This is a genomic window from Pseudomonas sp. SDO5271_S396 (assembly GCF_054071795.1).
This window is the reverse complement of sequence record NZ_JBSVWB010000046.1, coordinates 1-52,394: the sequence shown is the minus strand read 5'-3', so window position 1 is coordinate 52,394 and position 52,394 is coordinate 1. Positions and strand designations below refer to the sequence as shown.

Here is a 52,394-nt window from a genome sequence, read left to right as displayed (position 1 = left end):
TGTCCACCGAGCGCTGCATGCACACCGGCACGATGGATTCGCGGCCAATACCGGCAGCGCGCAGGGCGCGGGCCAGGGTTTGCGCGCGGTGGTCGAGTTCGGCGTAGCTCAAGCGCTGGTCTTCGAACACCAGTGCCGGCGCGTTCGGAGTCAAGGCTGCTTGCTGGGCCAGGGCCGTGTGCAAGTCGGTCGGCCCGCTGTAGTCGCGGGCGGTACGGTTCCATTCGAGCTGCTGTTGACGTTCGGCAGCGCTCAGCGGCGACCACTCGCCCAGGCGCAACTGGGGTGTCTCCAGCATGTTTTCCAGCAGGGCTTGCCATTGGCTCAGCCAGCGCTGCACGGTGGTCTGGTTGAACAGCGCGCTGCGGTATTCGAGCAGGACCGACAGCACTTCGCCGTCGTGCACTTCCCAGTTGAGGTCGAACTTGGTGGCATGGGCCGTGACCGCACGTTCCTGCGCCTGCAATGCCTGCCAGGGGCTGGCATCGGCGCTGGCGTTCTGCATCACGAACAGCACCTGGAACAGTGGCGTCTGGCCGAGGCTGCGTTCCGGCGCGAGGTGTTCGACCACTTGATCGAACGGCACGTCCTGATGCTGCTGGGCATCCAGCACGGTGTTGCGTACCTGCGCCAGCAGACCGTTGAAGTCCAACTGCGGGTCGAGGTCGGCGCGCATCACCAGGGTGTTGACGAAACACCCGATCAGCGGCTGCAACTCGGCCAGTGGCCGTTGCGCCACCGGACTGCCGATACGTACATCACGCTGGTTGGCGTAGCGCCCCAGCAGCAGTTGCGCGGCACTGAGCAACAGCATGTACAGGGTCGCGCCGCGCTGATGGGCGAACTCGCGCAAACGCCCGGCCAGTTCGGCAGGCAATTGCAGCTGCACCGCGCCGGCCAGCGGATCGAGGGTGTGCGGACGTGGTTGGTCGGTGGGCAGTTCCAGTTGATAGCCGCTGTCTTCCAACTGGTTGCGCCAGTAGGCCAACTGGCCGTCGAACAGCGCCTGTTGCGCCGGTTCGCGCTGCCACAGCGCGTAGTCCGGGTATTGCAAGGCCAGCGCCGGTACTTGGGCCGTATAGCCTTGACGTTGGGCGCTGTAGAAACGCGCCAGTTCGTCCAGCAGGTTCTGGCTGGAGGCGTCGTCGGTGGCGCAGTGGTGCAGGGTCAGCAGCAACAGGGCCTGGGCGTGTCCGCTGCGCTGGAGCAGCGCGGCGCGTATCGGCACTTCATTGGCCAGGTCGAAGCGTTGTGCGGTGGCGGCGTGGATCGCGCGGTCGGTCTGGCGACGCCAGTCTTCATCGGTGATCGCATCCAGCGTCGACGGGTCGAGATTCAACTGCACGTGCGCTTCGATCACCACGGCCAGCTCGCCATCGGCTTCGCGCACGATACGGCTGCGCAGGCTTTCGTGGCGCTGCACCACGCTGTTGAGCGCCGCTTGCAGCGCTTGTGGGTCGAGTTCGCCGGTCAGTTCCACGGCGCTGACCACGTTGTATTCACTGGCGCCGCTCAGTTGCTCGAGGAACCACAGGCGTTGCTGTTCGAACGACAACGGCAGGCGCGCCGGACGTGGTGCGGCGGCGAATGCGGCGGCGGGCGTGTGCAACGGCTCGGCCAACAGCGCGGCGAGGCCTTGCAGGGTCGGGTGTTCGAACACCGCGCGCAGCGGCGGCACCGTCGCGAATTGTTGGCGCAGACGGGCAAACAGCACCGCCGCGAGCAACGAATGACCGCCCAGGTAGAAGAAATGGCTGTCGCGACCAATGCCACTCAGCGGCACATTGAACAGTTCGGCCCACAGCGCGGCCAGCTGGCGTTCGGCGGCGGTACGCGGTGGGTCCTCGGCATCCGGTTCGGCGTGGCTGTCCGGGGCCGGCAAGGCCTTGCGGTTGAGCTTGCCGTTGTCGGTCAGCGGCAGTTCGTCGAGTACCACAAAGGCCGATGGCACCATGTAGTCGGGCAGGGCGGCGCCGAGGGCTTGGCGCCAGGCATTCACCTCGGCGTGCCGGTCGCTGGTGACGTAGGCCACCAGGCGTTTGTCGCCGGGCACGTCTTCACGGGCCAGCACCACGGCCTGGCGTACTCCAGGCTGGGCGCCGAGCAGGGTTTCGATCTCGCCCAGTTCCACACGGAAACCGCGAATTTTCACCTGATGGTCCATCCGGCCGAGGTATTCCAGCTGGCCGTCGGGCAGCCAGCGCACCAGATCGCCGGATTTGTACATCCGCGCGCCGGCCACCGCAGAGAACGGATCGTCGATAAAGACCTTGGCGGTCTGTTCGGCACGGTTGAGGTAACCCAGGGTCACTCCGGCGCCGCCGATATGCAGTTCGCCCGGCACACCCACCGGCAGCGGGTTGAGGAAGGCATCCAGCACGTAGGTGCGCACGTTGGCGATGGGGCGGCCGATGATCGGCCGTTGCGGGTAGTCGTCCACCGCGCAGCCGGTGGCATCCACCGTGCATTCGGTGGGGCCGTAGGTGTTGAAGAAGCGGCTGCCGGCAATCGATGGCAGGCGTTGCCAGAGTTGCGCGTCCACCGCATCGCCGCCGAACAACACGAAGCGCGGCAGGTAGGTGTCGCCCCGGCGTACGCCGTCGCTTTCCAGCAGGCTCTTGAGTTGCGCCGGGGTGCATTCGAAAGCGTCCAGGCGGGTGTCGTGGAAAAACCGCGCCAGCGCCTCGGGGTCGTAACGTACCTCTTCGGGGGTGAGGTACAGGCTGTGGCCATCGAGCAGCAGGATCAGCTCGGCCACCGAACTGTCGAAGGCGAACGAATAGTTGAAGCTGGTGCGCATCGGCTGGTCGCTATAGCGGCGGTACAGACCGTGGATGCGTGCCCAGGCCAGGTTGACCACCGAACCCTGGGTGACGAGGGTGCCCTTGGGCTTACCGGTCGAACCCGAGGTGTACATGATGTAGGCCAGGTCGTCGGGGCCGGACAGGGGCGCAGGGTTGTCCTGGGGTTGGTCGGCGAACAGCGCCGCGTCGGTATCCAGGCGCAGGCGCGGCAGGTCGTTGCCCAGTTGTTCCAGCAGGCCCTGTTGGCCGATGAACAGCGCCGGTCGCGCATCTTCCAGCATGTAGGCCAGGCGCTCCACCGGGTAGGTCGGGTCCAGCGGCACATAAGCGCCGCCGGACTTGAGAATGCCCAGCAGACCGACCAGCAGGTCCAGTGAGCGCTCGACGCACAGCGCCACCGGGCGATTGGCAACCACCCCCTGCGCGCGCAGGTAATGGGCGAGCTGGTTGGCGCGACGGTTCAGCTCGGCATAGCTCAGGCTTTGGCCTTCAAAACACAGCGCATCGCGCTGTGGCGTGCGTGCGGCCTGCTGTTCGAACAACTGGGCGAAGGTCAGGTGGCGCGGCACGTCCATCTCGGTGCGGTTCCACTCGACCACGGTGCGTTGCCATTCCTCGGGCATCAGCAACGGCAGGGCCGCGACCGCGCGCTGTGGCTCGGCGAGCATCTGCGTCAGCAGGTGTTCCAGGCGCGCCAGGGTCTGGCGTGCACTGTCGGCAGTGAACAGGTCGAGGGCGAACATCAATTCCAGCTGGATCGGCGCGCCTGCCGGGCACAGCACGTGCAGGTCCAGGTCGCATTCGGAATGCTTGAGCGGCGTGTCGAGGGCGTCGAACGTCAGGCCCGGGAACTGCAAACGCGACTCCATGGCCAGCTGCTGGGCGACCATCACCTGATACAGCGGCGCGTGGCTGAGGCTGCGCGGCAGTTGCAGGCTGTCCACCAGTTGCTCGAATGGCAGGTCCTGATGTTGCAAGCCTTCACGCAGGCGGGTGGCGACCTGGGTGACCAGCGCAGTGAAGTCCGCCTGCGCGCTGAAGTCGGCGCGGATCGCCAGGTTGTTCAGCAAAATCCCCAGCAAACCTTCGGTGCCCGGTTGTTCACGATGGGTGACCGGGGTGCCGATCAGCACGGTGGCATCGCCGCTCAAACGGTGCATCAGCACGGCAAAACCGGCGAACAGCACGCTGAACGGGGTGGTGCCCAGGCGGCTGGCCAGGGCTTGTACCTGGCTGCTCAGCGCGGTGCTCAGCTCACGCTGGACCAGGCCTGCGCGGTAGCTTTGCACCGAAGGCCGTGGATGATCGGTGGGCAGGGCGAGCAACGGGCTGCCATCGCTGTCGCCCCGGGCCAGGGTGCGGGTCCAGTAGTCGAGTTGGCGTTGCAGTTCGGCGCCTTGCAGGTGGTCGCGCTGCCACAGGGCGAAGTCGGCATATTGCAGCGGCAACGCCGGCAATTGCGCGGCGTTGCCATTGCAGCGGGCCTCGTAACCCAGGGCCAGTTCGCGCAGGGCGATGGTGGCCGACCAGGCATCCGAGACCAGGTGGTGCAGGGCAATGCCGAGGACGTGTTCGCCCGGCGCGACCTTCAGCAGCCGTGCACGCAGCAGCGGCGGCTCCGTCAGGTCGAAGGGGGCTTCGAAGGTATCTTGCAGGGCATTGAACTGCGCGCCTTCACGGGCGGTGGCGGTCAGCTCGGACAAGTCCTCGAACGGCAGGGCGATGCTCAGGGCCGGGCTGATGTGCTGGTTCGGCACGCCGTCGACACTGCGGATGCCGGTGCGCAGGATTTCGTGGCGCGCCAGCAGGTCGTCGAGGCTGGCCTGCAACGCGGCGACGTTCAGTTCACCCTTGAGGTGCAGGGCGAACGGGATGTTGAACAGCGTGGTGCCGGGTGTCAGTTGTTCGATGAACCACAGCCGTTGTTGTGAGAACGACAACGGCAGCAGGGCCGGACGCGGCTGGGCTCTGGGCGTGCTGATGGCCGTGGTTTGCGGCGCGGCGGCCTGGGCCTCGCGAGCGGCAATGGCCATGGCCATGGCCAGCAGGGCCACGGTGGGCTGTTCGAACAGCACCCGCAGCGGCAGGTCGAGTTTGAAGTGGCTGCGCAGGCGCGCGACGATCTGGGTTGCCAGCAGCGAGTGGCCGCCCAGGGTAAAGAAGTTGTCTTCCACGCCCACATGGTCACGGCCCAGTACTTCGGCCCAGACCTTGGCCACGGCGGCTTCGTGTGCGTTGCGGGGCGCGATGCTTTCGCGGGTGTCGGCGGCCCAGTCCAGTTGCCGGGCTGCCAGGGTCTTGCGGTCGACTTTGCCGTTGTTGTTCAGCGGCAAGCGCTCCAGGCAGACGAACGCGGCGGGCACCATGTACGGCGGCAATTGCGTGCGCAGGTGTTCGGTGAGGCCGTCGTTGCCCAGGCTGTCGTCATGGGCCGACCAGTACGCCACCAGCCAGGCTTCGCCCGCGCTGTTTTCCCGCAACAGTACGGCGGCTTCGCGCACGTTCGGGTGCTGGGCCAGGCGGTGTTCGATTTCGGTCAGTTCGATGCGATGCCCGCGCAGCTTCACTTGCTGGTCACGGCGCCCGAGGTATTCGATCACCCCGTCGGCCCGCCAGCGGCCAAGGTCGCCGGTACGGTACAGACGTCCGTCGAGCTGCGGGTGGTCGATAAAGGCTTCGGCGGTGCGCTGCGGGTCGTGCAGGTAGCCACGGCCCACACCGACGCCACCGACGCAGATTTCGCCGGGTACCCCTATCGGTACGGGGCGCAGCGCCTCGTCCAGCACGTACAAACGGTTGTTTGCGGTGGGCTGGCCGATGGGCATGTGGCTGATATGGGCGGCGGGCGCCTCGACAATCGGCTGGAACGCCACGTCGTCGGCGCATTCCGCCGGGCCGTAGGCATTCATCAGCGCGATGTCGGGGAACCGCGCGAACCAGTCGCGGGCCACGGTCGGCGGCAGGGCCTCACCGGTGGGCAGCACCCAGCGCAGGTCGGGCAGTTGCAGGTCGCATGGGCACACGGCAAGCAGGGTGCGCATCAGGCTCGGCACGATTTCCAGTACGCCCAGGCGTTCCTGGGCGAGCACCTGCAACAGGCGTTGCGGGTCGTGGGCCACTTCATCCGGCAGGATGTGCACGGTCGCACCGAGTACCGGCGCGGCGAGGAACTGCCACACGGAAATGTCGAAGGCCACCGAGGCGGTCTGCGGGATGCGGTCGGTGGCGCTCAGGCCCAGGGACGGGACCTTGCCGAAGATGTTATTGAGCATGCCGCGTTGTTCGATCATCACGCCTTTGGGCGTGCCGGTGGACCCGGAAGTGAACAGCACGTAGGCCAGGCTGTGGGGCGTGCCGGCCAGCGGCAGCGGTGCGTCGTTCGGCGTATTCCAGCAGGCTTCGGCGAACAGCGCCGTGGGTGCCTGATCGAGGCCGCTGAGCAGTGGGTCGAGCAGGCCGCTGCACGCCTCGCTCGCCACCAGCAGCGGGGCACGGGACAGCGTGAGGATTTCGCGCAGGCGCTCCGGCGGGTGGTTGACCTCCAGCGGCAGCATCGCCGCGCCGGCCTTGAACACCGCGATCATGGCAGTGAGCAGGGTCAGCCCGCGGGGCGCTACCAGCGCCACCAGTTGGTCTTCGCCAGCCCCGGCTTCGCGCAGGGCGTGGGCCAGGCGGGTGGCGCGCTGGTCCAGCTCGGCGTAGGTCAAGGATTGGCCGTCACACACCGCCGCCACCTGGTCAGGGCGTTGCGCGACCTGGGCGGCGAACAGTTCGGCGTAACTGGTATCCAGAGGGAAATCGTGGGGGTTGAGCGCCCAGTCGCGGAGCAACTGCTGACGCTCGTCGGCCGCCAGCAGTTCGAAACTGCCCAATGGCGCTTGCGGCGCGGCGAGCATGCCGTGTACCAGGCTGACCAAATGGCCAAGCAGGCGCGCCACGGTGGCGGCGTCGAAACGTTCGCGGTCGTAGGACACGCGGATGCCCAGCTCTTCGCCGGGCAGAATCACCACGGTCAGCCCGTAGTGGGTGTGCACGCTGTGGTCCATGCCGTCGAGGCTGAACTGGAAACCGCCGTCGAGGATCTGCTCGTCGATGGGGGCGTTTTCGAACACCAGGATGCTGTCGAACAGGGTTTCGCCACGGGGGAAGTCGCTCCAGCCCTGAATATCGGTCAGCGGCGTGTGTTCGAAGTCGCGCATGGCGACGTTCAGGCCCTGCAAGTCGCTGAGCCAGTCACCCAGCGGCGCCTGTGGGTCGACGCTGACGCGCAGGGGCAGGGTGTTGATGAACAGGCCGATCATTTCGGCCACGCCGGCAAGTTCCGCCGGACGCCCGGCCACGGTGACGCCGAACACCACATCGCGCTGGCCGCTGTAGCGCGAGAGCAACAACGACCAGGCGCCCTGGAAGAAGGTGTTCGGGGTGATCCGTCGGCTGCGGCAGAACGCTGCCAGTGCCTGGGTTTGCGTCGTGCTGAGGTGCACCAGTTGATCGTCGACCAACACCGCATCGGTGTAGCGGTCACGGTTGGTGCCGTTGTCCACGGTCAGTGGCGTCGGCGCGTTCAGGCCCTGCAACTGGCCGCGCCAGAATTGTTCGGCCTTGGCCGCGTCCTGGCGTTGCAGCCAGTGGATATAGTCGCGGAACGGGCGTGGGCTCTTGAGTTGTGGCGTGCGCTGGTTGCACAGCGCTTCGTAGACCTTGAGAAAGTCCACGGTCACCAGGGAAATGCACCACGCGTCCATCAGGATGTGGTGGAAGCTGCGGATGAACTCGTAGGACTCGTCACCCAGGCGCACCAGGCGGAAGCGGATCAGTGGCGGCTTCGACAGGTTGAAGCCGATTTTCTGTTCGTCTTCGAGCAACGCGCGAATCCGCGCTTCTTGCTCATGGGGCGCCAATGCACGCAGGTCGAGGGTGTCCAGCGGCACCTTGACCTCGCGGTGAATCACCTGCACCGGTTGCTTCTGGGTTTTCCACTGGAAACTGGCGCGCAGCGAAGGGTGCAACGCCACCACCTGACGCCACGACTCCAGGAACGCCCCTTCGTCGATGGCCCCGCCGATGCGGTAGCGGTCCTGCATCAGGTACACACCGGAGTCTTCATGCAGCAGGGAGTGGAACAGCATCCCCTGTTGCAGCGGTGACAGCGGGTAGATGTCTTCAATCGGGTTGCGGGCGGTGTTTTCGGTGGTCATGCAAAGCGTCCTGCAGAAAAAGGGCAACGGCGATAGCGCAGTGAGGCGGCGCGGCGGTTACAGGTCGGCGTCGTTGAGTTCGGCCATCAGCGCCTGCAGTTCGTCATCCGACAGGCCGGAGGCACTGAATTCGGCGCTCGCGACCTGGGGCTCGACGTGGCTGGCATCCAGGGGCTGGGCGACTTCGGCCATCGCGGCGAGGGTCTGGTGCTCAAAGACCTGCTTGGCCGACAGCGCGATGCCTTGTTCGCGGGCCTGGGCCACCACTTGCAGGCTGAGGATCGAGTCGCCGCCAATGGCGAAGAAGTTGTCGGTGACGCTGACGCTGGACAGCTTCAGCACGCCGGCGACGATGCCGTGCAGGGTGGTTTCCATGGCCGTGCGCGGCGCCACATGGGTGCTTTGGTCGAACTGATCCGGGTCGGGCAACTGGCGGCTGTCGAGTTTGCCGTTGGGCGTGCGCGGGAACGCCGGCAAGGTCAGCACCCGCGCCGGCACCATATAGGACGGCAGGCGTTCGCCAAGGTAGCGCTTGAGCGCTTCGGAATCCGGTGCGTAGCCATGGACGGCCAGCACGTAGGCCAGCAGACGCTTGCCGGCGGGCTGTTCCTGCACGATCACCGCCGCTTCGCGCACGTCGCTGTGGCTGCACAGCTGGCGTTCGATTTCGCCGAGTTCGATGCGATAGCCGCGCACTTTCACCTGATGGTCCTTGCGCCCCAGAAACGCCAGGCGCCCATCCGCGAGCCAGCAGGCCAGGTCACCCGTGCGATAGGCCCGGCTGCCGTCGGCCAGGGTGACAAAGGCCTTGGCGGTTTCTTCGGGCTTGTGGCGGTAACCCCGGGCCAGGGTCGGGCCGGCCAGCACGATTTCCCCCGGCTCGCCGATGCCGCAGATCAAGTCCTGCGCATTCAACACGCGCAGGTCCATGCCGGCGATCGGGCGGCCGATGGTCAGCGCGCGGTCGGGGCTGAGCACCTCGTACGTCGCCCACACCGTGGCTTCGGTGGGGCCGTATTCATTGACCAGTTGGGCCTGGGGCAGGGCTTTGCGGTGCTGGGCGATGAGCGATGGCGGGCAGGCCTCGCCGGCCACGATCCAGGCGTGCAGGCTGTGGCCGGCGGCACTGAGTGGCAACTGATCGAGCAAGGCCTGATACAGCGACGGCAACGACAGGCCATGGCTGACGCGATGTTGCGCGATCAACCGGGCCAGGCGCGGCATGTCCAGTTCTTCGCCGGGCGCTGGCAGTACCAGGCGCCCGCCCTGGGCGAGCGTCCAGAAAATCCCGGCCACCGAGCTGTCGAAGGCGAAGGAGGACAGCAGCAGGTAAGCCTGCACCGGCGCTTCATAAGCCGCCATGCGCACCTGGGTGGAAAAGCTCAGGGCACCGTGGCTGATTTCCACGGCCTTGGGCGCGCCGGTGGAGCCGGAGGTGTAAATCAGGTAGGCGAGGTCATCGGCGGCGGGCAGCGGCAGGGGCGCCAGTGCCTGTGCGTCATCGGGCTGATGGTCGTCCAGCACAAAACGTTGCAGGCTGGCGGGTACGCTGTCGGCCAGGTCCGGGCTGACCACGATATGGGCGATGGCGCTGTCGGCCAGCATGTAGGCGCGACGGTCCTCGGGGTAGGTCGGGTCCACCGGCACGTAGGCGCCGCCGGCTTTCAACACGGCGAGCATGGCCACGATGGCGTTGTTGCTGCGTGGGAACAGGATGCCCACCGGCACATTCGCGCCGATGCCGGCGGCCACCAGTTGGTGCGCCAGTCGGCTCGCGCGGGCATCCAGCTCGGCGTAACTCAAGTCGCCCTGTTGATCGCTGAGGGCGACCGCGCCGGGATTGCGCTGAACCTGGCGAGCGATCAGCTCCACCAGGGTGACCGATTCAACGGCGGGCACCTGGGGCTGCCCGGCGATGATCCGCGCTTGCAGCGGCCCGCCCATGGGCAGTTGCGCCCAAGGCTGCTGCGGTGCAGCCAACGCCGCGTGCAGCAGTTGCGCCCATTGTTCGGCCAGGCATGCGGCGGCGTCGTGACTGAGCAGGTGACGGTCGTAGATGACTTGAGCGTTCAGGCGGTCGGGATATTGATGCACCTGCAGACCCGCCTTGACCGGGCCCATGACGGCGCTGGCGTGATGCTCGCGGGCGTCTGCGGTGCGCCAGGCGAAGGCATAGCCCTGGGTGAGGTCCTGGGTGTAATAGTCTTGCCAACCGCTGGCCTGTTCGACGGCGCGGGCGATCTGGCGGCTTTGTTCGATTAACGTGGCCTCGGTATGCAGGTCGAGGCGCAGCGGCAAGCGCTGTTCGAACAGCCCCAGGGCGTTGTCCAGTTCCGGCCCCCGGCTCTCGTGGGTCAGGCTGACTGGCACCTGTTGCTGCCCGGACAAGCGCCCCAGCAGCACGGCCCAGGCGGCCAGCGCCAATTCCGCGGTAAGCGCCGGGTGGCCGGGCAGGGTCAGTTCGATACGCCCGGGTGCAAAGCCACTGTCCGTGGGGGCTTCCAGGGCCAGTTGCAGGCTGTGGGGTTCGTTGTCGGTGGAGGGTTTCCAGAAGTGCGCGCCGGGGTGTTCGGGCTCGTCCTCGGTGAGGCTCCAGCGCCATTCGGCGTAGTCGGCGTATTGCAGGGCTTCGGACAGGTCCGGCGGTGTTTCTTGCAGCAGCGCCACGGCCAGCAGCTTCAGGCTGGCGAGGTCGAAATGGCTGCTGGCGGCAACCAGGCTCAACACCGATTGGCTGTCGGACAGCTGCGCCAGGGTCACGGCCAGCGGCAGGCTGCCGTCATGCTGCGGCTGGGCGAGCGCGGTCTGTTGCTCGGCGTGGCTGAGGTGACGCAGGTCGCGCGTGCCCACGGTCAGCGAGGACTGTTCGTGGATCACCTGCACCGGGTGGCGCAGGCCGGGCACGGGCGTGAGCCGCGTGCGCAGGATTTCGCTGTCGGTGGCCAACGCTTGCAGGCGACGGTTGAGGGCGTCGACGTCCACCGGCTGGCTGAGTGTCCATTGCAGCTGGCAACTGAAAGGATGGGCGGTGTTGCCTTGGATATGCGGGTAAAGCGCGGCCTGTTGCGGTGAGATACGAAAGCCTTGAAGTCCGTTCATGTTCAACTCAACTGCAAAAATGGGGTTGTACGGAGTGCCGCTCAGACGGCTACGTCGGTCGACAGCAGGGCCTCGGCCATGCCGGTCATGATTGCGCGCTGGCCGGTGAAGGGTTCGCGGCCGTGGACCGCCAGCATGTTGTCGATAAACAGCACGTCGCCCTGTTGCCAGCTGAAGCGCACCAGCGAGTCGAGGTAGGCCGCACGCAATGCTTCGAGTACCTGCGGCTCGATCGGTTCGCCGTCGCCGTAGAAGGTGTTGGTGGGCAGGTCCAGGTCGTGGAAGTTGCCTTGCAGCGAATCGCGGATAGACGGGGGCAGGGTGCTGATATGGAAGAAGGTGGCGTGGTTGAACCAGACTTCCTCACCGGTACGCGGGTGGCGCACCACCGCCGGGCCGCGTTGACGGGTGCGCAGGCGGTTGTGTTCCTTCCATTCCACTTCGATGCCGACACTGGCGCAGTAGGCTTCGACTTCGCTGCGGTCCGAGGACTGGAACACGCTCTGCCAGGGCAGACCGAACCCGTCGCCGTAATTGCGCACGTAGAGCACGCCTTTTTCGCGAAAGCGCGCTTCGATCTGCGGGCTGATCCGCGCCTTGACCGCGCGGGTGGAGCCGATCGGGGTTTCGCCGCCGGTTTGCGAGGGCAACTGGCAATAGAAGAACAGCCGCAGGGGAAAGCGCGGTGAATAGGAGTGTTCGTTGTGCGGGAAGATCATCTGGTCGGCCGGGTAGTCGGTCGAGGTATAGATGTTGCCGCCGACCCGGGTGCGCGGCGAGGCGCGGAACATGTACTCCAGCGCACCGGGGGACAGCGCGGCGATGACCTGGTCGAACTGTTCCACCGAGGCCACGCCGAAGCCGCGAAACAACAAGGCGCCGTGCTGCAGCAGTTTTTGCTCGAGCGCGTCACGTTCGGCGGTCGCCCAGGCCACCAGGTCGACGCCGGGCACCGCCGGTTCGATCACCAGCGGCAAGGCGTGGTCGGGGCTGAGCAGGCGTTCGCTGACCAGTTGCCGTTCGACGTTCATGGCTTTGCGGCGCACGCTGCCGAGGGCGCGTGGCGAGGGGGGCACATTGGACATACAGGCATCCACCTTGATCAAAGGGTCAGTGAGCGACGTTTGGTTTGCAGCAACTGGCTGCGACCGGCCTGGGCCTGGGCTTGCTGCTGTTCGCGCCGCACTGCCTGGTCCCAGTCATCGAGCCGCTGGGCGACAGCGGGCACCGGTTCGTCGAGCAGGTCGCGGGCCTCATCCAGCAGGCGTGTCCACAGCTGTTGCAGGCGCTGGGCGCGCGCCTGGTCGAAATGTTCGCCACGGTATTTGAGGGTCGCGTCAAGGCCGCTGCCGCCGTGCACCAGGTCCAGCACCAGATGGAAATCTCCCGGCGCCTGAGCCACGTCCATGGCGTTGAGTTGCGCACCGGCGATATGGGTGGCGGCGACGCGCGACGGTTGGTAGTTGAGCTTGACCTGGAACAACGGCGAATGGCCCGGGCGGCGTTGCGGGGACAGCGCAGCCACCACCAGATCGAACGGCAGGTCCTGATGGGCGTAGGCCTGGCGTGCCTCGTCGCGGACCTGCGCGAAGAACGTCGCGAGGGTCGCGCTGCCACTCAGGTTGCAGCGCAAGGTGAGCTGGTTGACGAAGAAGCCGATCACCTCGTTGTGCGCCGCCAAAGGCCGACCGCTGACATCGGTGCCCAGCAAGAAGCGCTGCTGGCCGCCCAACTGCTTGAGCACCAGTTGATAGCTCGCCAGCAACAGCATGAACAGGGTCATGCCGTGCTCCCGCGCCAGGCTGGCGAGGGCCTCGCAGGTGGTTTGCGGCACGTTGAACGTCAGGCTGTGTTCGGCCTGGGTGTGGCCGCTGCCGCCCAGCGCCAGGGTTTGCGGCATGTCGGCCAGGTGTTCGCGCCAGAAGTCCTGGTGCGTCGCGATGCGTTGTGGCGTCCAGTGCGTGGACTCCCACTGGGCAAAATCGAGGTATTGCACGGGCATGGATACGTCGCCCTGGCCCGCGAGTTCGGCCAGCAGCAGCTGCGCAGAACGCCCGTCGAAGGCGATGTGGTGCAGGGTCAGCAACAGGTCATGGTGGCCATCCTGGCTGATCAGGTGCGCACGCAGCGCCGGGCCGTGTTCGAGGTCCAGAGGTGTGGCGTGTTCCTGGGCCAGGCACTCCGGCAGGCTGGGATGACGGTTGAGCGACACGGTTGTGGCGGGCAAGACCTGTTGCTGCGGCCCTTCGCCGCCATCGCGATACACCGTGCGCAGCACGCCGTGGCGCTGAACCAGGACGTTCAGGCGCTGCGACAGCGCGTCGATATCCAGCGCGCCTTGCAGGCTAAGGTGCAGCACCAGGTTGTGGCGGGTGTCCTGCGGGTTCAACTGGTGCAGGAACCAGAGGCGGCTCTGGGCGAAGGACTGGCGACCGTGGTCCGGCGTATGGGGGCTGGCGATGGGGCGTGTCCCCGGCGTGGCTTCAGCGAGAAACGCTTGCAACGCCAGGGTCCAGTCGCCCAGGGTTTGTGCGCCGAACAGGCGTTGGGTGTCGAGGTTCCAGCCCAGGTCGCGGTGCAGGCGCGCGGCGAAGTCGATCACGCCGATGGAGTCCAGGCCGACGCCGATCAGGCTCAGCGCCGGGTCGAATGCCAGGTAAGGGTTGACCTCGTGCAAGGTGCGTTGCAGCCATTGGCGGCAGTGGGCCGGCGTGGGTTGCTGGCGCAGTTCAACAGCGTTCAGGGTGTTGGCTTGCGTGGCCGGCTGACCGCCGCTCTGGGCGATGATGCTCAGGGTGCCGGCAGCCAATTGGGCGCGGGCACCCTGGCGGGCGATCTTGCCGCTGGTGGTCATGGGGATGGTGCCGGCTTCCACCAGCACAATCTGGTCGATGCCGCAGTCGGCGGCTTCCCGCACGGCGTCCTGCAAGGATGCGAACAGTGCCGGGTGATGGGCCGGGTCGACGAACTTGCGCTGCGGCTCGGCGACGATCACCAGTTTCTCGCGGCCCAGCAGCGGGTCCATTTCCGAGAAGGCGGCGATGCGTCCGGTGCGGATGCCCGGTTCGCTGTCGGTGATCGCGAACTCGATGTCGTGGGGGTACAGGTTGCGCCCGTTGAGGATCAACAAATCCTTGAGGCGCCCGCAGATCACCACCTGGCCTTCGTGCATGAAACCCAGGTCGCCGGAGCGCAGGTAATGGCCGGGCTCATCGAGAATCTGCGCCTGGAAGGCCGTGCGCGTGGCGTCGGGGTTTTGCCAGTAGGCTTCGGCGTTGCTCGGGCCTTGCAGCCAGACTTCGCCGATACGGTCGGTGGCGCAGCGCGCGTGGCTGTTGGGATCGACGATGGCAATGCGGTGCAGGGCCTGGGGGTAGCCACAGGCGACAAACTCCACGGCGGCGGCATCGCCCTGGGCCAGCGCCACATGGCCGGTTTCCAGCACGGCCTTGTCCAGGCGCAACACCACCGGCAGGACATCGGCGGGAGTGGCGCTGACGCACAGGGTGGCTTCGGCCTGGCCGTAACCGGGGCTGATGGCCAGCGGGTTGAGCCCGCACGCGGCAAAACGCTGGGCAAAGGCCTCGAGGGTGCCGGGGTGGATCGGCTCGGCGCCGTTGATGGCGTGTTGCCAGGCGCTGAGGTCGAGCTGGGCGATCAGGCTGTCACTGACCACCCGGTTGCACAGCGCGTAGGCGAAGTTGGGGGCGAAACTGGCGGTGGCGCGGTAGCGACTGATCGCCTGGAGCCAGGTGGACGGCGCGTTGACGAAGGTCTGCGAGGCCATCAGGTAGCAGGGCATGCCGCTGTAGAGTGGGGCCAGCAGGCCGCCGATCAGACCCATGTCGTGGTACAGCGGCAGCCAGTTGACCATGGCGCCGTGTTCGTCGAAGCCGTAGGCCTGGCGCATGAGTTCGACGTTGGCGATCAGGTTGCGTTGGCGCACTTCCACGCCTTTGGGGGTGCCGGTGGAACCCGAGGTGTATTGCAGGAACGCCACGGTGGCGCCGTCCACTTCGGGGCGCTGCCACTGGCTGGCAGGGGGTGTGCCCAGATCGCCGACGGTGAGCACATCGACGCGCTGTTCCACCAGTTCGCGCAGGTTTTCGCAATGGTCGGCAGGCGCCAGGATCAGCGCGGGCTGCGCGTCCAGCACCACGTTGCGCACGCGGTCGAGGTGGCGCGGTTTGCGCGATGGCGGCGGGAACAGTGGCACGGCGATCAGCCCGGCATACAGGCAGGCGCAAAAGGCACGGGCGTAGTCGAGGCTGCTGGGCAGCATCAACAATACCCGGTCACCCGGGGCGTAGCGCGCTTGCAGCGCGGCGGCAAGGGATTGGGACTGTTCGTGCAGTTGGCGGAAGGTGAGGCTTTCGCCGATCTCGACGCCGTCCGCCAGAAAATGCACGGCGGCACGCTGCGGAAAGTGCAGGGCGTTGGCCTCCAGCACTTGGATCCAGTGATTGAATGCAAACATGGTGGGGTTCACGCCATGGCAACGATGACTTTGCGGTCACCGGTATAGGGATTGCGCCCGTGGGCGACCAGTCGGTTGTCGAGCATCAGGATGTCGCCGGGTTCCCAGGGAAAGCTCACGGCAGTCTGGCGATACACCTCGCGTACGCTGTCGAGCATGGCGTCGGGGATCGCCGAGCCGTCGCCGAAGTAGACGTGGCGGGGCAGGTTTTCTTCGCCCACGGCGGCCAGCAGGCTGGCGCGCACGGCGGGTTCGATGGCCGAGACGTGAAACAGGTGCGCCTGGTTGAACCACACCCACTCGCCGGTCTCCGGATGCTGCAAGACGGCGGCGCAACGCTGGCGGGTGCGCAGGTCGCCGTCGGCTTTCCACTCCCACTCGATGCCGTTGTCCTGGCAATAACGCTCGACCTGGGCGCGGTCTTCGGTGTTGAACACCTTTTGCCACGGCAGGTCGAGGGCCCCGCTGTAGTTGCGCACGTAGAGCAATTCACGGCTGGCGAACAGGTCGCGGATCTCGGCGGGCATGCGCTGGTAGATCAGGCGGCTGTCGGCAATCGGCGTTTCGCCACCGGTCTCGCTGGCCTTGATGCAGTGAAACCAGATGCGCGACGGCCAGGGCCGGGTGTAGGCCTGTTCGTTGTGCAAGGGGATGAACTGGTGCGCGGGATATTCGGTGGAGCTGTAGACCCCGGCGAACACTTTGCTGCGGGGCGTGGAGCCGAACTCGTAGCTGGCCAGCGGCGCGCCGAAACTGGCGGCGAAGCGTTTGAAGTCGATGGGGGTGGCGACGTTGAAGCCGCGAAACAGCACGCCACCGACGGTGCGCAGGGTTTCGTCCAGGCTGTCGCGAATCGCGGGGTCGAGCGCATGGATCGATTGTCCTGGGCTCGCTTCTACCTTCCTTGGCAGTAACGCCGGGCGGTGTGCCTCGGCGGAGAAAGACTCGGAACGTCCAGACGGGTGTTCGATTGCAGTCATTCTTTGTACATCCTGTTCGTTTTTTTTGGCGCTGAGACAGCGTTACAGCAGGCCGTGGAAGCAGGGCAGTGGCCTTCACCAATATGTAAGCAAAAATGTGTTGAATGCGTTACACGCAGCATACTAGGTGTGAATGAGAGGGATTATCAATAGTGTTCCTTTAATATTTTTTTTGGATTAGACTCCGGCCGGCTGGCTTCAAACAGCATTTTGCCAACTGATAAAAATACAAATATCTGTGGTAGGGGAGCGGGGCGTGAATTTCAAGAAAACTACACTTGCGTTGGCAGTCGGGTCCGCGATGTGCCTTGCAAACACGGCGTGGGCCGAAGATCAGCCGACCGCGATGGAGATTGCACCCATCACGGTGACCGGTGAAAAAATCAACCGCACCCTGGAACAAACCCAGTCCAGTGTAGCGGTGGTCACCGAACAGCAACTGCGCGAAAAGGCTGATCACAACCTGATCGACGTGTTTGCCCGCACCCCTGGCGTGTACAACCAGGCCGGCAACGAAAACTGGGGGATTCGCGGCGTGCCGGTGTCGGGTTTCGACGACCAGGGCCCGGCGACCCTCAACGGCGCGGTGTCGGTATTCGTCGACGGCGCCCAGCAACCCAACCGCGCGCTGACCCTCAGCCCTGTCGGCCTGTGGGACGTCGAGCAAGTGGAAGTGCTGCTCGGTCCACAGTCCACCACCCAGGGCCGCAATTCGCTGGCCGGTGCGGTGGTGATCCAGACCAAGAACCCGACGTTCGAGCCGTCCTTTTCGGCGCAGACCAACGTCGGCAACTACGGTGAGCACGGCGTGGCCGTGGCCGGTGGTGGCGCGATCGTCGACGACAAGATCGCCGGCCGCATCGCCATCGACACCCAGGACGGCGACGGCTACATCCGCAACACCACCAATCACGACGACGCCAACCCGCACCGCACCAGCAACTACCGCGGCAAGCTGTTGATCACCCCGAACGACGACACCGATGTGCTGCTGACCTACGCGCACAACGAACACCGCCAGGGCGACAACTCGATCACCCGCATCGGCGACAAGGTCCAGTATTACAAGATCGCCTCCAACACCAAGGCGTTCGACAACCTCAACCAGGACACCCTGAGCGCGAAGATCGACTGGCGCCTCAACGATGCCTGGACGCTGACCAACCTGACCACCTACACCCATTCGGCCTACACCGCGCGCAAGGACTTCGACCAGACCGCGCAGGTCAACAACGTGATCCTGCGTGAGCAGTCCGGCGACATGTTCAGCCAGGAGCTGCGCCTGGGTTACGAGTCCGACACGGTGCGCAGTTTCGGCGGCCTGTACTTCGGCCATACCACCAACGCCTTCCACGACCGCCTGCTGTTCAACAACGTTCAGCGCGGCGCGGCCAAGGGCGATGTGGATATCAAGAACGCCGCGCTGTTCGGCGAGGTCGACTGGACATTCGCCCCGAACTGGACCCTGATCACCGGTCTGCGTTACGACTACGAGATCAACGACACCGACATCAAGCAGGACGACTTCTCCAGCCCCGGCAAGGTGAAGAAGACCTTCAACGCGTTCCTGCCGAAAATCGGCATCGACTACCAGTTCATCCCCGATCAGTACGTCGGCTTCATGGTGCAGAAAGGCTACCGTGGCGGCGGCGTGAACGTGCGGGCCGGTGGCGGTCACCAGGCGTACGATCCGGAATACACCACCAACTACGAGCTGTCCTACCGTGGCTCGTTCATGGAAAAGACCCTGCGTGCCCGGGCCAACCTGTACTACACCGATTGGAAGGACCAGCAGGTCAGCGTGCTTGACCCGTCGGGTGACTTCTTCCTCGTGTACAACGCCGGTCGCAGTGACATCAAGGGCCTGGAGGTCTCGGTCGAAAAAGACTTCGGCGACCAGTTCACCCTCAACGTCAATGGCGCCGTGACCGACTCCAAGTACAAGGACTTCAATACCGGCGACGGCAACGATCGCAGTGGCGAGCCGTTCCTCTACTCGCCGAAATACAAGATGTCGGTGGGCGGTACCTACCGCTGGAACGAGCGCCTGACCCTCAACACCGACGTCACCTACCAGAGCACCGCGCCATCGGACTTCGAGTTCGACAGCAACGGCAATGTGAGCAAGGTGCGCCGCAGTGACAACTACGTGCTGACCAACTTCAGCACCGAATACAAGGTGACCAAGAACGTCGCCGTGTCCGGTTACCTGAAAAACGCGTTCGGCAAGGAATACGTCACCAGCAACCGCATTGGCGACATCATCGACGTGGGCGCCCCGCGCACGTTCGGTCTGGTGCTGCGTTACGACATGTAAACCCAGAGGCGCGGGGAAAAGGTTTCCCCGCGCCTGGTTGCAAGGCTGTCGCCGCCTGGCGCACGCGTGTCCGGGCGGCTTTGTTTGCTCTCGAACCCAGCCTCCATGGAGGACATCATGACTGCTTTTTCGACTGCCACGACGGGCGGCGCGCCACAGCTGCGCCTGTTGCACACCGGGCTTTCCCAGCCGTATTGCCTTGACCCGACGCCGATGCTGGAGCGTCAACAACGGCAGGAATCCAACGCCCGCAGTTACCCAAGACGCATCCCGCTGGTACTCGAACGCGCTCATGGCATCTACGTGCAGGACAGTCGCGGCCAAGTGTTCGTCGATTGCCTGGCCGGCGCCGGCACCCTGGCGCTGGGGCACAATCACCCGGTCATCGTCGAAGCCATCACCCAACTGATGACCGCCGGTCTACCCATGCACACGCTGGACTTGATGACGCCCGTGAAGGACGCCTTCGTCCAGGAAATCTTCGGCTGTTTGCCGCCCGAATTCGCGCGCACCGCACGCATCCAGTTTTGTGGCCCCAGCGGTGCCGACGCCGTGGAAGCCGCGCTCAAATTGACCCGCACCGCCACGGGCCGTCACTCGGTACTCGCGTTCGAAGGCGCTTACCACGGCATGACCCTGGGCACGCTGGCCATCAGCGGCAACCTGTCGCCCAAGAACGCGCTTGGCGCCCTGATGCCCGGCGTGCAACGCCTGGCGTATCCCCACGATTACCGCTGCCCGTACGGGGTGGGCGGTGACCAGGGCATCACCCTGAATGTGCGTTACCTCGAACACCTGCTCAACGACCCGGAAAGCGGCGTGACCTTGCCGGCGGCGATGATCCTGGAGCCGATCCAGGGCGAGGGCGGCGTGATTGCCGCGCCGGACCGCTGGTTGCAGGAACTGCGGCGCTTGACCACAACCCATGGCATCCCGCTGATCGTCGACGAAATCCAATGCGGCATCGCCCGTAGCGGACGCATGTTCGGCTTTGAACAGTCAGGCATCACGCCGGACGTGATCACCTTGTCCAAAGCCATTGGCGGTGGGCTGCCGCTGTCGGTGGTGGTGTACAACGAATCCCTGGACGTGTGGCAACCCGGCGCACACGCCGGCACCTTCCGTGGCAATCAGTTGGCCATGGCCGCCGGCACCGCGACGCTGCGTTTCATTCGTGACCATGACCTGGCGGCGCATGCCGAGACCGTGGGCGCGCATTTGCGCGAGCAATTGCACGCATTGCAAAGCGAATTCGCCTGGATCGGCGACGTGCGTGGTCGGGGCTTGATGCTCGGCATGGAAATCGTCGACCCCCACGGCAGCGTCGATGTGCAGGGCCATCCACCGGTGGACACAGCGCGGGCCAAGGCATTCCAGCAGGCGTGCCTCAAGCATGGCTTGATCGTCGAACTGGGCGGACGCCACGGCGCGACCGTGCGCTTCCTGCCGCCGCTGATCATCACCCGGGAAGAAATCGACTTTGTGGCGCAGATTCTTTTCGAGGCGGCGCAGTCGATCAATACGGGGTTGTGAGCCGGGCAGCCCGGCGCCTGTGGCAGGTGTCGGGCTGTTTCAGGGTTCACCCCGGCGAATAGCGGCGATCAACGCACGAAGCGCGACTGACACATGGCGATGGCCCGAGTAATACAGGCACAGCCCTGGCATGGTCGGGCACCACTCTTCCAGTACCCGCTCCAGTCTGCCATCGGCCAGGGCCTCAAGGGCCAGATGTTCGGGAACAAAGGCGATGCCTACGCCCTCGATGGCCGCTTCGACCATGAACGGCTGGTCGGTCAGCGTGAGCGGGCCGCTGACATTGATGGCCTCCTTGCGACCTTCACGCTCAAACTCCCAGCGGTAGAGCGCGCCGCTGTCAAAGCGGAAGCGGATGCAGTCATGCCGGTAAAGATCCTGTGGCGTGTCGGGGCGACCCTGGGTGGCGAAGTAGCCGGGTGAACCCACGGCGGCAAAGCGGATGTCGTCGGTCAGGCGAATGGCGATCATGTCCTGTGGCACGGCTTCCGCCAAGCGGATGCCGGCATCGAAGCCGTCGGCAGTGATGTCACTGAGCTTGCCATCGGTGACCACATCCAGATGAATCGAAGGGTGTTCGCGCAGAAAGCGCGCCAGCACCGGGCGAAAGATCATGCGCACCGCGCCTTCGCTGGCATTGATCCGGATGGTGCCGCCGGGAACGGTGCGCAGATCATCGGTCTCCTGCATTGCATCGGCAATCGACGACAGAGCAGGGTTGAGTTTCCCGGCCAGGCGCTCGCCGGCATCCGTCAGGGACACGCTGCGTGTGGTTCGATTGAACAGGCGCACCCCCAGCCGCTGTTCGAGGGCCTTGACCGAATGGCTGACGGCGGAGGGGGTGACTTCCAATTCCAGTGCGGCTGCGCGGAAATTCAGGTGCCTGGCCGCTGCCAGAAAGACGCTGAGCGTGAAGAAGTCCACGCCTTTGAACTGTTGAACAGTGTTCATGTATTTATCAAGTATTGTGGCCATATTCGCGTCAGTGAGTATCCCATAAGCTCGGCAAACTCACGACGCTGGAGGCGCGAATATGTCCAAACACGGTAATTACATCGCAGAAAAAATCACCTTCGATTCCCATGGCGACGCTGTTGTCGGCGTGCTTTATCGGCCCAAAGGTGCTGGGCCGTTTCCCGTTGTGGTGGTACTGGGGCCGTATTCATTCTCCAAGGAGCAGGCGCCCACTCAGTACGCCACTCGGCTGGCCGACGAAGGTTATGCGGCCCTGGCCTTCGACCCGCGTACCGTGGGTGAAAGCGGCGGCATGCCGCGACGGCTGGAAAACCCGAGCATGAAAAACCAGGACGTGGTGGCCGCGCTCGATGCCTTGCTGGCCCGGCCCGATATCGACCGTACGCGGGTGTTCCTGCTGGGGATCTGTCAGGGTGGCCCCGAGATGCTGGATATCGCCTCTTATGAGGAACGGGTGACGGCAGTCGCTTCAGTCACCGGTTATTACCGTGACCGTGAAACCGACCTGTTCATGCTGGCCGCAGGCGTCAGCGAAAACCCTTTCGACGCTGCCACGGCGCCCACCACCGAACAACTGGAGGCCTTGCTCGCCGCGCGCCTGGAACGTGCACGGGCGGCCAAGGCGCGCTACGACGCCACCGGGGAAGTCATCTATCAACCCTTGGTCAACCCGGAGCTGGGCGACCCTGTGCTCGGTTCGAATGCCGGCTTGCCGGGGCCGCTGGTCTGGAGCTGGTACGGTCCCTGGACGCTCAAGGGCTGGGAAAACCGCTACGCCATCATGAGCGACCTGGACCATTTTGCGTACACCACCGTACCCGGCGTTGCGCGGCTGAAAAAACCGGCATTGGTGGTGCATTCGGATACCTGCATGAACCCGGCCGCCGCCCGCCGTCATTTCGACTCGATTCCCGCCGCCGCTAAAAAACTGATCTGGGAGAACGGTACCCATCACTTCCAGTATTACGAACAACCGGACGTGGTCGACCGTACCGTTGGCCACGTTGCGGATTGGTTTGAGGCACATGGCGCGCAAGCCGTCGTGCGGTAGAGAGCGGTGGCGTCATGAGCATGAAGAACAGCAAGCCCATTGGCACGACCGCGAGCCGTCGGGCTGAAATCCTGTTATCGATCATGGCGTCGGTTCTGCTCGGCCTGACGGTGGACAGCGCGTTCTGGCAAGGTTTTGCCGTGGGCGCGGCGTGGCAGGTGGCGGTGATTGTGGCCTTGGAGGTATTTCGCGGAAAAAGCCGCGCCATGCCATGACCCTCGAGGCTCGCCGATGGCATTGTTTGGATGACTATTTCAGACCGATCAGACTTTTCGCCAAACGTCGCGACTCCCCGGTCATAGTGTGCTGGCTCATGGCGTTGTTCAGCGCGCTGGTCGTATCGCTCAAGGCGCCCTGCAAACTTTGCAGTTCGGCGCTCAGGGTTTGTTGTTTGCGTTTGCGCTCGTCTTCGGAAAGGCTGGTATTGCTCATCACACTGGCAAGTTCGTCACTGACCTTGGCGATCTTTTCCTGCAACTTTCGAATGGTTTTCAGCACTTCCTTGATGTCGTCCGGCAGCGGTGCCTTATCAATATCGGCGTACTTTTCGGCTTCAAGTTTTTCGCGCGCCTCTTTCGAAATATTGATGCGCACAGACAAGGGCGGTGGCGCTTCGGCCAGCGCGTTGTCGCTGACCGACTCGGCAGGCAGGGGATTAGCTTGAGTGTTGATGGCAGGGGGAAGTTGTCCCGCAGGTGAAAGTTTCATGCTGAGTCTCAGGGGTATTTGAACCGAATTGGCCAACGCTAATACGCTGCCCAAGCAAATACAAATGGACTACCTGGAAGCCGTGGAATTGGTATTTTTGCCAGCCGCGCTATTCATCACTGCCGAATAAAGTTGCTGGGCCAAACGAGTTGCCTGCTCACGGTCCTTCACATTGGTAAAGCCCAATAGCAACGCCTTTCGAGGTGCACCAGACACATACCATGCCGACAACGGCTGAACACTCAGCCCAGCACTTTTGGCGAGTGCGGCCGCTTGTCGATCGTCGAATTCCCCGGCATGACGTAATACCAGGTGCATGCCGCCGACCTGATGATCCACCGACCACTCGGGGCCGAATGCGGCGCCAATCGCTTCGATCATAAAGTCGCGGCGTTGCGCATACAGCTCGCGCATGCGCTTGAGATGACGCCCGAAATGCCCGTCATAGATGAACTGGGCGGCGGTCACTTGCCACAGGTGAGGGCAGTGACTGTGCATCGTGTCCGCCACCTGCGCGAAGCGCGCGATCAAGGGTTTCGGCACCACCAGGTAGGCCAGTCGCAAGGAGGGCAGGAGGACTTTGCTGAAGGTGCCGCAATAGAGGACGCGGTTGCCTTCATCGAGGCTTTTCAGGGCCGGCAGGATGCGGCCCTGGTAGCGGTACTCGCTGTCGTAGTCATCCTCGATCACCCAGCTTTTGCGCTGATTGGCCCATTCCAGCAGGGCCTGGCGGCGTGGCATGGACAGGTGCACACACAGCGGGCTTTGGTGAGTGGGCGTTACGACGGCAAAACGTGCATTCGGCGCACGCTCGATGGCATCGCTTACCCGCAGACCTTCGGCATCCACCGGCACCGGTACCAGCTCGGCACCGGCTTCGCTGAGGAACCGGGTGGCTGCGAAATAGCCGGGGTCTTCCACCCAGCATTGGTCGTTCTGGTTCAACAGGCTGCGGCAGATCAAATCAAGACAGGCACGGTAACCGGCCACGATAAACACCTGCTCCGGTGCGCAGGTGATGCCCCGGGACACCCCCAGGTAGCGGGCAACTGCCCGCTGCAACAGAGGATGACCACGGGCATCGGGGTAAATCATGCCCTCCAGCTGTGAATGCCGCAGCACATGGGCGGCCAGACGATTCCACTGCGCCATTGGAAAGGCATCCAACGCCGGCAGCCCCATCTGGAGGGGAAGTGGAAGCGAACCGTCATGGATCATCCGGGGTTGCGGGGAGGGTGCCGAGGGCGTCTGTGGGGCGGGCCCGGTGGGTTTTATCAACGGCGAGACGATGGTCCCCGCCGGCCCGCGCGAGAGGAAATAGCCCTCGTTGATCAACATCTGATAAGCCGCTTCGACCGTGCCCGGCGCCACATTCAGGTTGGAGGCCAGCGCGCGGATGGAAGGAACGCGATCACCGGCCTTGAGCTTGCCTTCTTTGATGGACTCGCGAAAGCGCTGGTAGATCTGCCGGAACATCGGGAGGTCGCCGGTTTTCCGGATCATATTTTTGCGCACGCTATGTCCCAATCAAATTCACGATTTTTGTACCTGTAGGATATGTCATAAAAACGGTAGCGTGCCTGCACTTTTCAAGATAAGGCGCGTTGAGCGCTGACGGGAGACGCACGATGAGCAGCCTTGTTGGGCAGGACGGTGTCACCGCCGAGAGCAGGCCGGTGCAATCGCTGGAGACGCAAAGGGTCATCTGGGTCGCCGCTGTGAGCGCAGCGGTTTATCCGTGGATACTCGACGGGTTCCATTGGGCCGTGACACCGGCCGCCGCATCGATCGGCCGATTTTGCCTGGCCGCACTGTTGCTGGTGATCGCCTTTGCAGTGCCGCTGGTTTGCCTGCTGTTGGCCAGCCGTCAAAGCCGCGCCGCCGGCATCACGCGCGCGCGGCGGTTTGCGCTGATGGCCATGACGGCGCCCACCACCTATGTATTCTTTGGCGTACTCACCTACATGGCCGGCAGCAAGCTTCCGGATACCTGGCTGTGGACGCCGGCCTGGTTGGTGCTGGGCTTCTGGGCAGCGCAAGCAGGGCGCGAATCCATTGCGCCTCGCGCGACCCCATCGGCTTCCCTGCGGGTCGCTCACGGCATCGCGGGTTCAATCGCTGCGCTGTATGTGTTGTTCCATGTGTTCAACCATCTGTTTGGCCTGATCGGCCCGGACGCCCATGCTGCCGTCATGGATATAGGTCGCACGGTGTACCGGGCGAAGATCGTCGAACCGATCCTGGTGATGGTCATGCTGTTCCAGATTGTCAGCGGTTTGAAGCTGGTCTGGACCTGGAGTGAAACGTCCCAGGACCGCTACCGGATTTTCCAGCTGGCCTCCGGTGTGTTCCTGTCGGTGTTTATCCTGGGACATATGAACTCGGTCTTCGTGTTCGCCCGCACCTTCCTGGATATTCCCACCGACTGGGCGTTCGCGACCGGCGCACCGACAGGCCTTGTGAAAGACCCATGGAACATTCGCCTTGTCCCGCACTATGCGCTGGGTGTGTTTTTTGTGTTGACCCATTTGTTTTCGGGCTTGCGCGTCGTACTGCTGGCCCATGCCGTGAACACCCGCACGGCAAACCGCCTTTGGTGGGCCGGTGCCGTATTCAGTGCATTGATCGCACTGGCCATTCTGTCCGGCATGACGGGCTTGCGCCTGAAATGACTCAGGAGATGCTTGCGCGGCTCTGGGCCCACGCGTGGCGGTTGGCCGGGGACGTTGACATTGCGCAGCGGCTGGTTGAACTGGCCTGTCGACGGGTGCAAAAGGGGCTGCATCCTGCCGCTGGAGATCGATCGCCTTGTGCCTGGATGTTCTGCGCGCTGCATCACATCTGGCGCAACGAGTTGCACCGGCTGCAACGCTGTCAGCACACGCCGCGCGTGCTGCGCATGACCGGTGTTGCCTGCACGCATACTCGGCTGCTACAGGCGGTGGCGCGCTTGCCGGCGGAACAGCGCGAAGCGTTCCTGCTCTCCCATGTCGAAGGCTTCAGCGCTTCGGATGTGGCGTACATCATGGGGACCAAACCGCTTGAGGTGATCAGGCAGTGTGCGCAGGCACATCGCAGTGTTGCGCGGCCGTTGGCCAGGTTGGAGCCGGTGTTCAACACGGCCCCTCATCCTTGACCCTGGCGCCATCCCTGGCCGATTCAGTCAGGTGTTACTTTTCCCACGCCGCTTTGGGAATCAACAGACCGTGGTTGCCGTTGTAACTGGCACGCTCAGGTTGTTTCCAGCCCTCCAGCAACGCCTCGTCGAGCCGGTAGATTTCCACGCCCAGCGGGCGGCAGACTTTCAGCGGGTCTTCGGCATCGGGGCCCCACATCGGCAGCGACAGGTCGCCACCCGGGCAGGTGGAGAGGGCGCACAGCAGATCGATTTCAGCGAAGAATTCCAGGTAGTCGCCTTGTTTTGCCGGACACGCCTTCATGAAGTACATGTCGTCGTGATTGAGGCCGGTGCACTGGAAGATGTTCAGCACGTCATGCACATCGAACTCGGTCAGGCCGTGGGGCAATACGGCGCGGGTCAGGTTGGAGTGGCAGTGATGGTGAAAGTCTTCACCGGTGAGCATCTTGTTCACGTAAGGATCGCAGCGGGTACCGAGCAAGTCGTGCAGGCGGCCGCCGTGTTCGTCGATGCCGTAGTCGGCCAGGCTGTCGTCGGTGATGGTGACCAGCGGCCGCAGAAACGGCAGGTTCGACCACAGGCGGTCGTAGGTGCTGACGTGAGCGCCCTGCAATTGACGGGTGCGTGAGGCCCACATGCGCTCCCGTGGATCGTTGGCGTTCCACACGTTGAAGTCGCCGACCTGCGGCCCCACCGGTGTGGTCACGCGAAACACATGGCCGGCGGGCACTTTCCAGGCGCGGCCGGTACGGATCGGCACTTCGAACTGCTCGATCAGGGTGCGCTGTTCCCGGGCTTCGCGCACGCGATCATAAAAGGGCTTGTCGACCTGCAGTGCAGCGCCTTTGCTGACCTGGTACGCCGCTGGATAGTCTTTGTACATGGGGAGTCCTCTTGTTCAGTGTTTTGGCATGCTGCCGAGAATGTCCAGCAGCACGAGTTCGGAGTCGTTGAGGTAGCTGGTCATGGCTTCCTCGGCAGCTTTCTTGTGGCCTTCGCCCAACAGGTCGTGAATCTGCCGGTCCCGTTCGAGCCAGGGTTTCTGGAAGGTTTCTTCGCTGGGGGCGTTGGAGAACACCAGGCGCAGCTGGGCCGCGACATGGGTGAAGAATTCGTCAAATAGCGGGCTGCGCATCAGGCCGACGATGTGCTGATGAAAGCGCAGGCTGTGGGTGCCGAAGGCTTGCCAGTTCTCGCGGTCCTGGGCCAATTGGGCCGCCTCGATGGCCTCCAGCATCAGGTCGGATTGGTATTCGCGCAGCGGCTTGCTCATGGCGATGGCTTGCAACTCCAGGGTGCGGCGTACGTTGAAGATATCGCGCACGTCGTCGATGCCCAGACGGCGCACCATCACGCCTTTGTTGCGCACGTAGCTGGTCAGGCCTTCACGGCCCAGTTGGTGCAAGGCTTCGCGCACGGTATTGCGCGAGGCGTTGTAGGCATTGACCAGCTCGCTCTCCACCAACGGCATGCCCGGCAAGAGGCGCCCGCCGATGATGTCTTCACGCAACTCGATGGCGACCTGATCCGACAGCGACAGGCTTTTTTCCTTGGGTGGGCTCACCGTGTGTCCTCTTGTTCAGGCCAGTTGTACGTCTTTGAGAAACCGGGTCATGCGCTCGCTGCGCTGCTCCAGCATCTCCCGTGGTGCGGCGTTCTGGATAATTTCGCCGCCTTCCATGAACACCACCCGATCAGAGAGCTTGAAGGCGAAGTTCATTTCGTGGGTGACGATCACCATGGTCATGCCTTCACGCGCCAGTTCCTCGATCACCGCCAGTACATCGCCGACCAGTTCCGGGTCGAGGGCCGAGGTCGGCTCGTCGAACAGCATCACCGAAGGCCGCATCGCCAGTGCCCGGGCGATTGCCACACGCTGTTGTTGCCCGCCCGACAACTGGTGCGGGTATTTACCGGCATGTTCGAGCATGCCGACCTTGCGCAGCAACGCCAGGCTCAGCAAGCGCAGTTCTTCACCGCCGCCATGGCCGTGATAGACCGGCGCGAGCATGACGTTTTCCAGCGCTGTCTTGTGCGGGAACAGATTGAACCCCTGGAACACCATGCCGACGTGCACGATGCCCTGCATATGCACGGTGTTACCCAATGCACCTTCCGGGGTTTTGGTGCCGCGCAGGAACGGTTGGCCTTGCAGGGTGATTTGCCCATGATCCAGGCTCTCCAGGCCGTTCATGGTGCGAATCAGCGTGGTCTTGCCCGAACCCGACGGACCGATGATCGACACCACTTCGCCCCAGCGCACGTTCAACTCGACCCCCTTGAGGACTTCCAGCTCGCCATAGGCCTTGCGCACCCCTTGCGCCTGCAAGGCAAACTCGCCGGGTTCGGACTGGCCGGCGGCACGGGTGGTCGCCACCTGCGCCAGTTCCGCCGTGGCGATGCGCTTGGGCTTGCGGCGTGTCACGTCCAGGTGGTTCTCCAGCAGGCGCAACAGTCGACTGAACACGGTGACGATGAACACATAGTAGAAGGCCACCGCGAACATCGTCTCCATGACCAGGAAGTTCTGGGTATAGAGCTGTTGGCCCACCAGCAGAATTTCCGACAGGGAAATCACCGAGACCAGCGAGGTGAGCTTGACGATGGTGATGTATTCGTTGGCCAGGGTGGGGAGGGCGACGCGCAGCGCCTGCGGTACCACGATCAAGCGTTGCACGCCGCGATAACCGATGCCCAGGGCCTTGCCCGCTTCCAGTTGTCCCTTGGCCACTGCCAGCAGGCCACCGCGATGAATCTCGGCGATGTACGCCGCTTCGCTGAGTACCAACGCGATCAGTCCCGCCGAGTACGGATTGGACAGCAGGGCGCTGGTGGACGGAAACACCTGGGGCAGGTTGTAGACGAAGATCAACAGAACCAGCAGCGGCAGGCTGCGGAAAAACCAGATGTAGAGGCCCGCCGTGTCCCGCAGCCAGCGCCGCTGCGACTGTCGCGCCAGGGCCAGGAGAAAGCCGAAGACGATCCCCAGCAGCCAGGTTTCCAGGCTCAGTTCGACCACGGTGGCGACGGCTCGCCAGAAATCGCCGTTCCACAACAGGCCCAAGGTGTAATGCCAATCGAATTGCATGTACTGACTCCGCATTGCTGGGATTTTTCCGCCGGGCGGAAAGCATCGATGTATCCGCTATGGGATCCGGGTCTTAAGGAGCGGTGGTGCCCAATGCCGCGGTCACATCGTCGGCACTCGGTTCGTCGAGGTTGTAGCGGGCGAGCAGCGCCTTGTAGCTGCCGTCCTGCTTGATCTGGCCGAGGGCGGTGTTCAGTTCATCCAGCAGCGCCTGGTTGCCTTTGCGTACCGCCAGCCCGATAACCACCGGATAGATCAGCTCGCGGGAACTGATGACGGTTTTGCCTTGCAGTTTTTCGACGGTGATCTTGGCGACGGCGGGATCTTCCATCTGCACATCCACGGCTTTGGCCAACAAGGCCTGCGCCGCTTCCGGCGAGGTCGGGAATTCGCGCGACTCGATCGCCGGTTTGCCCGCGGGCAGGCAGTACTCGGCGGACACCTTGTTGAGCTTGGGCACCCAGGAGGCGCCCTTGATCGAGCCGACGCGCTTGCCGCACAGGTCTTCGGGCTGCTGCGGCCTGAAATCGCTGGCGCTGAGTACCATCAACGAAGAACCGGTCTTCAGGTAGCTGACGAAATCCACCTGCTTGGCGCGTTCCGGGGTGACATACAGCGCCGACGCGACCACATCGAAGCGTTGGGCATTGACGCCCAGGATCAGGTTGGCAAAGCGGGTGTCGAGAAAGCGTGGCGCCAGGTGCAATTGTTTGCCGATCAACTGCATGAACTCCGGATCGAAGCCGGCGGGCTGCTTGTCCTCGAGGTAGGTGTAGGGCGGGTAGGTCAGGTCGGAACCGACTGACAACTCACCCGCCTTGAGCGTGCCTTTGGTCTCTGCAGCAGACACCAGCGGTGCCACGCAGGCCAGCGTGACCGTGAGTGCCAGGTTACGCAGGGTTTTCGTGTTCAACAGAACTGTTTGCATGTTCGTACCCTCGGTTATGTAGGCTATTAGCGCTTGATTGTTCAACAATCTTGTATTTGTGTATTAGCGGTTATCGTGCCAACTACGAAAATAGAGCTCGATTTGAGTGGTTTTTGTTCTTGGGAGCGCGGTTTCAGGGCGTGCGAGAGCACTGATGTGGCGCGATTCGTTACCGAATGCAACATCGTGGGGCGTGTGGGGGAGGGCTGTTACCGAGGGGATGCAAGGCGGGCAGGAGTCGCTATCAGCCGTGTACTTCCATGCAGCACGGTCTGATGGTTGTCTGTGAAGTCAAATGTGCGACGGGGCTTGATGGCTCATTCCGTCGCCACAGCCGCTTCGAGCTTGGTGCCTTTCAACATTTTTTCCGGACCATGCACTCTGCTGTGGACTCCGCTCGAAGGCTTGCCCAATGCTGTCGCCACAAAGTCCTGATCGGCGACGGAGTGCCCGGGCGCTAGAAAGTAACCGCCGTGCTCACGCTTCATCCGAACAATTTTGCCGCTGGGTAACTTCAAGAAAACGATAGGTTTTTCGGGTTGCGCGGGGCGGCACTTGGCATAGTTGCTGTGTTCTTGCAGGGCCTGCATCGCCGCGGCAGTGCAGGCCTCCAGGGTCAAGCCGGCCTGTACCGGGAGTTCCTTGTTAACGTTGAGGACGGTCGCGAGCAGAAGTGTGTAAGGCGACATGGCGCTATCTCCGGATAGTGTCTGCACTGGGTGGGTGTAATGGATGGCGAAAACAGGTTCACTGATTCATCGACTGCCACAAGCGTTGCACCCTTGGCGTCATGTTTTCGGGAGACGGCGTGAGATCACGCTCCTGGTGCGGCAGGTATTTGATGTACAACACTTCGGGCACACGCACGATCTCGTTGCTGCCCTGAATGAACTCGCGGTCACGCCCGAGCACGATACCGACCGGGCAAAAGCCCACACGCTCCAACAGGTGCTGAACGGCACTGTCATTCAGGGTGGCATAGGTATGGATGCTGGCCATGCCTTGCAAAAGGGCTGCTTGCTCCATGAGTTCCATGACCACGACGCCCAGGCCCGAACGTCGATGTCGCGCGTCAACGATACCGATGCGTCCGTAAAGGTTTTGGGTATCGGGGTCGCGCTCCAGGCAGACCATGCACACCAATTCACCTTCTTTGCGCCCTACATAAACGACACTGTCGCGCTCCACTTCGTGCTTCAGGGAAACCGAGTCGAGGTAGTACGCCGTGCGCGTGAAGCGGGCGCCGTCGCCGTAGCGAATGTTGGGGTGCCAGTCGAGCACCCTGCGAGCCAGCTCTTCAACGTCCGGACGTGAAAGCTGCACGATGGTGTATCCCTCGGGGAGGGAGGGCAGGTTAAGTTGCGCTGGATCGGGCCATTTCATAAATACCTCATTATCGATACGGTAACGTGAAAGGGTGAGGAGACTGAATTAAATAATGGACCTAAATAAGCGAGCGATTATGGAGTGGGTTTTGTTGTTCGGCAAATCCGAATGCTTAAACTTATAAGGTGTTAAAAAATAAAGTTTAATCAATATCCAATTCCATGTTTTTTGAGGTGGCCATTAATATTTCAAGATGTTTCTATGAGGTTTTTTATTTGCCGATGATTATCTATCTATCTGATTTATATTGATTTTGTTTATTTAACATTATTAATAGTTGTGAAAGAAAAGTTTCCGGGCTTTTTCTTGTTTAAGGCGCGTCATAGTTTAAAGGGGAGCGTATTTTCTTATGTGGCTACGTGCCATGAATCAAAGGAGTGGACGATGTCCCGTGTTCAAGATGATTCACGACTGCCAACTTCCCTGAAAAATGCCCACTCAGTGTTCAATCAGGCGTTGAGCAAGGCACAGTCCGGCAAACCTGCCTCGGGCGTGCCGCGTCAGGCCAGGGCGAATGATGCGGCCCCGCGCTGGGAGGCCTACAAAGCAATAGAGGCGCCGGGCAAGACCGCTGCCGATACCATTCGCTACACCACCCAAGATGGCGAAGAGGTGATCGTCTATCGCTCCAGTAGTCCGGCGCTCTATGAACAGGTGGTCGAGGATTACCATGGTCGCCAGGCAGAGGCTGAAGGCTATCGGCATTCGCTGGATAACGACGACACGATTTCCTATTACGAGCACATCACCCAGATCGATACGAGCCACGCCGAGGATGGCGTGATCACCTACCAGTTTGGTGCCAACAGAAGTGTAGTCACCCGTTCTGATACCCCCGATACGTTCGAGCGCCTGCTGCACATGAAAGAAGTGCTGGGCTACAAGGAGCAGGGGTATGCCCTGGTGCAGGACGCGCAGGGCGCGCTGCCGATCAAAAGTACCGCCTACAAGAAGATTGAACGACTCGACAACGGCCTGACCCTTGTAGAAATGCAGGATGGCCAGCGCTACGTGATTTCTGAACAACTCAACCCTCAAAGCGATAGCCAGATGAGGTATATGGCCGATGTGCTCGCGCAACTGGAGTCAGGCAAGGCCGAGGGTTATGAGGTACAGACGTCACTGCCCGCCGACTATGACATCGATAAGGTGAAGGTCGAATCGGTCGACGAGAAGACGGGATTGATCCATTTTCAGTATGACGGGCACAAATACATGCTTGCGCCGGGTGATGCTTCAGGGGAAAAGGGGTCACCGTTGGAAAACGTGCGAATCGGCCTTGGTGGCGCTGGTCGTGAAATACCTGAGTTCGGCCCCGGTGGTGAACAACTGTACGACCTGTTGTGGGCACTGAAGGCGACCGATGGCACGGATGCGCATACCACTGTCATCGACGCTATCAAGCATGACGAGGTGCTGACCCGCGACGACGATAAGCCGCTCAGGCTCGAGGATGTCGAAAGCATTACGCCACCCGTCGATGCGGGTGCGGTGGTGGCCAGCGCCGACCTATTCAAACGCATCGGTTTGACACCCGAACAATCTGCACCTGAAAGCGGAGCGCTGATCGTCACGCTCAAGAACGGTGAGCGGCGGGTCGTGATCGAAGCGCTGGCCCCGAATGCGTTCAAGGCGTACACCGAGCAAAGCCAGGCACTGGATGACATCGCACGGGCGGAGAAAGACGGGTATCGCCTGGCCGGGCCCGATGAATATCTGCCGTCGACCGAGGATATCCGTAGCCTCGATGAGCCCGGCAAGTACGGCGACGATCTGATCGGCTTCACCTATCAGAAACCGGGTGGCGAGGAACAAAAGATCGTTGTCAGTGCGCTGACCAATCCTGAGATGTTCGCTCAGGTGGCCGGCGTGCGCGACGAGCGCACCCTGGTCGACAATGACCTGGACACGCTGCGTGCGGAGCATGGGTTGCCGGGCCATGACGAGGTCAGTGTCAACACGCTGGAAACCACGGAAAAAAACGACGACGGCGAGGCCATGACCGTGCAGGAACTGGCCCTGAAACGCATGTACGACGAATACCGGGAGGGCATGAACAACGGCAGTATTCCCGTTGATGACCCTCGCGCTAAGTTCGTGCGTGCGCTGGATGCCAAGAGCATGGCGACCCAGGGCATGAGCATCATTCCCGAACATGGAGAAGCCTGGAAGGGCGCGCCTTCCGACCCCATCGACGTGACCGGTCGTGACGTGCGCGAAGAAATCTTCGATATGCAGGCCATCGATGAAACATTGGGCACACTGGTACAGGACAAAACGATCGCGGCAGACCTGGAGCGTTTCGACCAAGAGGCTCGCGAGAAAGTATCGGGCGGCCCCGAAAAGGTAGCCGAGGTCGAGGCGCGTTTGAAAGAGAGCGTGACCGGCGACGCTTATATCAAATACCTCAAAGCGTTGGAGAAGGATGGCAAGGGCGACCTGGCACAGTTGGACGTTCAGCAGACGTTTATGAACCTGATGCAGGTGGACCCGGAGCTGGCTCAGCAATTTCTGCAGGGCTTGAGCCGCGACAGCATGATCATGGAGCTGGACGAGATCCTCGGCGACCCCAGCAAGATTTCTGACGAAAACAACGCCATTGCGGCCTTCGACACGACCAACTATTGGCTGCGCGCCGCGCGCGGCACCGTCGATATTCCTTCTCACCTGGTTGGAACCTGGGAAAACACCGTTCAGAAGCTGATGCTGGACAAGCAGGACGGGGCCGCATTCGGGCGTATTTACGCGGAACTCGGTGATCAGTACATGCGTACCGGGACCCTGACCGATGCCGACATTCAGAAAGCCTTCAACGCCGAAAAGAATGCCTTCAAGTCGTTGTCCTCAGGGGAGAAGGGGGATTTGGCGAAAATGTTCGGCACCATGCGTGATACCGGCACGTTCGGCGCGGTGTCCGGGGTATTCGGCCTGGCCCGTGGCGTGTACCAGCTACACGGCAACCCGACCGGTCTGGCCAAGACTTCAGAGGGGCGGCTGGCGATCGCCAACGACTTCATCACCTTCGCCAGTTTTTCCAACAATTTCACGACCCTGGGTTCCAAGGGCATGGACCTGATCTTCGACACCAAGATCTACGAGCACCTTGGCCTGAACAAAACCATTCCTGATATGTGGCGCAAGCCTGGCGTTCAACCACCGGTGGATGTGGATTCGGACCTGGCCAAGCATATGAAGAGCCAGGGTTTTCTGCCGGACAAGCCAGACCGCTTCATCCCCGATGACAACGGGCGATTCCGGGTCGAGTCGGGAGGGGCCAACAGTGGGGGGGCATGGATCACCGACGACAAGGGGGGCAATGCGGTACGCGGGGGTTCCAGTAACCCGGCCAATTACCCGAACTTTGATCCGGATGCGTTCAAGGCCGGCTACCTGGAGGGTAACAACTCCAAGTACCGTGCAGTCGGGTCCAACACAGCGCACCGCATTGCCGGTTCGATGTCTCGATTCATCGGCTCATCTTCCGATCTGGTCGGCGGCGTCGTGGGTGTCGTATTGGGAGCATTCGGCATTCGCGACGGCCTGAAGAACGGGGATGCAGTACAGACAGCGGCGGGCTTCTTCGGCGTGGTAGGCGGCGCCGGGGGGATCGCGGCGGGACTTGGCTCCGTAAATGCCGCATGGGGGTTCTTCACCGGCCCGGCGGGCAGGGTACTCGCAGGCCTGGGCTCAGCAGGTTTTCTAGTGTCGGCGGTGTTCGGCTTTATGGGGGGCATCTTCGGTATCGTCAGGGGCGTCAAGCTGCAAAAGGCATCCAAGCAGAACTGGCTGCAAATCAAGCAGTACGAGAAAGACGGATTACTCAAGGACAATGGCGCGGAAAACTACGTGCGTTTACAGACCTACCTGTCCAACTACCGTCAGCGCGATACGCCCGACGACCAGAGCATCTTCGACTACCGCGCGCAGGATTGGAGTGATCCCGACTCCGTGCATAAGGATTACGAAGGTGATGGCGACAATGCCGTGACCAAGGAACATGATTTTTACGGTTCCAATACGGGGGCCAGGCTTTAGGGGCTGTATGGTTTCATCGTGCCGGCAAGGCCGCAGGCAGGCAACTTCATCGCCCACCTGCGGCCTTCACGCTCGGACTGGCCGGGATCTTCAGGACTCGGCGCGATCTCGATTGCCAATCACTTCCTGTGCGGCTGATCTTGCAGGCTGAAGCAGGAAGTCGAATTGTATTTCAGCACTGCGTTTTCCGGATCCGGCTGTTTCGTCGTTGAAGTTGACGTCACATACCAACCCTTCGCGCGTGGCGTAAGCAAAGTCATCCCACAAGTATTTATCGCCCGCCAGGTTGATTTGAGTCGTGAGGTGACGGCAGCCCGGAGCCGAGATAAAGAAATGAATATGGGCGGGCCGATTGCCGTGACGACCGATTGAGTCCAGGAGTGCCTGGGTGGGGCCGTCGGCAGGGCAGCCGTAGCCGGAAGGCAGAATACTGTGCGCCCTGTAGCGACCTTCATGGTCGGCGATAATCCGGCGCCGCAAATTGAAGCTCGATTGGCTTGGATCAAAGTGCGAGTAGCCGCCTTTGGTGTTGGCGTGCCAAATGTCGACAATGGCTCCGGGAATGGGTTGGCCGCTCTCATCCAATACGCGCCCATGCAAAAACATGCGGGTACCCGCGTCGGTTCCGTCATCCATGCGTGCTTCTGCTTCACAGATCGGCGCGCCTGCTACATAGAGCGGTCCCTCGATGGTGCGAGGCGTACCCCCGGTCATGCCTGCCAGTTCGTCGCGGGCATCGGATAACAGGTCCAGGTAATGTTCCAGGCCCAAGCCTGCCACTAACAACGCGGCTTCCTGGCGAGTACCTAATTGATTGATGTATGCGACGGCTTTCCAGAGTTCCTCATCGGTGATCTCAAGGTCTTCGATGGTTTTTACCAGATCGTTCAACAGTCGATTGATGACCTGCTTGAGACGTGGGTTGCCCGTGTTGTTTTTCAGGCCGCTGGTCTCCTCAAGAAAGTTTTGCACGTCGACAGTATGGGAAAGTTTAATGCTCACGGCGACACCTCGTTTTTTATAAGAGCGTCTGCCAACGCAAAATAGATGCCAGTAAAAACAAATCAGCTAAAGGTTTGTTATTGAAGGAAAAGAAGTGAGGTGCGATTTTTATTGAATCCAACTTTAATCAAATGGTTGATTTTATGAGGCGGACTTTCATCATTTGAGAGGCCGCAGAGCAAGTGCCAGAGAATTGGTCTTGTCATATAAATAAAAATTGGTCTTCAAGTAACTTCAACAGGCTGATGTATCCTGAGTTATGAATACATCGCTTGTTATTAACCTCGATCGCTCCCGAAAAATCCCTCTGGCCGAACAGATTCATTGTGGGATCGCTACGGCCATCGAGTCAGGTGCACTGGCGGCCGGTGCCCGGTTGCCGTCCTGGCGTGATCTCGCCGCACAGTTGGGCGTGGCTCGCGGCACCATCAGGGCGGCTTATGAGCGCTTGCTCGACGCTCAATTGATCGTCTGTTCGAAGTCGCGCGGCACTCAGGTGGCGGCGCGCCCAGCGTTGGCCTGTCCTGGCAATACCGCAGAAAAGCACCGAAGCCCGTTATTGGCCATGTTTGACGAGTTTTCGGCCATGCCGGGCGCGTTTCAAATGGGACTGCCCGCCGTCGATTGTTTTCCGGTGAAGTTGTTTTCCAGGATCAGGGCGCAGGCAGTGCGAGCGGAGATCGTAGCGTCCAGGGGCTACCCGGACCCTCGCGGCGAGATTGAATTACGACGGGAAATCGCGGCCCATCTAGCCGTTTCGCGTTCGATCCAATGCTTGCCGTCGCAAATTGTCATCACGGCAGGCTTCACCGGCGCGCTGAGCCTGGCCCTGAAGGTGTTGCGCCTGGATGGGCGATCGGCGTGGATGGAGAATCCAGGTTTTCCAGTGACGCGTTTTAGTCTGCAGGCCGCTCAACTCACGCCCATCCCGATTCCGGTGGATGCCGAGGGGTTGGATGTCGACTTTGGCATGCACTCGGCACCGGATGCAGCGGTGGTGGTCGTTACCTCGGGCCAGCAAGCGCCTTTGGGCCCCACGCTGTCACTGGAACGGCGTTTGAAACTGCTGGATTGGGCCTCGCATTCGGGGGCCTGGGTTATTGAAGACGATTACCTGGGTGAGCTGCAGTTGAGCGGTCGTGCCGCGCCGGCGCTCAGCTCGCTCGACCGTACCGGGCGAGTCCTGCATATCGGCTCTTTCAGCAAGACGATCAGCCCCACGCTTCGATTGGGTTTCATCGTGGTGCCTGTCGAGTTGACCGTGCGATTTGCAGAGGCTGCAATCTGCCTCGCGCCAGCGCCGGGGCCCGCTGTCCAGGATGCCGTGGCCGAGTTCATGCGGGGCGGTCACTACATGCGTCATTTGCGTCGGATGAAGCGTGTCTACGCCTCACGTCGAGACGCACTGGCGACCGCGCTGGGGCATCATGGCTTGTCGGCCACCACTGCGGGTCTTGCGATGCTTGTTCAATTGCCGGAGGGGGCCCTGGATACCTTGATCGAGCGGGAAGCCAAGCCCTTCGGCCTGACGCCGTCGGCCCTGTCGCACTGGTACGAGAGCCCGGATACCCGGCGTTCAGGCCTGTTGCTGGGGGTCACGGCAGCCGTTGACGATCGGCTGCCGGCGCATTGCCTGAGGCTGAAGCAATTGATCGATCAGTTCAGTTGAGAGGCGTTTCCTGCCGTTTCCTCAACCGATAAGCCAGAGCGGGACGTGTCATTCCCAATAAACGTGCAGCCTCGGAGATGTTTTGCCGCGCGCGCGTCATCGCGCCGTGAAACAGTTGCTCTTCCAGGGCATCGAGGCTCAACCCGCGATCGAGTATCTGCTCGACCCATTCTCCAGCGGGCTCCATCAAGGCGCTTTGCGCCGGGGAGTCAGTGCTCAAGCCTATGCTCGTGGTCTCATCCGACAGCGAGGGAAACAACGCCTCCACTGAAATACTCTGGTTGTCGTCAGTGATGATCACACCTCGCTCAATCAGGTTTTCCAGCTCGCGAATGTTGCCCGGCCAGGCGTACTGTTGGCACGCTTCATTGGCGCGATCGGATAACCCCAATGTCTTTTTTTGATAGCTTGCGTGCAATTTCTCGAGAAAATGCTCTATCAGCAGCGGTATGTCCTCCGGGCGTTCACGCAGAGCAGGAATTCGCACAGGGTAAACGTTGAGCCGGTAATACAGATCTGCACGGAACCGACCCTCTTTCACTGCTTGGCCAAGGTCTTCGTGAGTGGCTGCAATGACTCGGACATTGACGTTGCGCGTCTGGCTGTCGCCCACGCGCTCAAGCTCTCCCTCTTGCAGCACCCGCAACAGACTGGCCTGAGCCCTGGGTGTCAGTTCGACAACTTCATCCAGAAACAAGGTGCCGCCATTGGCACGCTCGAAGCGTCCCATACGCGAATGCTGCGCCCCCGTATACGCGCCTTTTTCCACGCCAAACAACTCTGCTTCAAGCAGGTCGGGCGTAATCGCCGCGCAATTCAAGGCGATGAATGGGCCACCGGCGCGTTCGCTACGCACGTGCAGACTGCGGGCAATGACTTCCTTGCCGACACCGGTTTCACCCAGCAACAGAACCGACGCTTTACCGGCCGCAACCTTATCGATCAGCCCGCACGTCTTGCGGTAAATCGGCGAGTGGCCAATGCCGTAAAATTGCCCTGCACGCAGATCCAACCGTTGTTTCATGTTCTCGACCTGAAGCTTCAACGCATGCAGCTCGTCAACGATCGAGTCACTTTGGAAGTACTGCATGAACGCATCCGCGTCTTCCCATTCCTCCGCAGGCTTGCCGATGATTCTGCAAAGGTCGTCGCCGCAGCCGCGACAGCTGACCTCTTTGTAGATGATTCGCCGGCCTACGAAGAAAGATGAATAACTGACCGCGTAGCCAAGCAGCATCCAACAAATCGGCTGATCGGAATGCAGGCGTTCATTTTGGTGATTTTCAACCTCGAAGGAGTCGATCCATTCAATGTCGGCGTAAAAGGTGCCGGCCTCGATATCGATATTCATGGTGCGCGGGCGAACGTGCACCATGCCTTTGAACGAGTGCAACTGAGGCCCGGTGAGAAACATTTCGATATCGCTGCCATGCGGTCGCAGTTTTCTCGCGAGTTCGGCGTCCTTCAATCCGGATTGATAGCCGAGGCGCATAAAAAATCCCTTGGCTCGCTCCTCACCCAGCATTTCGATCAGTTCCCGGCGAAAGGACGCCATCGCTGAAGCTTGCATCAACAGCATGCGTTGCTCGTCCAGCCAGATTTTTCCCTCATGTCCAGGAAATTGAACGCGTCCGGTCAAGTCCTTTAACAGGGGCGAGGTGTCGGACTGTCGATAGGTAACGCTCATACACGTTAACCCCTTGTATGTTGTTATTGGGGAATGTTCAGGCGGGCGAAACCATAATAGAGAAGTTTGGGTGTGATGGGCTTGGTATAGACGTTTTTCGCATAATTGGAGTGGTTTGATCATTTGGATAAAAAGAGAGTTATCCAAATGATCAAACCCATCAAAAACGCCTCTTGCGAACGTTTTAAACTTATGGCCGCCTGTATTTCAAATCCCTCTAACTACCTGTTTTTAATAATTAAAATTATACAGTTCGAGAATTTTATATTCTGGCATCGTTGTTGCTATTCCCCTCGTACCAGTAAAGGGGAACTTGAGCATGCCTAAATCCGCCAGCACGTTCGATCGTATGCCGCGTTACGTTCGAGTGCGCAGTGAACCGAATGCCCACTTTGTTGAGTTCGACTTCGCCATCGGTTTTCCCGAGTTGTTTGTAGAACTGGTGTTGCCACCTCAGGCCTTCAGACAGTTCTGCGCAGACAACCAAGTACAAGCCATGGATGCGCAGATGTGCGAAGCCCTGGAAGCCGATGCCCGAAAGTGGCGCTACGGCGACACGCGTGACGCCGACTGACCGCGTATTGATTACCTGAAAACAATTAAATAAAGGGAGCGCCCTTCATGAGTGTAGAGATCAAGACAACGACCGTTGAAACGATCCGAAATACCTTCAGTCACACGCGCCGCCGGTTTGGCGACAAGGTTGCCAGCCGTTACCAGGAAGCCAGTTTCGACCTTGAGTCAGCCACCAACTTTCACTATCGACCGCTGTGGCAACCAGACAAGTTGCTCAACGATGCCACGCGCACCGCAGTGGTCATGGCTGACTGGTACGCGGTCAGCGACCCGCGCCAGTATTACTACGGGGCCTATGTGCAGGCACGGGCCAAGATGCAGGAAAACGCGGAGCACGATTACGCGTTTTGCGAGAAGCGCAACCTGCTGGCCAGTCTGTCGTCACAGAATGTCCACTTGATTACCTCGTTGCTGTTGCCTCTGCGCCACGCCGAATTAGGCGCGAACATGAACAACAGCAATATCGCTGCGGACGGTTTCGGCACCAGTGTCACGCAGATGCACATGTTTCAGGCCATGGACCGACTGGGTATCGCTCAGTACTTGTCCCGCATCGGCCTGATGCTCGATGACGGCGACGTCCTGCTGCTGGCCCAGGCCAAACAGCAGTGGCTGGGCGCACCCGCCTGGCAAGGGATGAGGCGGTATGTGGAAGACACCCTGGTTGTGCGTGACTGGTTCGAATTGACCGTTGCACAGAATGTCGTCAGCGATGGCCTGGTGTATCCACTGTTGTTCCACAAGCTGGATGAGCAACTCTCGGCCAATGGCGCGGCACAGTTCGGCATGCTCACCGAGTTCATGCGTCTGTGGTTCGCCGAAAGCCAGCGTTGGGTGGATGCCCTGCTCAAAACCGTGATCAATCACAGCGCCGAGAACAAGGCGCTGGTTCAGTCCTGGGTGGATCACTGGCGCCAGCGATGCGTCGACGCGTTGCGACCGATGGCCGGTTTGGGCCTGGACGAGGCGGCGCTGGACTCGGTCAGCGACGAGTTTTCAGCGCGAATGAACAAGCTCGGATTGGGGAGCGTGCAGCCATGACCTCCCTCGTTTATATCAACCTGCAAGACACCGATTACGCCCGCTCGATCGTTGAAGCGATCCAGCAGGACAACCCGAATGCCACTGTTCAGTACCAGCCTTCGATGATCCGGATCGAGGCGCCCGCTCGCCTGAATATTCGTCGCGACACCGTGGAACAGATCACTGGCAGCCCTTGGGATATCCAGGAAATGTTGATGTACGTGATCACCCTGGGGGGCAACGTCGAAGAAGACGACGACGTTTTTTCCTTGCACTGGAACAGCTGAGAACCTTCAGCACCTGCCTGATCCCCCGATTCGGAGAGCCACCATGGCCGTAAAAAAACGCCTTAATGCCAAAGAAAAATACCGTTGCATGACCCGTGACCTGGACTGGGAACCCAGCTACCAGACCCATGAAGACATTTACCCCCACGAGCGTTTCGAAGGCATCAAAATCACTGACTGGGACAAGTGGGAAGATCCGTTCCGACTGACCATGGACACGTACTGGAAGTACCAGGCAGAGAAAGAAAAGAAGCTGTACGCCATTTTTGATGCTTTCTCGCAAAACAATGGCCACACCACACTCTCGGACGCGCGCTACGTCAACGCGCTCAAGCTGTTTCTGTCAGGCGTAACCCCGCTGGAGTATCAGGCTTACCAGGGTTTTGCGAGGGTAGGGCGGCAATTCAGCGGGGCCGGCGCGCGGATTGCCTGCCAGATGCAAGCGATTGACGAATTGCGTCACGTGCAGACGCAGATTCACGCCATGAGCCACTACAACAAACATTTCAATGGCCTGCATGACTTCGCTCATATGCACGACAGGGTCTGGTTCCTTTCGGTGCCCAAGTCGTTCTTCGAGGATGCGCGCACCGCCGGTCCCTTCGAATTTCTCACCGCGATATCGTTCTCGTTCGAATACGTGCTGACCAATTTGCTGTTCGTGCCTTTCATGTCTGGCGCGGCTTTCAACGGCGACATGGCCACCGTTACGTTCGGGTTTTCGGCGCAGTCCGATGAAGCGCGACACATGACATTGGGACTTGAGGTCATCAAGTTCCTGCTTGAACAGCATGAAGACAATGTGCCGATCATTCAGCGCTGGATCGATAAATGGTTTTGGCGTGGCTACCGTCTGTTGACGCTGGTGGGGATGATGATGGACTACATGCTGCCGAACAAAGTCATGTCATGGTCCGAAGCCTGGGGCGTGTATTTCGAGGAAGCCGGAGGGGGGCTTTTCAAGGACCTGGAACGCTACGGCATCCGTCCACCCAAGCATGTCGAGGAAGCGAACAACGGCAAGGATCATGTGAGCCATCAGGCCTGGTCGATTTTCTACCAGTACAGCCAGGCCACTAACTTCCATACCTGGATGCCCACTGACGAAGAGCTCGACTGGCTTTCCCAAAAGTACCCGGACACCTTCGATAAAATCTATCGTCCCCGTTTCGAGCACTGGCGCGCACTGCAAGAGAAGGGCGAGCGTTTCTACAATCCCACCTTGCCGATGCTGTGCCAGATCTGCCAGATCCCCCTGGCGTTCGGCGAAATGGATGAGCCAACGACCCTCGGCCACCGAAGTGCTTTGCACGAGGGCGAGCGGTATCACTTCTGCTCGCAGGGCTGCTGCGACATTTTCGAATACGAGCCGACCAAATACATCCAGGCGTGGCTGCCGGTGCACCAGATTCTGCAGGGCAACTGTGGCGGCGCGGATGTCGAGTCGGTCGTGCGTGACTACTACAACATCAACCCGGGCCAGGACAACTTCGAATACCTGGGCTCCTCCGAGCATCGGCGCTGGCAAGACTGGCACCCCAAGGCGCGCAGCAGTGCGCCACCAACCGACAGCGACCCGAACCTGCTGAAGACCGCTTGAACCTTGACGCCTATTGAAGCTGACCGATTGTCGGCTTCCCTCTCTTCCCTACAAGAATAAGGACGCGACCATGCCCGTCACCGCCATCAGCGCCTATAACGCTCAACCTCTGGACAGCCAGGACAAGTTCAATGGCTTGCAGTTGGTTTACCTGTGCTGGGAAAAACACCTGATGTACTGCGCGCCGTTTACGTTTCCCCTGCCTCCTGGCATGCCGTTCAGCACGTTTATCGAGGATGTGGTGATGCCTTCCATTTCGCACCACCCGGATGCGCAGCATGTCGATTTCGGTCGCGCGTCCTGGCGCCTGAACGATCAACCGTTTATCCCGAACAACGCCGCCAGCCTCATGGACAACGGCATTGACCACAAAAGCCTGCTGCACCTGAATACGCCCGGCCTGAACGGCATTGGCGGCACTTTCAATTGAGGGCCTGACGATGAGCTATCAAGTAACCATCGAACCCACCGGCGAGCAGATCGAGGTGCAAGAAGGTCAGACCCTCTTGCAGGCCGCGTTGCGCCAAGGCGTGTGGCTGCCGTTCGCGTGCGGTCACGGAACCTGCGCCACCTGCAAGGTGCAGGTGCTTGAAGGCGAAGCAGATCTGGGCGCAGCGTCATCGTTCGCCTTGATGGATATCGAACGCGACGAAGGCAAGATCCTGGCCTGTTGCGCCATTCCCCAGTCTGACATGGTGATTGAAGCGGACATCGACCCGGATCCGGATTTTCTCGGCCACCCGGTGGAGGATTATCGTGCGGTGGTCACGGCAGTGGTCACTCTGTCACCCACCATCAAGGGCGTGCATCTCAAGCTTGATCGCCCGATGGCTTTCCAGGCTGGCCAATACATCAACCTGCAGTTGCCGGGGATAGAGGGCACTCGGGCATTTTCGCTGGCAAACCCGCCAAGCCAGGCCGACGAGATTGAACTGCATATACGCCGCGTCGAAGGGGGAGCGGCCACTACGATGGTTCACGATCGACTGAAGCCCGGGGATGAGGTCGAGGTCTCTGGTCCTTATGGTCAATTCTTCGTGCGCACCTCACAACCGGGCAACCTGATCTTTATCGCAGGAGGGTCTGGTCTTTCGAGCCCGCAGTCGATGATTCTTGACCTGTTGAGGTCTGGTGATAAGCGCCGGATCCTGCTGTTCCAGGGCGCACGTAACCGCGCAGAGCTCTACAACTGCGAACTGTTTCAGGCGCTGGAACGTGATTATCCTCATTTCTCCTACGTGCCGGCGCTCAGCCAGGTCGACGATGATACGGAGTGGTCGGGGTTCAGGGGTTATGTGCACGATGCGGCTCGCCAGCATTTCGAGGGACGTTTCACTGACCACAAGGCTTACCTTTGCGGGCCTCCGGTCATGATCGATTCGGCCATCACTTGCCTGATGCAAGGGCGGCTGTTTGAACGCGATATCTTTATGGAACGTTTCTTCAGCGCCGCCGACGGTGCAGCGCCCAGTTCGCGTTCTGCGCTGTTCAAGCGCATCTGAGGGGCGTGCCGCAAAAGCGCGCATTCATCCAGGTGAATGCGCGCCTTGGGCAATCTACTTGGCCTGGTGGCTATCGAGCCACTTGATGACGTCGCTCGCGCTACCGCCGTTGGCCCCTGGCGCCAGTACCGAATAGTGGTCCTGGTCCGGATAGACGCGAAACTCTGCCTCGGTTCCTGCCGCCTTGGCATTGCGAACCGCCTGCCGGGTCACAGCCACTTTGATGGACGGGTCATGGTCCCCCTGCAACAGCAACATCGGGCCAGGCGTACGACCACGGGGCACACTCTGGGCATCCAGCAAAGGCTGAAGCGCCAGGGCCGCTTCCGGACTCTGCGGCGTGAACTGGTAGTCGTTCAACGTGCTCTTGAGGTTGGCGGAAAAGCTCTGCCAGATTTTCAGGGTGCACTCGTTTTGCGCCGTGGGCAGCATCGCCAGGGCCTGGCTACCCAGATAGTCTTCGTAGCGCAGGTTGGGATGCTGGGTCTTGAGACCCTGCAATGCCAGAAGATAAAAGCCACGATCCACCGGGCCGGGCGAGCCATAGTTATAGGCTTGACCGACGTTGGTCACCGGGGCGATACCGATGGTCCCTCGAAAGTCGAGGCCTTTTCCCCACGTCTGCGCGAGTTCGCCAGCTGCGATCGCGGCCTGGCCGCCCTGCGAATGGCCCACCGCGAACCAACGGCTGGACAGCCGGGGTTCCGCTCGCAGCCCCGCACGCACGGCATCAATCACGCCTCGGCCTTCGCTGTCGGCCACGATGTACGGATGCTCACCAGGTGTCCCGAGCCCCTCGTAATCGGTGGCGACCACCGCATAGCCTGCTTTGAGCAACTGAGCAACAAAGCCTGCATAACCATAGAGATCGACTTTGCCGTCCTGATTCAGCACTTTCGAAGGGGCACACTGATCATGGGTACCCGACGAGCCATGTGCCCACGAAACCACTGGCCACCCACCTTTTGGCGGCTTGCCATCAGGGGTAAGAAGGGCGCCACTCACGACCACAGGGCGACCGTCGAGCGAATAGGATCGGTAGGTAATCTGATCCGCTCTGCCGGCTGCCGAAACCAGGGAAGGGGCGAGATGGGTGATCGCCTTGGCCGATAACAAGTCTCCCGCATCCTTGGGGCGTTCCGTTGCACTGGTGCTTTCTGGCGTATAGACCTGCCCATCCACTGCGCCCGCACTGGTTGCTACGAGCGCCGCAGAAATGGCCAGGCCAAGGATAAAGGTGTTTCTTCTTTTGAGTTTCATGGTCACTTTATCGGGTCTCCAAAAGGCCGGATAAAATGCCGTTCGCCTGCGCTATAAAAAAGCACCAAAAAGCGACTGGTTCAATGTACCAGCCGCCTTTGGACGCTCTATTGCTTCATCAGCGCCGCCACTTTTGCGACGCCCGCCTGCGCGCAGACTTCATCCTTGTCGCCACCCGGCGAGCCGCCCACACCCAGGCCGGCGATGGTTTCGTCGCCGACTTTAAATGCGACGCCACCGGGCAAAGCCGTCACGTTAGGGGTGCTGGCCAGCGATTGCGCCACCAGCGGCGGGTACTTTTCCAACACGCCGATATAGGCGCTGGTGGTGTCCACGTGAAAAATCGGGCCCATGGTCACCACCGTGTAGGCCTTACGGAAACTGCTGTCCTTGGTATGAATCACCGCGCGATCACCGCGCAGAACAACTTGCGGGGTTCCCGACACGTCGACAACCGTTGCGGTCACGTCGTAACCGTTGGCCTTGCAAGTATCCACGGCGGTCTGGGCGGCGATCACCGCGCTACTCAAAGGCAGGGCATGGTTGCTGACGGTTATCTGCGCCTGAGCCGGGGTTTGAATAGCGAGCCCGGTGGTTAGCGTCAGAACGACAAGTTTGGCGATAGTCTGGAGTTGCATTTCGGTCACCTCTCATTTCAGTTAGTTGCCTGGATTGAAAGGCATCATGCAGTTGGCTGATTCGAGGCGGAATCCCGCGACGGTGACGAGCACTTGCTCAAAAAGTGGGAAGGTGGCGACGCAGGCCAGGACTTGGCGGAGCAGGGTGATCACTTACCTGAAGCCATACCGCCAAACTCAGCCAGTAACGCTCTAAGTTTCGGCACGGCATAGTCGATGAATCGACGCACCTTCGCGGGCATCGCCTCACGGGAGAGAAACACCAGGTGAACCGGAATCGGCTCAACCTCGAACGACTGCAGGATGTACTTCAGCTTTCCGGCCATGACCGCTTCATGCACATCGTGCTCGAGGATGAAGGTCACGCCAATACCATGGATCGCGGCGTCCACAGCGGCGTCCGGTGATGAAACGAGTAATCGCGGCACGTCGTTTACCGTGCAGAGTTGCCCCGATTCCTGACTGCGGTAACGCCAGGGCGAGAGGCTGGGACTGTCAAACACCACACACGGAAATCGACACAAGTCTTCAGGTGTCTGAGGGCAACCATGGTTCTCCAGAAGCGCCGGGCTGGCCACCGTTACCACCCTCAATGCCCCGACGCGCTGGGCTACCAGGTTGCTGTCACGCAGGTGCCCGACACGAATGGCGACGTCGGCATGCGCATCGACCAGGTCGATGATGCGATCCGATTGCACCAGGCGGATTCGAATCTCGGGATACAACGCGAGGAATTGGTTGATGACTGGCAATACACGCAAGCGGGCCACCTGCACGGGAGAGGCGACCACCAGTTCACCGCGCGGGGCCATGAACTCGCCGGCGGCACGCCGTTCCAGCTCGCCCACGTCCTCCAGAATGCGCTTGGCCGTCGCGACGTATTCAACGCCGGCGTCGGTCAGCGCCAGTTTGCGTGTGGTCCTGATGAGCAGCCGTGTGCCCACCAGGTTTTCCAGGTTGTTGACGTTCCGCGTGAGCGTGGCCACCGGGATGTTCAACTTGCGGGCAGCGGCCGACAAGCTGCCTTCTTCAGCCGAACACACCAGCATCGCCATCGCTTCGAGTCGGTCCACGCAACGCTCCAATCAAATAGGATGAATACTCGGGGCTGACCGAGTATCTAGGCTTTTCCTACAGAGCCTAGAACTGCGTCAGACCACCATCAACCACCATCTCGGTCCCCGTGGTGTACGACGAATCATCGCTGGCCAGGAACAACACGGCCTTGGCCAACTCAGCCGCTTCGCCAAAACGCTTGAGGGCGACCTTGTCTGTAATCGTGGCGGCGACCTGGCCAAGCACATCGTCAGGCAGGCCGATCTTACTGTAGAAGGGTGTCGCGATGGCGCCGGGGCTGACAGCGTTCACGCGGATACCGGCGGGCGCCAATTCTGCGCCCAGCGTGCGTACCAGGGAGCGTGTCGCGGCTTTACTGGCCGCCAGAACCGAAAGGCCGGGATAACCGATAGTGTTCAGGAAGGACGTCGTCACGATAATGCTGCCGCCGTCGTTCATCAGCGCGGCGGTCTTCTGGATCGTGAAGAAGGTTCCGGTGAAGTTCAGCGCCAGGTTATCGTTGAGATAGTCCTCGGTAATGGCCGCCAGGGGCGCGACCGTCGTGGCCCCGGCGTTCGCGAATACCACGTCGATACGACCGAACCTGACGCGTGTTTCTTCGACGGCGTGTTCGATATCAGCGACCTTGCGGATATCGGCCTGGATCAACAAAGCGTTGTTATTGAGTTGCTTGCCGGCCTCGGCCAGGCGTTCAGCGTTGGAGCCGATCAATACAATATCGGCGCCTTCGGCCTGGAATAATTTGGCGGTTTCCAGCCCGATACCGGAGGTGCCGCCGGTGATGAAAGCGACTTTGTTTTTAAGTTTCATGGTGTTTTTTCCCGATGAAGAACTGGCGAAGGGGTAGCTTTCTAGGCGTGCAGTGGTTGGGTGCACGGCCTGGTCAAATGTTATGTGTCGCCAGTTTTGGGGAGAATCCGCTAAATTTGAGCATCATTTAATCAAGAAATGATGAATACGCTCACGCACGCAAAACGCCGTTGAATAATGTTAAAGGGGAGAGCCTATGGGCCAGCGTGCCATTGCGATTATCGGTACCGGCAAGATCAGCGGCGTCCACCTGCACGCTGCACGCCTGGCCGGTGCCCGCTTGCAAGGCGTGTTGGCCTCGTCGCCAGAGCGGTCACGGGACATGGCGCAAAAATGGGGCGCCACCTGCGCTTACGCGTCCATCGAAGAAGTCATGGCGGATCCGGCTGTCGACGTCGTGCATATCTGCTCCCCGAACGCCGCGCACTTTGCCGCCGCCGAAGCAGCCTTGCTCGCCGGCAAGCACGTGGTGTGCGAGAAGCCACTGGCGACCACCCTCGGCGATGCCGAACGCCTTGCCGCGCTGGCCACCGAGCGCGGGCTGGTCGCGACGGTACCATTCGTGTACCGCTATCACCCGGAGGTTCGCGAAGCCCGGGCCCTGATCCAACGAGGTGAACTGGGGCCGTTGCAATTGATCCACGGCAGTTACCTGCAAGGCTGGTTGCTGGATCAGTTCGACAACAACTGGCGCGTCGACGCGGCCAAGGGCGGGGCTTCGCGGGCCTTTGCCGATATCGGTTCACACTGGTGCGACCTGGTCGAATGGATCACCGGCGAGCGGTTTGCCACTGTGATCGCCGACCTGCGCACCACGATCAAGGATCGCCCGACTGCCGCAAGCCCACTGGACACGGTGAATACCGAAGATGTTGCCTGTGCGCTGCTGCGCACAGGCTCGGGCACCCTGGCAAATGTGGTTATCAGCCAGGTTTCAGCAGGTCGGAAGAACCGATTGTGGTTCGAAATCGATGGTGCCAAACGCAGCCTGGTGTTCGACCAGGAGTCTCCGGACCCATTGTGGCTCGGCACCCGCGATGGATTCGAATCACGGTCCAATGACACGCGCCAGGATTCAGCCGAACACCATCGCGCGAATAACGTGCCGGTCGGCCATAGCCAACGCTATGCGGCTTGCTTCGAAGCCTTTGTGAGCGACACCTACGCCACCATCGATGGCCATTTCAGGGAAGGGCTACCGACATTTGCCGATGGCCTGCGCTCGGCGCAGATTGTCGCAGCGGTGCTGCAATCGTCGAAGAGTGAGCGATGGACGGCTATCGGAAGGGCTGACTGATCCCGGCGGCGAGATATGGCGTTAACGTGCACGACCACGAACATGGTTGTTGAGAGAGTAAAAGGAGGATGCCAGAAGTGTCTTGGTCGAATCATATGGCTGATGTCCAATTTCACATACCTCCGTTCACCACTCAGCTCCTTGTAATTGCGCCATTTTTTCAAATTTCATCACTAACATCCGTTTTTTTGTCACAAGAGAACGGAGTTTAGTGAAGTAACGTTCATATAAATCAATAGCTTATGAACCTCCGTTTTTTTTGGATCAGCGGTACGACCATGCCTCCGAAGGCGACCTATGCTTAGGCGTCAGGTGCACGATTGGAGCATGAATGGATGGTCTCTGTCGGCGATTTTTGCTCAGTGGGTACGGCGTCCGATCTGCTGGTCGTAGAAGCTATGTGGAAGCAGCGCGGCGGGGTCGTACGTCTCTGCAAACTGTCTAATGGACTCCAGTTGGCTCTGCCCGAGGAGCGGCTGACCATGTCAACGGATCCGGTCGGGGCCTTCCGAAAGCATATGGACAAAATCGTTCGAGCCTCTCGCAAAAAGTCCAGGGCCTCAGCTAAGCCCGTGTTCGAATCAAATCCTGCTTGCGAGTTTGCAGAGTACCTTGCCATTACCAAGGACGAATGGGCCACGTATCGGATCAAATCAATCACTTACTTTCTCATCCTGCTGGAATCACAGTACCTGACCCCTCACTACTCACTGAAAGCTCTATGGCGAGACGTCTGCGTCAAATGTGACCTGCTGGACATCGATCCGCCAACACTCGGGTTTGTCAGAGACCGGTTGCATAGCCGGCATCGTTCATTGCTCCTCGAAATGATCGGGCGATAGCTATGGAATTTTCAATAGGTGAAGCAGTTTTTGTGGATGGTTTGGAGGGCATCTACCTAATAGTCGGCGATGTTCCGGAGCGGGGCTGTTACCTGGTCAAACTCTCCGGGTTACCTGCGTCTCCAATTGAGGTACCTAAGAGCAAGGTTCACAAGATCAGCACCAAGGCCGTTGAACAAATCCGCGCGGCAAGTGACGTTGGTGTCGAAAACGCCGAGCCTGACAATGAGGTCAGACCTGTTTCCCCATATACCCCTGAACAAATTCTTGTGGGGACTGCACGGGAGGAAGTGATCAAACCACTGTATCTGGGACAGATCACCAAAGAGCAGGCTGAGCAAAAACTGAGCATCGGGCGAACGGTTCTGAATGATCTGCTGCGCCGCTATCGAGAATGGCAATCATGGGAAGCGCTGGTGCCCGGTGTTTCTGGACGAAGAAAGGGTGATACCCGGCTAGAGGATGAGGTTGAAGAGATTCTGGCGAAAGCGATCGATGAAGACTACAAGGGGCCGGGTGCCTCTGTAGTCGCTGTACTCAACCGTGTCCGGTGGGAGTGCAACGCTATTTCGAAGAATCCGCCTTCAGCCTCCACGGTTGAAAGACGGTGTGCCCAGTCATCCATGCGCAAAGCAGTTGCCAATAACCAAGGCCCTGTTGCAGCGCGGGATCAATTCGACTCTTTTCCGTTTGGTACCGTCACGCAGCATGCCCTTCAGCTTGGACAGGCTGATAACAGTCCCCTCGACTGCCAAGCGGTCGATCCTGATACTGGAAAAGTACTGGGGCGACCGAACCTGACCATCATCAGTGATGACCATACCGAATCCTATTTAGGATTCTGGTTATCGTACGCTGCGCCGTCAAGAAACACACTCGCGAATGCGTTCTTCATGGCATTACAGCCTAAAGATGAACTGCTGGCGGAGTTCGCGCTTTCTGCACGGTTTAAATGGATACAGTACGGAAAGTTGTCCAGATTGAGGACAGATGGTGGGGGCGATCTCAATGCCAAAACTGTGCTTGCAACGCTCGCAAAAAATGACATACGTCACGAGCGTAGGATGCGGCCACAGAGCGGTGGCAAGGTAGAGCGTAAGATTGGTGTGGTGAACCGTTATTTCATTCAGACGTTGAACGGAGCGATAGCATCGAGTAGGAAAATCGCAAGGGGAGAAAACCCAGAGAAACTTGCGGAATACTCCATAAAAGACCTGTTTATTCTTATTATTACCCAAATATGCATTCTGCACGAACGTCCTGGTGAGGATGGTTTGACGCCCAATCAGCGTTGGATGAGAGACTTTGGCGAAAAAGACGGTGTATTACGAACGCCCCCAGTTGTCAAAGATGAATCGCCCCGGATTCTCTAGACACCTTGCAAGCTCATTGTGTAACGTTTTTCA

At 61.0% G+C, this 52,394-nt stretch carries 36 protein-coding genes; 16 read left to right on the top strand and 20 right to left on the bottom strand.

Annotated features, from left to right (window positions below; genetic code table 11):
- The 5 genes from ACW9IN_RS24415 to ACW9IN_RS24395 form a co-directional block, all read right to left on the bottom strand.
- The coding region (locus ACW9IN_RS24415) for an amino acid adenylation domain-containing protein (RefSeq protein WP_457368227.1) at positions 1 to 8,002 on the bottom strand (8,002 nt) is incomplete at its 3' end.
- Between the two features lie 57 nt (positions 8,003 to 8,059).
- Complete coding sequence (locus tag ACW9IN_RS24410; RefSeq protein WP_457368226.1) at positions 8,060 to 11,101, bottom strand: non-ribosomal peptide synthetase; 3,042 nt, start codon at positions 11,099 to 11,101, stop codon at positions 8,060 to 8,062.
- Between the two features lie 41 nt (positions 11,102 to 11,142).
- Positions 11,143 to 12,186: a TauD/TfdA family dioxygenase gene (locus tag ACW9IN_RS24405; RefSeq protein WP_457368225.1), complete on the bottom strand. Its 1,044-nt coding sequence runs from the start codon at positions 12,184 to 12,186 to the stop codon at positions 11,143 to 11,145.
- A gap of 17 nt (positions 12,187 to 12,203) precedes the next feature.
- The gene (locus ACW9IN_RS24400) at positions 12,204 to 15,578 is read right to left on the bottom strand and encodes a condensation domain-containing protein (RefSeq protein WP_457368224.1); all 3,375 of its coding nucleotides are present in this window, start codon (positions 15,576 to 15,578) and stop codon (positions 12,204 to 12,206) included.
- Positions 15,579 to 15,586: 8 nt separating this feature from the next.
- Positions 15,587 to 16,558 carry a TauD/TfdA family dioxygenase gene (locus tag ACW9IN_RS24395; RefSeq protein ID WP_457368223.1) on the bottom strand — a complete coding sequence of 324 codons (972 nt, stop codon included), beginning with the start codon at positions 16,556 to 16,558 and terminating at the stop codon, positions 15,587 to 15,589.
- Between the two features lie 256 nt (positions 16,559 to 16,814).
- Between ACW9IN_RS24395 and ACW9IN_RS24390 the strand changes: the two genes are divergently transcribed.
- Both ACW9IN_RS24390 and ACW9IN_RS24385 read left to right on the top strand, forming a co-directional pair.
- Positions 16,815 to 18,875 carry a TonB-dependent receptor gene (locus ACW9IN_RS24390; protein WP_457368222.1) on the top strand — a complete coding sequence of 687 codons (2,061 nt, stop codon included), beginning with the start codon at positions 16,815 to 16,817 and terminating at the stop codon, positions 18,873 to 18,875.
- Positions 18,876 to 18,992: 117 nt separating this feature from the next.
- Positions 18,993 to 20,408, top strand: coding sequence for a diaminobutyrate--2-oxoglutarate transaminase (locus tag ACW9IN_RS24385; protein ID WP_457368221.1), 1,416 nt, complete (start codon positions 18,993 to 18,995; stop codon positions 20,406 to 20,408).
- A 39-nt stretch (positions 20,409 to 20,447) separates the two neighbouring features.
- On the opposite strand, the gene ACW9IN_RS24380 is transcribed toward ACW9IN_RS24385, so the two are convergent.
- Positions 20,448 to 21,359 (bottom strand): LysR family transcriptional regulator, encoded by a 912-nt coding sequence (locus tag ACW9IN_RS24380; RefSeq protein WP_457368220.1) that lies wholly within the window; start codon positions 21,357 to 21,359, stop codon positions 20,448 to 20,450.
- A gap of 82 nt (positions 21,360 to 21,441) precedes the next feature.
- Between ACW9IN_RS24380 and ACW9IN_RS24375 the strand changes: the two genes are divergently transcribed.
- Both ACW9IN_RS24375 and ACW9IN_RS24370 read left to right on the top strand, forming a co-directional pair.
- Complete coding sequence (locus ACW9IN_RS24375; protein WP_457368219.1) at positions 21,442 to 22,434, top strand: alpha/beta hydrolase; 993 nt, start codon at positions 21,442 to 21,444, stop codon at positions 22,432 to 22,434.
- Between the two features lie 14 nt (positions 22,435 to 22,448).
- A complete protein-coding gene (locus tag ACW9IN_RS24370; protein WP_457368218.1) occupies positions 22,449 to 22,649 on the top strand; it encodes a hypothetical protein in 201 nt (66 codons plus the stop codon).
- Positions 22,650 to 22,683: 34 nt separating this feature from the next.
- Here ACW9IN_RS24370 and ACW9IN_RS24365 read toward each other — a convergent pair whose 3' ends face one another.
- Together ACW9IN_RS24365 and pdxR (ACW9IN_RS24360) are read right to left on the bottom strand one after the other, a co-directional pair.
- Entirely contained in the window at positions 22,684 to 23,142 is a 459-nt protein-coding gene (locus ACW9IN_RS24365; protein ID WP_457368217.1) for a hypothetical protein, read from the bottom strand.
- A gap of 69 nt (positions 23,143 to 23,211) precedes the next feature.
- A complete protein-coding gene (gene pdxR / locus ACW9IN_RS24360; RefSeq protein ID WP_457368216.1) occupies positions 23,212 to 24,645 on the bottom strand; it encodes a MocR-like pyridoxine biosynthesis transcription factor PdxR in 1,434 nt (477 codons plus the stop codon).
- 125 nt (positions 24,646 to 24,770) lie between these two features.
- Between pdxR (ACW9IN_RS24360) and ACW9IN_RS24355 the strand changes: the two genes are divergently transcribed.
- Positions 24,771 to 25,814 carry a hypothetical protein gene (locus ACW9IN_RS24355; protein WP_457368215.1) on the top strand — a complete coding sequence of 348 codons (1,044 nt, stop codon included), beginning with the start codon at positions 24,771 to 24,773 and terminating at the stop codon, positions 25,812 to 25,814.
- Entirely contained in the window at positions 25,811 to 26,278 is a 468-nt protein-coding gene (locus ACW9IN_RS24350; protein ID WP_457368214.1) for an RNA polymerase sigma factor, read from the top strand. Before ACW9IN_RS24355 ends, ACW9IN_RS24350 begins: the two co-directional genes overlap by 4 nt.
- A gap of 34 nt (positions 26,279 to 26,312) precedes the next feature.
- Here the strand turns inward: ACW9IN_RS24350 and ACW9IN_RS24345 are convergent, their stop codons facing one another.
- The 6 genes from ACW9IN_RS24345 to ACW9IN_RS24320 all read right to left on the bottom strand — a co-directional run bounded on the left by ACW9IN_RS24345 (position 26,313) and on the right by ACW9IN_RS24320 (position 31,680).
- A complete protein-coding gene (locus ACW9IN_RS24345) occupies positions 26,313 to 27,164 on the bottom strand; it encodes an urea carboxylase-associated family protein (RefSeq protein WP_457368213.1) in 852 nt (283 codons plus the stop codon).
- A gap of 15 nt (positions 27,165 to 27,179) precedes the next feature.
- Positions 27,180 to 27,845, bottom strand: a complete 666-nt coding sequence (locus tag ACW9IN_RS24340) for a GntR family transcriptional regulator (RefSeq protein ID WP_457368212.1) — start codon at positions 27,843 to 27,845, stop codon at positions 27,180 to 27,182.
- Positions 27,846 to 27,860: 15 nt separating this feature from the next.
- Positions 27,861 to 29,369: an amino acid ABC transporter permease/ATP-binding protein gene (locus ACW9IN_RS24335; protein WP_457368211.1), complete on the bottom strand. Its 1,509-nt coding sequence runs from the start codon at positions 29,367 to 29,369 to the stop codon at positions 27,861 to 27,863.
- A gap of 73 nt (positions 29,370 to 29,442) precedes the next feature.
- Positions 29,443 to 30,297 (bottom strand): ABC transporter substrate-binding protein, encoded by an 855-nt coding sequence (locus ACW9IN_RS24330; RefSeq protein WP_457368210.1) that lies wholly within the window; start codon positions 30,295 to 30,297, stop codon positions 29,443 to 29,445.
- A gap of 317 nt (positions 30,298 to 30,614) precedes the next feature.
- A complete protein-coding gene (locus tag ACW9IN_RS24325) occupies positions 30,615 to 30,986 on the bottom strand; it encodes a hypothetical protein (protein WP_457368209.1) in 372 nt (123 codons plus the stop codon).
- A 58-nt stretch (positions 30,987 to 31,044) separates the two neighbouring features.
- On the bottom strand, positions 31,045 to 31,680 hold the full coding sequence (locus ACW9IN_RS24320) for a GNAT family N-acetyltransferase (RefSeq protein ID WP_457368208.1): 636 nt from the start codon (positions 31,678 to 31,680) through the stop codon (positions 31,045 to 31,047).
- A gap of 387 nt (positions 31,681 to 32,067) precedes the next feature.
- Between ACW9IN_RS24320 and ACW9IN_RS24315 the strand changes: the two genes are divergently transcribed.
- Positions 32,068 to 35,718 carry a hypothetical protein gene (locus ACW9IN_RS24315; RefSeq protein ID WP_457368207.1) on the top strand — a complete coding sequence of 1,217 codons (3,651 nt, stop codon included), beginning with the start codon at positions 32,068 to 32,070 and terminating at the stop codon, positions 35,716 to 35,718.
- A 90-nt stretch (positions 35,719 to 35,808) separates the two neighbouring features.
- Here the strand turns inward: ACW9IN_RS24315 and catA are convergent, their stop codons facing one another.
- Positions 35,809 to 36,720, bottom strand: coding sequence for a catechol 1,2-dioxygenase (gene catA, locus ACW9IN_RS24310; protein WP_457368206.1), 912 nt, complete (start codon positions 36,718 to 36,720; stop codon positions 35,809 to 35,811).
- Positions 36,721 to 36,979: 259 nt separating this feature from the next.
- On the opposite strand from catA, the gene pdxR (ACW9IN_RS24305) reads away from it, so the two are divergent.
- Complete coding sequence (pdxR, locus tag ACW9IN_RS24305; protein WP_457368205.1) at positions 36,980 to 38,389, top strand: MocR-like pyridoxine biosynthesis transcription factor PdxR; 1,410 nt, start codon at positions 36,980 to 36,982, stop codon at positions 38,387 to 38,389.
- Here the strand turns inward: pdxR (ACW9IN_RS24305) and ACW9IN_RS24300 are convergent.
- Complete coding sequence (locus tag ACW9IN_RS24300) at positions 38,382 to 40,076, bottom strand: sigma 54-interacting transcriptional regulator (protein ID WP_457368204.1); 1,695 nt, start codon at positions 40,074 to 40,076, stop codon at positions 38,382 to 38,384. The two genes, pdxR (ACW9IN_RS24305) and ACW9IN_RS24300, sit on opposite strands and share 8 nt — an antisense overlap.
- Before the next feature lie 319 nt (positions 40,077 to 40,395).
- Between ACW9IN_RS24300 and ACW9IN_RS24295 the strand changes: the two genes are divergently transcribed.
- From ACW9IN_RS24295 to ACW9IN_RS24270, 6 genes are all read left to right on the top strand, one after another.
- On the top strand, positions 40,396 to 40,650 hold the full coding sequence (locus tag ACW9IN_RS24295) for a phenol hydroxylase subunit (RefSeq protein WP_457368203.1): 255 nt from the start codon (positions 40,396 to 40,398) through the stop codon (positions 40,648 to 40,650).
- 47 nt (positions 40,651 to 40,697) lie between these two features.
- On the top strand, positions 40,698 to 41,693 hold the full coding sequence (locus ACW9IN_RS24290; RefSeq protein ID WP_457368202.1) for an aromatic/alkene monooxygenase hydroxylase subunit beta: 996 nt from the start codon (positions 40,698 to 40,700) through the stop codon (positions 41,691 to 41,693).
- The gene (locus tag ACW9IN_RS24285; protein WP_457368201.1) at positions 41,690 to 41,962 is read left to right on the top strand and encodes an MmoB/DmpM family protein; all 273 of its coding nucleotides are present in this window, start codon (positions 41,690 to 41,692) and stop codon (positions 41,960 to 41,962) included. The genes ACW9IN_RS24290 and ACW9IN_RS24285 overlap by 4 nt, the downstream gene beginning before the upstream one ends.
- A gap of 43 nt (positions 41,963 to 42,005) precedes the next feature.
- Entirely contained in the window at positions 42,006 to 43,562 is a 1,557-nt protein-coding gene (locus ACW9IN_RS24280; protein ID WP_457368200.1) for an aromatic/alkene/methane monooxygenase hydroxylase/oxygenase subunit alpha, read from the top strand.
- Between the two features lie 70 nt (positions 43,563 to 43,632).
- Entirely contained in the window at positions 43,633 to 43,992 is a 360-nt protein-coding gene (locus ACW9IN_RS24275; RefSeq protein ID WP_457368199.1) for a phenol hydroxylase subunit P4, read from the top strand.
- A 10-nt stretch (positions 43,993 to 44,002) separates the two neighbouring features.
- A complete protein-coding gene (locus ACW9IN_RS24270) occupies positions 44,003 to 45,064 on the top strand; it encodes a 2Fe-2S iron-sulfur cluster-binding protein (protein WP_457368198.1) in 1,062 nt (353 codons plus the stop codon).
- 54 nt (positions 45,065 to 45,118) lie between these two features.
- On the opposite strand, the gene ACW9IN_RS24265 is transcribed toward ACW9IN_RS24270, so the two are convergent.
- From ACW9IN_RS24265 to ACW9IN_RS24250, 4 genes are all read right to left on the bottom strand, one after another.
- Positions 45,119 to 46,324: an alpha/beta hydrolase family protein gene (locus ACW9IN_RS24265; protein ID WP_457368228.1), complete on the bottom strand. Its 1,206-nt coding sequence runs from the start codon at positions 46,322 to 46,324 to the stop codon at positions 45,119 to 45,121.
- Between the two features lie 107 nt (positions 46,325 to 46,431).
- Positions 46,432 to 46,962, bottom strand: coding sequence for a GlcG/HbpS family heme-binding protein (locus ACW9IN_RS24260; RefSeq protein ID WP_457368197.1), 531 nt, complete (start codon positions 46,960 to 46,962; stop codon positions 46,432 to 46,434).
- Positions 46,963 to 47,111: 149 nt separating this feature from the next.
- A complete protein-coding gene (locus tag ACW9IN_RS24255; RefSeq protein ID WP_457368196.1) occupies positions 47,112 to 48,035 on the bottom strand; it encodes a LysR family transcriptional regulator in 924 nt (307 codons plus the stop codon).
- A 67-nt stretch (positions 48,036 to 48,102) separates the two neighbouring features.
- Positions 48,103 to 48,849, bottom strand: a complete 747-nt coding sequence (locus ACW9IN_RS24250) for an SDR family oxidoreductase (protein WP_457368195.1) — start codon at positions 48,847 to 48,849, stop codon at positions 48,103 to 48,105.
- A gap of 196 nt (positions 48,850 to 49,045) precedes the next feature.
- On the opposite strand from ACW9IN_RS24250, the gene ACW9IN_RS24245 reads away from it, so the two are divergent.
- Positions 49,046 to 50,146, top strand: a complete 1,101-nt coding sequence (locus ACW9IN_RS24245) for a Gfo/Idh/MocA family protein (protein WP_457368194.1) — start codon at positions 49,046 to 49,048, stop codon at positions 50,144 to 50,146.
- 844 nt (positions 50,147 to 50,990) lie between these two features.
- Positions 50,991 to 52,361, top strand: a complete 1,371-nt coding sequence (locus tag ACW9IN_RS24240; protein ID WP_457368193.1) for an integrase — start codon at positions 50,991 to 50,993, stop codon at positions 52,359 to 52,361.
- The last annotated feature ends 33 nt before the right edge of the window (positions 52,362 to 52,394 follow it).

Bases quoted from the DNA above. Each gene is read 5' to 3' on its own strand.
- ACW9IN_RS24410 (WP_457368226.1), bottom strand. From the start codon at position 11,101: ATGAACGGACTTCAAGGCTTTCGTATCTCACCGCAACAGGCCGCGCTT.
- ACW9IN_RS24405 (WP_457368225.1), bottom strand. From the start codon at position 12,186: ATGTCCAATGTGCCCCCCTCGCCACGCGCCCTCGGCAGCGTGCGCCGC.
- ACW9IN_RS24400 (WP_457368224.1), bottom strand. From the start codon at position 15,578: ATGTTTGCATTCAATCACTGGATCCAAGTGCTGGAGGCCAACGCCCTG.
- ACW9IN_RS24395 (WP_457368223.1), bottom strand. From the start codon at position 16,558: ATGACTGCAATCGAACACCCGTCTGGACGTTCCGAGTCTTTCTCCGCC.
- ACW9IN_RS24385 (WP_457368221.1), top strand. From the start codon at position 18,993: ATGACTGCTTTTTCGACTGCCACGACGGGCGGCGCGCCACAGCTGCGC.
- ACW9IN_RS24380 (WP_457368220.1), bottom strand. From the start codon at position 21,359: ATGAACACTGTTCAACAGTTCAAAGGCGTGGACTTCTTCACGCTCAGC.
- ACW9IN_RS24375 (WP_457368219.1), top strand. From the start codon at position 21,442: ATGTCCAAACACGGTAATTACATCGCAGAAAAAATCACCTTCGATTCC.
- ACW9IN_RS24370 (WP_457368218.1), top strand. From the start codon at position 22,449: ATGAGCATGAAGAACAGCAAGCCCATTGGCACGACCGCGAGCCGTCGG.
- ACW9IN_RS24365 (WP_457368217.1), bottom strand. From the start codon at position 23,142: ATGAAACTTTCACCTGCGGGACAACTTCCCCCTGCCATCAACACTCAA.
- pdxR (WP_457368216.1), bottom strand. From the start codon at position 24,645: ATGATCCGGAAAACCGGCGACCTCCCGATGTTCCGGCAGATCTACCAG.
- ACW9IN_RS24355 (WP_457368215.1), top strand. From the start codon at position 24,771: ATGAGCAGCCTTGTTGGGCAGGACGGTGTCACCGCCGAGAGCAGGCCG.
- ACW9IN_RS24350 (WP_457368214.1), top strand. From the start codon at position 25,811: ATGACTCAGGAGATGCTTGCGCGGCTCTGGGCCCACGCGTGGCGGTTG.
- ACW9IN_RS24345 (WP_457368213.1), bottom strand. From the start codon at position 27,164: ATGTACAAAGACTATCCAGCGGCGTACCAGGTCAGCAAAGGCGCTGCA.
- ACW9IN_RS24335 (WP_457368211.1), bottom strand. From the start codon at position 29,369: ATGCAATTCGATTGGCATTACACCTTGGGCCTGTTGTGGAACGGCGAT.
- ACW9IN_RS24330 (WP_457368210.1), bottom strand. From the start codon at position 30,297: ATGCAAACAGTTCTGTTGAACACGAAAACCCTGCGTAACCTGGCACTC.
- ACW9IN_RS24325 (WP_457368209.1), bottom strand. From the start codon at position 30,986: ATGTCGCCTTACACACTTCTGCTCGCGACCGTCCTCAACGTTAACAAG.
- ACW9IN_RS24320 (WP_457368208.1), bottom strand. From the start codon at position 31,680: ATGAAATGGCCCGATCCAGCGCAACTTAACCTGCCCTCCCTCCCCGAG.
- ACW9IN_RS24315 (WP_457368207.1), top strand. From the start codon at position 32,068: ATGTCCCGTGTTCAAGATGATTCACGACTGCCAACTTCCCTGAAAAAT.
- pdxR (WP_457368205.1), top strand. From the start codon at position 36,980: ATGAATACATCGCTTGTTATTAACCTCGATCGCTCCCGAAAAATCCCT.
- ACW9IN_RS24300 (WP_457368204.1), bottom strand. From the start codon at position 40,076: ATGAGCGTTACCTATCGACAGTCCGACACCTCGCCCCTGTTAAAGGAC.
- ACW9IN_RS24295 (WP_457368203.1), top strand. From the start codon at position 40,396: ATGCCTAAATCCGCCAGCACGTTCGATCGTATGCCGCGTTACGTTCGA.
- ACW9IN_RS24290 (WP_457368202.1), top strand. From the start codon at position 40,698: ATGAGTGTAGAGATCAAGACAACGACCGTTGAAACGATCCGAAATACC.
- ACW9IN_RS24285 (WP_457368201.1), top strand. From the start codon at position 41,690: ATGACCTCCCTCGTTTATATCAACCTGCAAGACACCGATTACGCCCGC.
- ACW9IN_RS24280 (WP_457368200.1), top strand. From the start codon at position 42,006: ATGGCCGTAAAAAAACGCCTTAATGCCAAAGAAAAATACCGTTGCATG.
- ACW9IN_RS24275 (WP_457368199.1), top strand. From the start codon at position 43,633: ATGCCCGTCACCGCCATCAGCGCCTATAACGCTCAACCTCTGGACAGC.
- ACW9IN_RS24270 (WP_457368198.1), top strand. From the start codon at position 44,003: ATGAGCTATCAAGTAACCATCGAACCCACCGGCGAGCAGATCGAGGTG.
- ACW9IN_RS24265 (WP_457368228.1), bottom strand. From the start codon at position 46,324: ATGAAACTCAAAAGAAGAAACACCTTTATCCTTGGCCTGGCCATTTCT.
- ACW9IN_RS24260 (WP_457368197.1), bottom strand. From the start codon at position 46,962: ATGCAACTCCAGACTATCGCCAAACTTGTCGTTCTGACGCTAACCACC.
- ACW9IN_RS24250 (WP_457368195.1), bottom strand. From the start codon at position 48,849: ATGAAACTTAAAAACAAAGTCGCTTTCATCACCGGCGGCACCTCCGGT.
- ACW9IN_RS24245 (WP_457368194.1), top strand. From the start codon at position 49,046: ATGGGCCAGCGTGCCATTGCGATTATCGGTACCGGCAAGATCAGCGGC.
- ACW9IN_RS24240 (WP_457368193.1), top strand. From the start codon at position 50,991: ATGGAATTTTCAATAGGTGAAGCAGTTTTTGTGGATGGTTTGGAGGGC.